The following is a 57,671-nucleotide window of genomic DNA, read 5'->3' on the forward strand; positions in this document are numbered from 1 at the left end:
TTAAGTCCGAATCGTATTTACAGATAATGTCAAAGTTCTCGATATCTATTTGTGATAATCCATAATTAAAGGCATTGATCACCTTAGAACCAGGAATATTCTGGGCACTAGAAGAGGTCTTTACCACTTTAATAGGTAAGAGTGTAGAGTAGGAGCAAGCTATGTCATAAGTAGCGTCTGTAGAATTATCATCTACAACTACTATTTGTGCTGCCTTAAAAGTCTGTTGCGCTAGACTATCTAAGGTTAGTTTAATGAATTGTTCTTCATTATGAGCAGGTATGATAATGGCTATTTTCAACGGCTATGAAGGATTCACTTTTTCACAATAGACCAAATAATAGCGATCTGTAAATCTTCTAAGCAAGGGACGTATTCCTATTTTTTTGATAGGATTTGTAAACTTCATGCGATCTACCACTTTCCAGCCTGCTTTTTCTAGAACGTAATCGAGTTGCCAGGGTTCAAATTCATGATAGTGTTGGTCTCTTATATCGTTTTTATTACGGTAAGCACTAGAGAACCATAGTTTTAAAGGGACGCTTATCACGGCTTTATTACTTTTAATAGCTTTTAAAGAAGTGTAAGGACTTACTAGATGTTCAAAAATTTCAAAAGCCGTAACGACATTGCCATTAAAATTCTCAATTTCACTGACGTCGTCATCTAGATCCAGTCCAGTAGTGTTTTGTACTTTATAACCGGCATCTTTCATAATAACAGAAAACGGATTTTCAACACCTAAATCTAGAATGGTATCTGTTTTAGGGATGTGTTTTTCTAGAAACTCTAGGGTTAATCCAAATCTTTTATGAGGGAAACTGTTCTCGTACAATGGTGCTTAATTTAAGTTACGAAAATAGAGATTTATACTCGTAGAGTAAGATCAGTTTCTTAAAACTTTATGCGGTAGCCATAGTCTTTCCGTTAATAAAAGTTAAGCATGGATCACAAGTGATTAATTGCGGTACATGTTTTGTATTTTTCGCCCTTATGAAATGGATCACACTAGTTGCTCTTTTGGGAGCTTTTTTTTCTCAATCACAAAACACGCCTAGCCAGTTAACAACGGTAGATTTTAAACAGGCAAATGTATCTATTAATCTAGATGCAAATTCTAATGAGATAACAGGTACGGTAGACTATCATCTTGAAATCTTAAATGATGTACCATCCATTTTTCTAGATGCAAAAAATCTAGTCTCTTACAGCGCTTTATTAGATGATAAGAAAGTGAAAATGATGTATGATGGGAAGAAACTTGTAGTACAGTCACCGTTTAAAGCAGGTGAGGAGCACGACCTTAAAATCTCTTTTACCAGTTACCCATCAAAGGCTATGTACCATATAGACATAGACGATGATCGCTTGTGGGATCAAGTATGGACACAAGGACAAGGTAAATATACCAGTAACTGGCTGCCTAGCATAGATGATATGAATGATAAGATCATCTGGAATACGTCTATTACCGCACCTGCTTCTAAACTTGCAGTTTCTAACGGTGTGCTATCACAAGTGACTGATGGTACAGATGTAAAAACGTGGAAATACACCATGCAAAAACCTATGTCTAGTTATTTACTGGCTGTGGTTGTTGGAGATTATGAGGTGAAAAAAGAGAATAGCTCTTCTGGGGTATCTCTAGAATATTACTATTATAAAAATCAAGAAGATAAAGTAGCATCTACCTATCAACATTCTAAAGAGATTTTTGATTTCTTAGAAGGAGAGATAGGGGTAGCTTTTCCCTGGCAAGGATATAAGCAAATTCCTGTTAAGGACTTTTTATATTCTGGGATGGAAAATACAGGTTTAACCGTTTTTAGCGATGTGTTTTTTACAGATGAGTTAGGAGCAAATGACCGCAGTTATGTTAACGTAAATGCACACGAACTAGCGCATCAATGGTTTGGCGATTTAGTTACAGAGACAGATGCAAAACACCACTGGTTGCACGAAGGGTTTGCGAGTTATTACGCTTTACTAGCAGAAAAAGATTTGTATGGTAATTCCTATTTTCAACATCAATTATACGAGTATGCCGAGGCCTTAAACGAGCAAAGTGCTAGAGGTAAAAGTACGGCATTGTTAGATCCTGAAGCAAATTCACTTACCTTCTATCAGCATGGAGCATGGGCTTTACATGCGTTAAAGGATCAAGTTGGAGAGATCAGCTTTCGCGAAAGCGTAACACGTTACCTTATAAAGAATAAATACAGCAATGTAACTACAAATGATTTTCTAGATATAGTAGAAGAAGTAAGCAATCAAAATCTAGATGAGTTTAAATCTACATGGTTAACATCTACTACATTTCCGACTGCCGATGCTTTACAAGTCTTGAGAAAAGAACCTATTATGGAAGACTTTTTGCAACTGGCAGCTAGACGTATATCTAGCTTTGATGAGTCTTATTATTCTTATAAAGAAACACTAGAAAAACCGATAGAACTAGAACTGGTTAAAGAAATGGTAGCTCAATTAAGTATTCATAATACGAATAAGAAATATGAGTTGTTAAGAGAGGCAGCAGCACTAGATAATATAGAAGTAAATCAATTAATAGTTTTAAGTACGCCTAGTATAAATGTAGAAAATAGAGAGTTGATAAAAAGTATGCTCAACGACGATTCTTATGTAACGCGAGAGTCGACATTATTTCTTTTATGGAATGATGTGAGCGATAAAAGAACTTTCTTAGAAGAAACAAAACAGCAATGGGAACAAGTAAATTCTAGTCTGGACATGGCATGGATAGTACTTGCGCTCAATTCTAGTGGGTATAGCAATGAAGAGTTATTGCCTTTATTAACTAAGTTGCAATCTTATACAGGACCAGTGTATGGTACAGAGACTAGAACGGCTGCATTTGACTATTTAATCAACCTAGATGCGATGAGTCAGCAAAATTATATAGATCTCATGCAGGCTAGCTTGCACCATGTATGGAGGTTTTATGAAAATTCACGTGATATCTTAAAAGCGCAATATAAAAGAGAGAATGGTAAGTTTCTTATAGATCAATCTTTTGATCATTTTAATTCAGAAAATCAAAAACGTTTGAGTAAGATTTTAGATATCAAGTAATTTAGGTAGTTGTAAATAGAGGTTTATAGTTCTAAGTATAACTACAGTCATAAAAAAAATCCAGATCTATTACAGATCTGGATTTTTTAAATATGCTATGTTTTTTTATTTAAAACAAATCATTTACTTCAGTTTTTAAGAAGCTTATCGCAGTGGCGCTAGGTGCACGTTTGTCCATAAGATCATTAAGAATAGCCTGACGTAGACCGTCTGCAGTAGTGACTTTATCAGTCATTGATACTTGACGTAGTTTTTGTATAGTTGTGTTTTTTGCGGCACGTATAATGTTCCAGCACTCTTCACTCACATAGACTTGCTGTGCTATGTTGTGTTCAAACTCGTGTTCTATAGCTGCTATAAGTCCTTGTTCATAATCAGACTTAGATAAATTACCAGGTTTAGTTCTAACGACTAGGCTAGCAGGTTTAATGCGTTCAAGAAAAAGAACTAATCTCTCATAGGCAGCCATACGAGAAGGAAGTGTTTTTGCCTGCGACTCTCTTACGGTTATAAAACGTCTTCTTTTTTCTTCATTCTTCATAAATGACGAAAAGAAATAATAAGAGATTACTGCAACAATAAATGCAGGTAATAAAGTTTGGAGTAAAGGTAAAATTGCTTCTTGCATGATTAGGTTTTAAGATTTTGGAACGTTCAAAAATAATAGGATATTTTATTTAACAAGTAATTTTATATGGCTATTTCTATTCATCTAGCGATATAAGTGTTTTATAGTATGAAGAAGTGGTTTCATCTGTTGCCACTTTATTTGCATATCAGTCTGCTTTATTTTTAAAGAATAATACTTCATTAAAAAGACTTCGAGTTAGCTAATTGCAGTTCGGAGTTTTTTTAATTGTCGAGATGATAAGTTTATTTGGTTAGTTTTTTACATTAAGCTGCTCTTTTCATTGAGCAGCTTATTTTATTTACCACCTAAGTGTATGCAGTCTTTTAATTCTTGCATACCATTAAATGGTACGACTGTTTTTTGATATTTATAAGTATGCTCTAGAGTTTGTGTCATATTACTATCTCCTATACTTACATCTACATCTCTCATATCAAACTGGCATGGGTGCTCATAACCAGCTGCGTGAGTAATCTCTAGCACTTCTTTATTGAATTTCTTAAAATAGCTAGCCAGTCTACCAGCTTTTTCTGGAACGACTATACCACGTTGCAGCCATTTATTTTGAGTAGCAATTCCAGTAGGACAGGTGTTGTTATGACAGGCCTGTGCTTGTATACAACCTATGGAAATCATTGCTTCACGAGCTACGTTAATAACATCTGCTCCCATAGAAAATGCCATTGCAGCTTTGGCAGGAAAACCTAATTTACCAGATGCGATAAAAACCAAATCTTCAGTCATTTGTCTATTCTGGAATACTTGATAAAGATCTTTAAAACCATACACCCATGGAAGCGATACATGGTCTGCAAAACTAGGTGGAGCGGCACCAGTACCACCTTCACCACCATCTACAGTGATAAAATCAGGACCTTTTCCAGTAGCTTTCATAATATCTGCCAGTTCTTCCCATTGTTCTAGTTTACCTATCGCGGCTTTTATACCAGTAGGTAATCCAGTTTCAAGAGCTATTTTTTCAACAAAGTCTACAAGGCCTTGTATTCCTTCAAAAGCGCTGTGAGTAGGAGGAGAGAGAACGTCTTTTCCCATAGGGACATTACGTATTTCGCTTATTTCTTTAGTGATTTTAGAACCTGGTAGTACACCACCTTTTCCAGGTTTTGCACCTTGAGATAGTTTTACCTCGATTGCTCTTACTTGTGGATGGTCTTTAACTAGTTGTTTTAATTTTTCCATGGAAAATTTTCCATCGTCACCACGTACTCCAAAGTATCCAGTACCAAAATGGAAGACAACATCAGCACCAGTTTTATGATAAGGAGATAATCCACCTTCACCAGTATTGTGGTAAGCGTGTACTTCCTTACATCCTGTGTTTAAAGCCTCAATAGCCTTGGCACTTAAACTACCATAACTCATGGCGCTCACATTAATCACACTTCTAGGTCTAAATGGCCTTTTTCTATTTTTTGCAGCTCCCATAACCTTTGCACAAGGCAAGAATCCAGGATCTTTAGCAGTAACATGATTCTCATCAAGCTTAAAAGGCATCATGGCATTATTAATAAAAATATACTGGTGCGAGTAGATGTCACGATCTGTACCAAAACCTTCGTAATTATTTTCATTCTTTGCACTGGCATATATCCAGCCACGCTCAACTCTATTAAAAGGAAGTTCTTCTCGATTGTTTGCAACGATGTATTGACGCAATTCTGGACCTATACCTTCTAGCCAGTATCTAATATGTCCAACTACAGGAAAATTCCTGAGGATAATATGTTTCTTATTGAAAATATCAAAAAGTGCAACGATAATTATAAAAGCGATGAGGTACCAGTACCATGCTATGTTTGCAATAAAATCCCAAATTTGTTCCATGAAAAATAATTAAGAGCTAAAAATACAATAGTTGTTATAGAAGATGTGTGATAACTGTAATGAAATTATACAATTCCATCTCTTATATGTTGAAAAAACGCTAGATTTTTATTCCGCTTTCGCGAAAGCGAGAACAACACAAGCCTTATCTTTATAATCTATAAAAAGAAGACCTGTGCAAGATTATATTTCCCAGCTTAACGACGCCCAAAGAGAACCAGTTTTACAAAAAGAAGGTCCTATGATCATCATTGCTGGTGCAGGTTCTGGGAAGACTCGTGTGCTTACTATACGTATTGCATATTTGATGCAACAAGGTGTAGATCCGTTTAATATTTTATCTCTTACGTTTACAAATAAAGCGGCCAAAGAGATGAAAAAACGTATCGGTGATATCGTGGGTGCTGGACAGGCTAAAAATTTGTGGATGGGTACTTTTCACTCTGTTTTTGCAAAGTTATTGCGTATGGAAGCAGATAAACTAGGCTATCCATCTAACTTTACTATTTACGATTCTCAAGATTCACAACGTCTTACGAGTGCCATTATAAAAGAAATGGGACTGGATAAAGATGTCTATAAATACAAGCAAATACAGTCTCGCATCTCTTCTCTTAAAAACGGTCTTATTACCGTACGTGCCTATTATAATGATGCAGATTTACAAGAGGCAGACGCGATGGCACGACGTCCACGTTTTGGTGAGATTTATAAAGAATATGTAGAGCGCTGTTTTAAAGCAGGTGCGATGGACTTTGATGATTTATTATTAAAGACTAATGAGTTGATCAACCGCTTTCCAGAAGTTCTAGCAAAATATCAAAACCGTTTTCAATACATACTGGTAGATGAGTACCAGGATACCAACCACTCACAGTATTTGATAGTAAAAGCACTGTCAGATAAATTTCAGAATATATGCGTGGTAGGTGACGATGCACAGTCCATTTATGCTTTCCGTGGGGCAAATATTAATAATATTTTGAACTTTCAGAAGGATTATGATAATGTAAAAGCATACCGTCTGGAACAAAATTACCGTTCTACAAAAAACATTGTTGAAGCGGCAAACTCAATTATCGAGCACAATAAAACTAAATTAGATAAAGTAGTCTGGACAGCAAATAACGATGGACCTAAAATTATAGTCCACCGACTCATGAGCGATGCCGAAGAAGGTCGTTATGTAGCTGGTTCTATTTTTGAAAATAAAATGCAACACCAGTTAGATAATGGAAAATTTGCCATTCTCTATAGAACAAACGCACAGTCACGTGCGATGGAAGACGCATTGCGTAAACGTGATATTCCATATCGTATTTATGGAGGTCTTAGCTTTTACCAGCGTAAAGAGGTAAAAGATGTACTTGCTTATCTACGTCTCGTGGTAAACCCAAAAGATGAAGAAGCTATAAAGCGAGTTATCAATTATCCTGCTCGAGGTATAGGTGCTACGACCATGGACCGTTTAATAGCGGCTACAAAACATTATGACCGTACCATTTTTGAGGTCATGGAAAACATAGATCGAGTAGATGCTGGAATAAACAGTTCTACAAAAACAAAGTTGAAAAACTTTGTGACTATGATTAAGAGTTTTCAAGCGCTAGATCTAACTCAAAACGTTTTTGAACTGACAGAATACGTCTTAAAGAAAACCGCTTTGTTAACTGAGCTCAAGAAAGACGGTACACAAGAAGGAATCTCTCGTATAGAAAATATGGAAGAGCTTCTTAATGGTATGCGAGACTTTGTAGAAGGACAAAAAGAAGTAGCAGACGCAAGAGGTGCTCTATCAGAATTTCTAGAAGATGTCGCACTAGCAACAGATCTTGATAAAGATACAGGAGACGATGACCGCGTTTCGTTAATGACCATCCACCTTTCTAAAGGACTGGAGTTTCCTTACCTATATATAGTAGGTATGGAAGAAGACCTTTTTCCTAGTGGTATGAGTATGAATACTCGCGAGGACCTAGAAGAAGAAAGAAGGTTGTTCTATGTGGCATTAACCAGAGCAGAGCATCAAGCTTATTTAACTTATACTTTGAGCCGTTATCGCTGGGGTAAACTAGTAGATGCAGAGCCTAGTCGTTTTATTACAGAGATCAATCAAGATTATATAGAATACACCACGCCCATAGATAATTATCGATATAAACCATTGATGAATAATGACCTTTGGGATGAGCCAGATAAGTCTAAACTACGACAGTCTAAACCTAAGAATGGAACACCACCTAGTGTTAACCAGCCTAATGAAGAGCAAATTAGAAAACTAAGAAAAATGCGACCAGTAAGTCGTGCAGGTAGTAATTCTAGTGCTCCTTCTGGTTTTGAAGGAGACTTGCAACCAGGTATGATAGTAGAACACGCGCGCTTTGGTCGTGGAAAAGTTATTAATCTAGAAGGTGCTGGTGGTGAGAAAAAAGCCGAAATAAACTTTAATGTCGGTGGTCTTAAGAAATTACTTCTAAGATTTGCTAAATTAGATGTGGTAGGATAGAAATGAATCTATAGATGTTAATCTTGAGTTCCGCTTTCGCGAAAGCGGAATTATAATAGTACATTTAACCACTAATTAAACCAGAATGAATAACTTACAATACCCTATTAAATTCTCTTTTAAGATCACTACTCTAAGTAATGATTTTACAGCAAAAAATGCTTCAGGACAAACTATTGCTTATGTAAAGCAAAAAATGTTTAAGCTTAAAGAAGCGATTACAGTTTACAGTGATGAGAGTAAATCACAAGTTTTATTCACTATAGCGGCAAATAAATGGCTGGACTTTAGTGCAGCATATTCTATGACAGACGCTAGCGGTAAAGAAATAGGTAAAATTGCTCGTAAAGGATGGCGCTCTATCTGGAAGGCAGAGTATGATATCGTAGATCAAAATAACCAGCCACAATATAAGGTACAAGAAGCAAACGCGTGGGTACGTGTTGCAGACTCTATGATAGGAGAGATTCCTGTACTAGGTGCTTTTACAGGCTATTTATTTAATCCTACTTATAATGTGACTAACAAAGCAGGACAGATAGTAGTTAAATTAAAGAAAATGCCTTCTTTCTTCGGAAAAGAATTTGAACTTGAAAAAGTGGCAGATATAGACGAAGATGATAAAGAAAGAGTAATGTTAGGTCTTATGATGATGATTCTTCTAGAAAGACGTCGTGGATAATACGGACAACTAAATAGATATTTTAAAACCGAAACTTAACAATGTTGAGTTTCGGTTTTTTTTTATTCGCAAACTAAAATGAATTAAACTCATTGAAGGCTTTTTTTATGTGTCTTCAAAAAATCATAATATCAGATTATTGAGAAATTGTTAGAAGTCTATGATGCAGCTTTAAGATATAAAATACAAGCAACATTAAACCTTCAAGAATGCAGTCGGAATGTGTCAGGAAATCATATATTCACATGATGATTAATTTGACAATTTCATCAAGTCCATTTATCTTTGAATACACACTAGAAACAACTTACCATTGCCACTTAACTTTCTTTCTACACCTATAGATTACCTCGCTGGCATAGGTCCAGAAAGGGCAAAACTGTTGCGTAGTGAATTGCACATCCATACTTATGGAGATCTGGCAAATCTTTTTCCTAATCGATATATAGATAAAACTAAATATTATAAGATCAATCAGCTGGTGCCAGATAGTGCGCAAGTACAGATTCTAGGAAAAATAATCAATATAAAAACTGCAGGGTCTGGTAAGTCAGAGCGACTGGTTGCCACTTTTGCAGACGAGACAGGACGCATGGAGTTGGTTTGGTTCCGCAGTCAGAAACATTTTAGAGATAGCTTAAAAGTAAATGAGCCTTATGTAGCCTTTGGTAAAGTAGCTCGTTATGGTTCTCAATATAATATTGCACATCCAGATCTGGAATTATTAGTAGATCATAAGTCGCGTAAACAAAGTGCGATGACACCAGTCTATCCGAGTACAGAAATGCTGGCCAAACGTAAGATAACCAACACTTACATTGTTAAATGCATGCGCAAGTTATTTAGCGAGATCAATGGTGCCTTTGTAGAAACGCTGCCAGACGATATGCGTGAGCATTATAAATTGATAGGTAAAAATGATGCCATGCTAAATGTTCATTTTCCTACCACACCAGAGATGTTAAAGCATTCTATTTATAGATTAAAGTTTGAAGAACTTTTCTTTATTCAAATGGAATTATTGCTGCAAAATAGAATTAGAAAAACGAAGATAAGAGGTTATGTTTTTGATAATGTAGGAGATAAATTTACCGACTTCTATAAAAATCATTTGCCCTTTGAACTTACAGGTGCTCAAAAACGCGTAGTAAAAGAAATACGTGCCGACATGGGTACGGGCGCGCACATGAATCGATTGCTTCAAGGTGATGTAGGTTCTGGTAAGACTATAGTAGCCGTTCTCACAGCATTACTAGCATTAGATAACGATTTTCAGGCTTGTATTATGGCACCTACAGAGATTCTTGCACAACAGCATTACAGTGGCGTATCAGAATTGCTAGAAGGTACAGGGATTACGGTTTCCTTATTGACAGGATCTGTAAAGACTAAAGCACGTCGTACTATTCATGAGGCACTAGAAGATGGAACTCTAGATATTTTAATAGGTACACATGCACTTATTGAGGATAAAGTAAAGTTTAAAAATCTAGGCGTTGCTATCGTAGATGAGCAGCACCGTTTTGGAGTTGCACAAAGAGCAAAACTCTGGAAGAAAAATGAATTACCACCGCATGTGCTGGTTATGACCGCAACACCTATACCTAGAACACTTGCCATGAGTTTATATGGAGATCTAGACATCTCTGTAATAGATGAGTTGCCGCCAGGTCGTAAAGAGATTAAAACCGTACATCGTTATGATAAAAATAGACTGGCTGTTTTTGGTTTTATACGTGACGAGATAGCGCTAGGACGACAAATTTATATGGTCTATCCATTAATAGAAGAGTCTGAAAAGCTAGATTATAAAGACCTGCACGATGGATATGAAAGTATCGTTAGAGAATTTCCTTTACCTAAATACAATGTAAGTATAGTCCATGGCCGTATGAAGCCAGAAGACAAAGATTATGAAATGAATCGCTTTGTAAACGGTGAGACTCAGATTATGGTCGCAACTACAGTAATAGAAGTAGGTGTAAATGTACCCAATGCTAGTGTAATGATTATAGAAAGTGCCGAGCGTTTTGGACTATCTCAATTACACCAGTTACGTGGTAGAGTAGGTCGTGGTGGCGACCAGAGTTACTGTATTTTAATGACAGGTCATAAACTCAGTGCCAATTCTAAAACAAGATTAGACACCATGGTTGCTACTACCGATGGTTTTAAAATCGCTGAGGTAGACCTTAAACTACGCGGCCCAGGAGACCTTATGGGAACGCAGCAAAGTGGTGTCATGGATTTAAGACTTGCAGATATTGTAAAAGATAATCACATACTCGCCATAGCAAGAGAAGCAGCGCAAAAGTTACTCGCCAAAGATGTAAAAATAGAACTAGAACAACATGCAGGTGTAAAACGCGTCATGTCTTTTTTACAAAACAAAAAAGGACTTTGGAAGTATATAAGTTAAGTTTTTAAAAGATGCTTGATCTAATCGATGAGGTTATCATTTATTCTCTAGACCAGCACCCTAAAACCTTTCCGACCATAAATCGCTACCGCTTTTTATGCCCACCTTTCCTTAATTAGGGAAAGGAGTTTAAATCTTTTCTTTGTGTTATAGTGTTTGCTTTAAGTAAGAAATAAAGTTGTTTTAATTTATTGTACTTCAAACTACGTTAATCCCTGATAGATGTTTATTGTTATTTTTTTAATTCCGCTTTCGCGAAAGCGAGATCAACAACTATTTTATGTGGAATTTAAGCGGCTAGAATGTCGCGGTTATTAAACAGGAACGTTAAAAATCTCTTTAATGATTGCTAGAGTAGGGCTTGGGTTGTAATTTGTACACGATTACGAAGGAAAAACTATGGATTATAATAAAATAAGTACGTTAGGGCAGCTGAAGGAAGCCGGCTGGAAATCAAAGTCTATTAAGGAAGAATTAAGGGATAACCTGATCGATAACATTAAGAATGATGTGAATTCTTTTACGGGAATACATGGTTATGAAAACACTGTAATTCCAGAACTAGAACGTGCTATTTTATCGCGTCACAATATTAATTTATTGGGTTTAAGAGGTCAGGCAAAAACTAGACTTGCGAGACTCATGACTGGTCTGTTAGATGAATACATACCTTATGTGACCGATAGTGAAATTCATGATGATCCATTACAACCGCTATCAAGAACGGCCAAAGAATTGATTGAAAAGCATGGAGATAAAACACCTATATCCTGGTTGCATAGAGACGATCGTTTTTATGAAAAACTAGCAACACCAGACGTTACTGTTGCCGATTTAATAGGTGATATAGACCCTATAAAAGCGGCGAACTTAAAACTAAGCTATGCAGATGATCGTGTGATTCATTACGGTATGATACCGCGTGCAAACCGCTGTATTTTTGTGATTAATGAATTGCCAGATTTACAGGCACGTATACAGGTAGCACTTTTTAATATTTTACAAGAAGGAGATATACAGATACGTGGTTTTAAATTGCGACTGGCGCTAGACATGCAATTTGTATTCACAGCAAATCCTGAAGATTATACCAATCGTGGTAGCATCGTTACACCTCTTAAAGATAGAATTGGGTCTCAAATTTTGACTCATTATCCTGAGAATATGGCTATTGCGAAAACAATTACTCAACAAGAGGCAAAGAACGATTCACGAACTGCCGATGCTGTCTATGTACCAGAACTAGCTAAAGATTTGTTAGAACAAATAAGCTTCAGTGCTAGAAATAGTGAGTATGTGGATGAGAAAAGTGGGGTAAGTGCTCGTATGAGTATTACTGCTTTTGAAAATCTTTTAAGCACTGCAGAGCGTCGTTCTTTAATGAATGGTGACGATAAGACTACGATACGTTTTTCTGACTTTACAGGTATTATACCTGCGATTACAGGTAAGGTAGAACTGGTTTATGAGGGAGAACAGGAAGGTGCAGCTTTTGTAGCAAATGAATTGATAGGTGCGGCGACTAAAACATTGTTTCCTCAGTATTTTCCAGAAATTAAGAAACTAGTTAAAAGTGATGAGGTTACACCATACGATAAATTGATCGAATGGTTCTTTAATAATGAAGGGCTAGAATTACTGGACGAATTAAATGATAGCGATTACCAAGTATTGATCGATCAGGTAACACCGCTAGAAGATCTTGTGCAAAAATACCAGCCACAAACCACTAAGGAAGATCGTAATTTTATGAAAGAATTTATTCTTTGGTCACTAGTGGAGTTTGATAAACTGAGTAAAAAGAGATTTACAGAAGGATATCAATTCAATGATTTATACAGTGACTTTGTAAGAGGAATCTAGAGAAAAAAAAATATCAATATTTAAAAATAGTAGGTTGTTTATGTGAACAATCTACTATTTTTATTTTAACGAGATGAAAAGAATTAAACAATTATAATCCCCTATTAAACATGCAAAAGACCCTTAAATTCTTACCGTTCTTATTTTTAACACTACTTATTAGTAGTTGTAATGAGACAACTTCTAATGATCGCAAAGAAGCTGTAGAAAAACCTAAAAATGAAGTTCTAGTTTTGGGAACTATTCATGGTGGTCACTTAACAGATAGTGTTTATAACACAGCTTATCTTGATAAGCTTATTAGAGAAATTAATCCTGATTTTATTCTTACAGAAATCCCGCCTAGTAGTTTTAAAGAAGCGATGGATGGGTTTAAGAAAAATGATTCCATATCTGAATCTAGGGTATCGCGTTTTCCAGAATATACAGATGTTGTTTTTCCTTTGTCTAAGGAAATGAATTTTGAAATAATACCTACGGCTGGCTGGTCTTTATCCATGGCGCAGGAACGTAGTAAAAAGTTAAGAGCCATAAGTCAGGATACTTCTAGAACAGAAGATTGGGCTGCCTATCGCAATGCAAATAGATTATCAGATTCTATTTATAAAGCTACAGGAAAGGTAAATGATCCATACTTTATTCATACAAATGCCTATGATAGCATACAAGATATAGGATTACAGACGTATAACAAGTTATTTAATGAAGAGCTAGGTCTCGGTGGTTGGGAAAATATAAATATTGCACACTATTGGAATATTGAAAAAGCGCTAGAAAAACACCGTTATGAAGGAAAGCGAATTTTAATTACCTATGGTGCTGGTCATAAAGGATGGTTTTTAAGAGAGTTACGTAAAAGAGATGATATTGATTTATTAGAATTAGAGCCATTTCTTAAGGCAATAGAAGAGAAGTAAAATAATTGCTTGTAACGAGTTTTATTTTAAAATAAAAAACAGTCCATTATCGCGAGATAATGGACTGTTTGATTAAGGACTGATTTTATCTTTTCTTATTGTTCTAAGTACGATTATGCTTTACCGCCTAACATTAAGACCTGGTCGCAAACTACCTCTGTAGTATAGCGTTTTTCTCCAGACTTATCTTCCCACTGTCTAGTGACTAGTTTTCCTTCTACGCCTATTTTATTTCCTTTTTTTACGTATTGAGATATAATGTTTGCCGTACCATTAAAGGCAACAATACGGTGCCATTGGGTGTCAGTTACTTGCTCACCTAATTTGTTAGTATAACGGTCTGTAGTGGCAAGAGAAAACTTAACTAGCGTTTTACCGTCATTAAGATTTACTGTTTCTGGGTCTTGTCCTAGGTTACCGATCAATTGTACTTTGTTGCTTAGATTACTCATAATAAATTTGTTTGTATGGATTATATATTAGTTAACGCCATCGTTTGTAATTGATGACGGTGCAAAGATGTGACAGTATCAAAGTTTCAATTGTATTTTAAACGTTTGTTTACGTTTATTTACGTTTGTAAATGGTTATATCTTATTAACCGACTGTTATTATTGAAAAAACAAGTTTTAAAATTAATGTTAGAAATTGGGTTGATTTATGTTTAAATTTATGGGATGAGAGATAGTTCTCAGATATACTAGTTGTGTGTAATTTGAGAAACCCAATTCAACCGAAAAACTAACATATGAATTATCGGATTTTAATACTTGTCTTTATCCTTTTCGGATGTAAAAATAATCGAGAAAAACCACCAACTTTAGAATTGAATGAACCAATCTTTATTGAATGTGATTCGATAAGTAAAAAAGCTGAAACTGACTTCAAAAATGGAATTCGAGAATATGATATACTCGGAACAGTTGAAATGACTGAATTTGAGCAATTTTACTGGAAATTTATGGAAGAAAAATATAAGATTATAATTAAAGCAAATGACCAACCTTCAATTTTAGAAGAATGTTATGCAGAATCAATGAACTATGAAATTGAAAAAGAATATGGCGAAGACTTTATTGAAAGAACAATGAATGAGGCGCGAATTGAATATAATAAACTGAATTAAAAACTACACACAACAAAGAACTGTGGTAAAAAACAAGCGAATTTCACTTAATTTCTAACCAGTACACTTCTATATCCATTATTATATATTAATCCTGATTTTGCTTTTTTTGAACACCTTTGAGGCAAATGAATTTTAAATTTGTTTTGTACTTTCACATCTACAACCTTAACCAAAACAATAAATTACCAATGTAATGCCGCACTCGCATTATACTTTTGGCTATTGACCACAATATGACAAAAACACCGAAACATAATATTTCTCAAGAAAAAGCTACCGCTTTATTAAATAACGGAATAACACTAAAAGATTATTATGTGGAAGGCGAACTGAAAATTGAAACGGTTGACGGTTGGAATAAAGAAATTGTTATTGAAAATTGTATAATCGAATATTTTTCTGGTAGCGTAACCCAATTTGAGAAAGCTGTTAGTATAACTAATAGTCGATTTAAAAAATGTCAATTCGTGTTCACATATTTTTTGGGTGGTTTAGAAATTGACAATTGCATTTTTGATAGCTATTTAGATTTTCAAGCTGGCGGACATAATCAATTTGGAAACTCTGTTTTAATATCAAATAATGAATTTTATGGCTTTGTAAATTTCTTTGATTGTTGGTATGAGAATGAATTCACAGCTAAAAAAAATAATTTTTTAAACGGAACTAATTTATTGGGAAAGCCACATAACATTCCAGTAACTTTTGACATTGACCCCAATATTATAGACAATATTGGACAACTAAATTTTGACCACGAAGGAATTGAATAATATAAATTTGAATATATTTTAGAACGCAATCACAGCTTTGCGAAGTCGCCAAATTTTTAAATTTGGCTTATTGAGAAAAAATAATAAGTAAATTTTAAAAATTCGGCTTGTGCTTCATCCGAAAATAATTGTTTAATTTACACGCTACGAGCCATACACAAAACCGTTGCCAGTAATAAGATGAAACCTTTGTCTAATATCATACTTTTAGTCTTTTTAGCATCGTCTCTGATTGCTAAGGCTGACCCATTTGCGTATAACGGAAAGGTTTTAATAACAACAGAATCTAAAAATTTTATCGCTAATCATTATCATAATTGGACTTCTGATACGAAAGTCGAATTATATGAAATGATATCGACTGACCAAAATCCGTTTGATGAAAACAACAACTACGGATATATAGAATTAATTGAAAAAAAAACAGGTAAAGTAATTTTCAAAAAGCCAAGTACAGCTTTGACGAAAATAACGATTTCAGAAAACGAAAAACACATTGTCGGAATCTCAAATATTATTGTTTGGAATCCATACCAATTAGTTGTCTATGACATAAATGGAATATTGGTTAAAAAAAGAAACTTCAGCAGTGAAGAATCTAAATTGACTTTAACCCAATACGACGAATTTTCAATTGAATTTCCAAAAGAATGTGAGGACTTAACCGATTTCACTTATTTCAAGGATGGTTTTGTCTATATCGATTTTCTGAGAAAAAATATGCCGAAAAAACTTGGTAAAGCTTGGGGCTATCTATATGACTACATCGCACCAAATCATTTGACACCGAATATCTGGGAAACGACTACAAATTATGTTTACTGGTTTTCCGAAGAGAACCCTGAAATTAATTTGAATTATAACAATGAAAACTTAATTTCAATTGAGATAAATGACCCAGAAAATAAGCAGATTAAAATAGACATTCGCGAATAATTACTATGGGTAGCAAAGAACTGCGATAAAAAACTAGCAAATTTCACTTAATTTCTAACAAGTACACTTCTATAGCAGTCCTGACTTTCCATTAAAAATTAAGTGCTCTTCTATTATAACTCATTCCTATAGAACACCTGTAAGGCGCATAAATTCTTAATTTGTTTTGTACTTTCACATCTACAACCTTAACCAAAATAAAAGCTTACCAATGTAATGCCGCACTCGTATGATAGCTTTGGCTGTTGTGTATAATTATAACAAACCAAAATAAATGGGGATATTTGATAAATTATTTAACAAAAAAAAGGAAGTAATTGATTTTCCTCCTATACCTAAATGGAAACCGAATTTACCTATCGATTTGAATCTTATTTTAGAAAAATCTAAGTATTATACTGATAAAAAAATACAGATTGCGGTTTTTGAAAATGGAACTGTAATAATGTTTCCTGAAAGAGTTTCTGACATTAACTCCTCTGCTTTAGAAACACTTGATAAAATTTACAATACTCATCCTGATTTTAACCCAACGGAAATGGATGATGGAAATTATACTATTCAATATAATGAGCCTGCCTTCAATATTGTTTTTAAAGAGGAAATTGAAAATCACTGGAAATATATTGACAAAAATCATATTGACGGAATTTGTACTGACGAAGTTCTGATTAACGCAAACGGAGAACATAACGTATTTAATGAAATCGGAAAAATCTGTCTTTTCGGACGTACTAAAATGTTTATGGATGCTCAAAATCCAAAAGTAGTTCTGACCTTCGATAATATGGATAAATAACTGTACACAATACTATATTTAGCAAATAGGGCGATTAGTTTTTAATCGAAAGGCTATGGTTTTATTTGCTGAAACCAACAAATTTTAATTTGGCTTTTAAGAATGAAAAGATAAATAACAAAATGTACAAAATTGGCTCTATCCTTAATTTGAAATGTAGAATCTTTTTTTACTCTACATTTCATATACTGAGCCGTTAACAATAATAATGAAAGAAACTCTCGAACAAGAATTAAACTATTTAGGTTCATCAATCAAACTGACTGATTTTAATTCAATTGAACGTGAACTTAAATATCATTTGAGATTTGAATTGGGAGACCCACTCGAAAATGGAACTATTGAACGAGTAAACCAAGCAACTAAAAGAGCAACAGAACTATTTGAAAATTATATCAATGAAAAGTCTGATTTGTATGTTATTATTTATGACTTAAATGACGAAATATTTGCTCGAACGCAAAATCATATTCACGAACTTTTAAGCAAGGATGAAATCCGACACGAAACTTATAATGAAAAATTAGCTTTGCGATATTTTGCGCATGAAACAGATATTGAATGGACAAAAGGAAAATTGACAATTTATTTGGCGGATAGAAACAAAATTGAGTACTCTAAAATTTTTAATGGGATTGCAAATACCGAAATGGGATTTTCACCAAAAATTCATCAATTAGTATACTTTTTTCAACCACAAACGAAAAAATGGTTTTGGATGTATGATGACAGAGGTTGTTTAATGTTTAGCGAAGAAAAATCAGATTTAAAAGCCAATTTAATTAAGTTTGACAATTGGATTGTTGAGGCGCAGAGAAGTGAAATGGAGAAGCAATTCGAATAAATTACTATTGCTAACAAACAACCGCGCTAAAAAACAAGCGAACTCCACTTAAATTTCTTACAAGCACTTCTATATCCATCATCATACACAAAACCTTTACTGGCTCTTAAAATCTATACAATCATGTACGATTTAGTTTCTATTCTTGTAGATTTTGCTTTGTTACGCAAAGATTATAAGCATAGAAAAAATATAGAAAAGTTAGAAAAAGAAGATGGTATTAAACGACCATTTCAAAAATATATGATGCGGCCCAGTGTTGTTATATACTTGATCGTTCTATTTCTTGCTCTAGTATTAATGATACTTTTTATAACTTATCAAAGAACAATTACCTATCCTAAAAATACCCAACAAGAAATAATGGTCATTGCAGGTAGGGTAGAGAATTGGTATGAGATAAATGGTAGTTATCCTAGTGTTTTAGAAGAGTTGATAGGTAGTAATCCTATTCGTAAAGAATGGAAAACAGACGCTTGGAAAAGAGAGTATCAATTTACTTTGTCTGATGATGGGAAAAGTTTCTTTATCTCATCTGCTGGAGCAGATGGTAAACATGGAACTAATGACGATATAAATTCTTATTAGATGGAGTTGTATTTTTATAGTAAATTGAACCAATCAAAACCAACCGTCACATGAAAAACTTCATCGTATTACTTATTGCTTTATTCACCATTTCAACCTATGCACAAGAAAAAGAGTTGTGGGCAAAATCCATTCTTAATGAAAAAGCGCCTGAACTAGTAGTAGAGAAATGGCTGTCAGATATTCCAGATACCGAAGGGAAATTTGTTCTTATAGATTTTTGGGCTACCTGGTGTGGACCATGTATTAAAGCAATTCCAGAATTGAATTCATATCAAAAAGAATTTAAAGATAAACTCGTTGTAATAGGACTAAGTGATGAACCAGAGGCAAAGGTTAAAAAGCATAAAAGACCAAAAATAGAATATTACAGCGCTATAGATACTCAAAGTAGATTAAACAATGAGCTAGAAGTAAGAGGTATACCTCACTGCATTTTAATAGATCCTGATGGTATAGTGAGATGGGAAGGCTACCCTTTATTAACCGGTTATGAGCTCACATCAGATGTGATTGCAAAGGTTATTGAAGACTATAAAAAGTAGAGGTTTTAAGTCTAATTCTTAGAATATAAAAGCTTTTAAAGTGTTGTTTGACTTTTGATTGTTCAAAAGGAAATATGATTTGAATAGAGGAATTATGATTGAAAATCAACTAAAAATATCTCCTATAATAATCTCAATTAACATTTGTACATTTGACTCATAAGCCCATCCATGAAAAATTATTACTTCCTTACCGTTTTTTTAATTTCATTAATTAGTTTTAAGAATAGTAATGCTCAGACAGACGTAGAGAACGTCCTAACAGATATACTCTTTATTCTAGACGGTTATAACGATCCTGCTGCAGAGGCTAGTGTCATGCAAACAGGCGCAGGATGGTTCCATACCGCAAAATCTCTGGACAAATTTAAAATTAACGTCTCTGCTGGTATAAGCGGTCTTCCTTTTCCTTCTAATAAAAAGAGTTTCAATGTACAAGAATCTGACTTTAATAATCTAGATATAAGAGGTGAAGACCAGGCATCTATACCTACAGCATTAGGTGGACAGAAACGCGTGTTTTTTGATTTTATGATAGATGGTGAGACCTATGAATTTCAGGCGTTTTCTGGTTTAAATACCGATTTCTTTGCCTTTCCTTATATACAAGGACAGGTAGGATTATGGAAAGAGACAGAGCTAACTTTAAGATATGCGCCTCAAATCACTATCGAGCGTTCTAGTTATGCTGTTTATGGAGTAGGCCTTAAACACAATCTATCTCAATACTTTTTTAAAGAAAATCGCAGTTTTGATTTGGCTTTTTATACCAACTACAGTCTTACCGATCTTAACCTAGGTTATGATGAGCCACTGGATTTAGAGCCACAAGATGGTGGTGCGCCATTAGCAATTATAGATGGATCGCTTATTGATTTCCACTCCATAAACGCTGGACTTGTGGCTAGTAAAGATGTCAATAAATGGACATTTTCTACAGCGGTTAATTATAATACCAGTTGGGTGGATTACAGTTTAACAGGAGAAGACGGTATATTTTTCAACCTTTTCAATAACGTGCTTACCACTCTTAGCGAGACTAAGCATTCATTTAAGGTAGATGCTGGCGCTGCCTATCAAATCGCCCCTAGGTGGAATTTAAACACACAATTAAGCGTTGGTCAGTTTACTAACCTTAACATAAGTGGTGTTTATAATATCAATTAATTTATTTTTATAAAGGCTATTTATAATTCCGCTTTCGCGAAAGCGGAACAACCATCCATCTACTTATATCTTAACTAATTTAAGAAATATGATAAGTTGTAAAACGCGCTTAATTTGGCATATTTATAAGTAATTTGACCATTTTAACTACTATTTTCCTTAATTCTGTTAAAAAATGATGCTTTTTTAGAAAACCATTGTGAACTTCTATGCGGACCTAACTTCTTATAGCCTGTAACTTTGTACTGTAATAAATAACTAATTTAAAAATACAGACAAATGAAAAAGACAATCATAACAACACTAGCAATCGCAGGATTATTGACTATTTCAAATGTAAATGCACAAGAAACCTACAAGCCTGCCGAAGGTGTAAACACAGGAGTCACTAAGGATATTAACGGTACTGCCGACGATTTAAAAGATGAAGGTATAGTAGGAGTGAGTGGATGGAGTAGTTTTAATACCCTGTCAAATCACGTATACATGCTAGAAGGTAAAGACTTTGATACGACACGAGAGATTATACCATTAATGAGTTCTAATATCATGATGCTAGACGACACCATGCCCGAGTGGTTAATGACCGAGGAGATTATGGAAGATGTCATGGATGTGCAAAAAGATTATGTAGAGTTAATGAATGGTACAAAAATGACCAGTCATGAATTTGAAGAAAATCTAGAAGAAGTTATCGAGCAGTATGAGGATTTAAGAGAAGAAGTAGGAGAGACTGTACAAGAATATAATAATGTACAAGCAGACGCGATGGAAGAATATATGGAAGAAATCGAGAACGATAGATCGTATCGTAAAAACATGCAAGATGCCTCAGAAGAATATGAAGAAGAGATTAAAGGCTTAAATAAAATTACTGATTTAGAAATGAAGAAATAGTAATCACTCCATAATTGATAATTGAAAAACCGATGTTATAGCATCGGTTTTTTTATGTCAGAGTTTTTCTGTTTTCATTTAACTGAGTTGTATAAAACTAGCTTATCGAAACACCTTGTTCTCTAGTTTAAGTAAATAAAGTGTAGAGTAAGAACTCTTAAGCAATGAACATATAGTGTCAGTTAACTATAATGTGTTGTCTAAAAATACGAGCTACCGATAAGGCAAGATTTAATTGAGTAGTGCTAGATATAATTCATTTAAATTAAGGCATAAAAAAATCCCCATCATTGCTGATGAGGATTTTTATTACGAGAGATGGTTGTTAAACCTAATTATTTTACTTTGTTTACTACTGCTTCAAAAGCTTCAGGGTGATTCATAGCAAGATCTGCAAGAACTTTACGATTTAACTCGATGTTGTTCTTTTTAACAGCTCCCATGAATGCTGAGTAGCTCATTCCGTGCATACGAGCACCAGCGTTGATACGCGTGATCCATAGTCTACGGAAAGTTCTTTTCTTGTTTCTTCTATCGCGGTAAGAATAAGCCATAGCTTTATCTACTGCATTCTTTGCTACTGTCCATACGTTTTTACGACGTCCGAAGTAACCTTTTGCCTGTTTTAGGACTTTTTTTCTACGAGCTCTACGAGCTACTGCGTTTACTGATCTTGGCATAATTTAATTTTTTAACAGCAGGCGATCCATTTCTAGATTCTTTTATTGTGCTCTACTATTGGGTTATTGTGTGAATTAATAAACCATCAAGGTTTACAAAAATGTCTTACTTAAGACGTAACTGTAACTTGATATTTGGTTCGTCTGCTTTGTGCACAAGTGTAGAGTGCGTTAAAGCTAACTTACGTTTCTTACTCTTTTTAGTCAGGATGTGACTTTTAAAAGCGTGTTTTCTTTTGATTTTTCCAGAACCAGTAAGCTTAAAACGCTTCTTAGTACTAGATTTTGTTTTCATCTTAGGCATAATTTCCTTTTTTAAATTCTCGTATTCCTTTCTCTTAAACTGCTTTTTGTTTCTTAAACCCTATTAAATCAGTGAGTTATTAGAGATGATTAAGATACAAATACACGGTCCTCAATTAAGGATTGCAAAAATAGGTTTTTATTTAGAAATGGCATTACAAAACATCAATTTATTCCTACTCGATCATTGAATTTTCATAGCTTGTTTTCCTTCTTGTTACTTATCCTCATTATTAAGTTATGGTCATGTAGCTTTAAGGTAAATAGAGTTTCAATCTTCCTTCATGCTTTCTGGATAACTAGCACGTAGTTTAGGTGGCATGCGTGTAGCAGACTTCTCTTTTTGGATGTAAAAGATCTAATTCAAGTAATCTCTAATTACTTGAATTATTGAAACAAGAAAAGACTGTCTCGTTTTCAGAGACAGTCTTTTAAATTTTAAATATCTACTTTCTACGTTACTATCATTTTTCAATAACAGTAACTAGTAAGATTATTTCTTCTTAGGAGCGATAAACATATTCATACGTTTACCTTCCATTTTAGGCATTTGTTCTACTTTACCTAGTTCTTCAAGATCTTGAGCAAGTCTTAAAAGTAAGATTTCTCCTTGATCTTTATAGATAATAGAACGCCCTTTAAAGAATACATAAGCTTTTAATTTAGCACCTTCTTTAAGGAACTTCTCACCATGTTTTCTTTTAAACTCGTAATCATGATCATCAGTGTTAGGTCCAAAACGGATCTCCTTAATCACCACTTTACTAGCGTTTTGCTTTATTACTTTCTCACGCTTTTTCTGTTCATAGACGAATTTCTTATAGTCCATGATCTTTGCAACTGGTGGGTCGGCATTAGGAGAGATCTCAACTAAGTCAAGTTCTTTTTCCTGCGCCTCCTTAAGTGCATCACGTGTATCCATAACACGAGGTTCTCCATCGCCTACTAGGCGTACTTTTCTCGCACGTATCTTTTCATTGATTGCGTGCTTGTCTTCTTTGATAATTCGAGCCGGACCACGGCTTCTGCGTCTACGTATTGCTATGACTATATAATTTTAATTAAACTTCAAATGTTTTTATCGTTTCAGAGATTTTCTTTTGAACTAGTGCTGTAAAATCTGCAACACTCATTGCTCCTAAGTCTTCTCCACCATGTTTTCTAACAGAAACTGTACCATCTTTTTCTTCCTGCTCACCTACGATAAGCATATATGGCAATTTATTCATTTCTGCCTCACGGATTTTTTTACCCATGGTTTCTGCACGGTTATCAACTGCTGTGCGAATTTCGTTAATTTCTAGGGAATTTGCCACTTGTTTAGCATAATTTTCATATTTCTCACTGAGTGACAGAATAGTACACTGCTCTGGCATCAGCCATAGTGGGAAATTACCGCCAGTATGCTCTAATAAAATAGCTATAAAACGTTCCATACTACCAAAAGGTGCTCTGTGTATCATAACTGGTCTATGTGACTCGTTATCAGCGCCTTTATATGATAGATCAAAGCGTTCTGGTAAATTGTAATCTACTTGTATAGTACCTAACTGCCAGCTTCTTCCTAGGGCATCTTTCACCATAAAGTCTAATTTAGGACCATAAAAGGCAGCTTCACCTTCTTCTATCACATAGTCTAGACCTTTATCTTTTGCCGCACTGATAATTGCATTTTCTGCAATTTCCCAGTTTTTAGTATCACCTATATATTTTTCTGGCTTTTTAGGATCGCGTATACTTACTTGTGCCGTAAAGTTTTCAAATCCTAAAGAACCGAATACATAAAGTACGAGATCTATTACCGCTTTAAATTCTTTATCCAGTTGCTCTGGCATACAGAATATGTGTGCATCATCTTGAGTAAAACCACGTACACGAGTTAAACCATGTAATTCACCACTTTGCTCATATCTATATACCGTACCGAATTCTGCAAAACGTTTTGGTAAATCTCTATAAGACCATTGTGTACTTTTATAAATCTCACAGTGGTGAGGGCAGTTCATTGGTTTTAATAAAAACTCTTCACCTTCATTAGGGGTTGTAATAGGTTGGAAAGAATCTGCTCCATATTTTTCATAGTGACCAGATGTTTCATAAAGTTCTTTAGAACCTATGTGAGGTGTTACCACCATTTCATAACCAGCTTTTTTCTGAGCCTTTTTTAAGAAATCTTCCAGTCTCTCACGTAGTGCAGCACCTTTAGGTAACCATAAAGGTAACCCTTGACCTACACGTTGAGAAAAAGTAAATAATTGTAATTCTTTACCTAATTTTCTATGGTCGCGTTTTTTTGCTTCTTCTATAAGGGCAAGGTATTCTTTTAAGTCTTTCTGTTTTGGGAAAGAAGTTCCGTATAAACGTGTCAGTTGCTGGTTGTTCTCATCACCACGCCAGTATGCACCAGCTATACTCATGATTTTTACCGCTTTGATTATTCCTGTGTTAGGAACGTGTCCACCGCGACATAAATCTGTAAAAGTATCGTGATCACAAAAAGTAATATCTCCATCAGTAAGGTTTTCAATTAACTCTACCTTAAAGGTATTATCTTGATCCTTATAGAATTGAATAGCATCTGCTTTAGAAACACTACGCATAGTAAACTCATGTTTACCACGAGCTATTTCTAGCATGCGAGCTTCTATTTTAGGTATATCAGATTCAGAGATCGAGTGCTCTTTAAAATCGATATCATAATAAAAACCGTTATCTATTGCAGGTCCTATTGTAAGACTTACTCCTGGGAATAATTCTTCAACAGCTTGTGCCATAATGTGAGAAGTAGAGTGCCAGAAAGCCTCTTTTCCTTCAGGATTACTAAAGGTGAATAGAACCAGGTTACCATCTTCTGTAAGAGGTGTTTTGGTCTCTACCTTAGTACCATTAAAGCTTGCGCTTATTACGTTACGAGCAAGTCCTTGTGATATGCTCATTGCGACGTCCATAGGAGTGGAGCCGCTTTCCATTTCTTTAATACTGCCGTCTGGCAATGTAATGTTAATCATAACTACAAAATATGTGCTGTAAAGGTAAACTCTTTAGAGAAATTTGCAATTATTTAATTCAACAGTTTTTTAAGTTCTTTAATCGTTTTTAGTACCTAGGGAATAGGCTGTTATAAAGATATTTACGTACTTTTATTTCTCAATTCTATATTACATGACTTCATTATTAGGGAAATGGAAGTTGTGCTTATTGCTATTTGTTTTGGGTAATTCCGCTTTCGCGAAAGCGGAAACGCATCCAACAACAGTTCTATGCAACAACTTTTCTATCGCAAACACACAAACGTATACGCTAGATCTAACGGTAGATCGCGACCAAATATTCTCATTATTTAAAGATTTAAAATCGCAGTATGGAATATCTTGTTCTATAAACGCATATAAACGTAAATCTGGAGTTACAAGTAAAATAGGTATAGAGCTAATAAGTAGTACTGGTGTTGTGTATCATGTTTTTGAAGAGAATAGTGATGGTATAAAAGACATATGCCTAGAGATAGATAAGTTAACTAAAAGCGTCATTTATTTTGATCATTGTGATGTAGAAAACGATTCTAGCATTGCAACTCATACTACCATTATCAACAGACAACAAATAGATGATAAAAAGCCTAAAAGTACCAATACAAATTTAGAGTCAGTACAAGAACAACTGGCACAGATAAATGGACAAGAAATGGTGCTTCTAAAGGATGAGATAAATAAAGCAAAAAAAGAAAAGCAAGCTCTAAGATCTCAAATAACCAAAGCTAGAGCTGAAAAACTAAAAGAAGAAAAACGACTCGCACTTTTACAAAAAAAAGAGCGCCTCGCCACTACAGTTACTAAGGCAAGAGAACGCAAGGCTCAGGCAGCCGCAGCCGCACTAGAATTACGTAAAAGAAAACAAGAAGAGTTACAGGCAAAGCAAATGCTACAAAAACGTGAGAAAGAGGCTGCTAGAATAGAAAAATTAGAAGAAGAACGCTTGCGTATAATTGAGGAAACAGAAGCGTTAAGACGCACAAATTTAATCGAACAAGAAAGACTTTTAAAAATAAAAGAAGATAGAGAGGCTGCACAAAGAGTTGCAAATCTCAAGGATCAAAATATGAAAGAATCTAAAGAAAGTCTTGCTCAAATAAAAGAGGCGAGAAAATTAGATTATCGAGAGGAGCGAGCGACATCAAAGGCTCTTGAAAAACAACGCCTCACTGCCGAAGAGCTTAAAAAGCAAGAGATAAGACTCGCAAATGAGGAGCTAGACGCAGTAAGAAGAAACCAAGAAGTAGAGTTAGAAAAGTTAGAATATGAAAAAGCCAAAGCTTTAGAAATTTCTAAAAAACTCAAAGAACAAGAGATGGTAAAAGAACTGGATCGCATACAGAGAGAACGAGATCTAGCCGAAAAAACTCTTAATGTGATCAACGAGAACTATCAAGAACGCCTAGCCGGACTCGATAAATTAGAATCTTTGATGAAAGAGAGCACGGATCTTATTACCGAAGAAAATATCGTAGAAAAACCTATAGCCGAGGGAACTCTTATTTTTAAAGCAGAGCAGTGTTTCTATACCGTATATAAAGATAGAACGATAATTTTTAATACCATGGGAAGAGAGCTTTTAACTCTAGACTTGCCTTATGAAGAGGAATTGATTACTGGTAAGGTTTTCTATAAAAAGAAAAGTCGCAATTATAAATTTAATGGTAATGTATTGATTATTGAAAATACTCAAAACGTAGCAGAACAACTATCCTTTAGAACTAATAAGACCTATACCATTACCGCTCAATACACGGCAAAACAGTTTGAAGATTTAGTGAAAAACCTAGTAGAGTCTGGACATGATTTTTCAAATTTAGAATACAAAACTTTAGTAGGTAATAACAGTATTTACAAGCTGTCTTTTAAAATTGATGATCAAAATTATTCTTTTGAAGAATCGCAAGGAATTACAGATATTGAGCTTATTGATAATGTGAAAGAAGGAAAGGTTTTCATAAGAAAAGCCTCCTAAATAATAAAATGACCTGAGGTTTGATGTGCTTTTATCAAACCCAACCCATGAAAAAGCTATTAATTCTCATTGCTCTCACCTCGTTAATAACTAGTTGTGATCCATTCTTCGACTGTATTATCGATAATCGACCACAACTTAATGATAAGGTATTGTCTAATGGTTTTAGAGATTTTTATTATGAAGATAGTCTCAATGCAGAGATTAATAATGACCCTACAGATAACTCTTATTATTACTATTTTTCTGTAGATGGATTACCTGCCGGTATGGATTATGAGTCTTATGGTCGTGAGTTGGTTATCTTCGGTACGCCTAGAGTTTCAGGGCATTTTACTCTAGATGTTTACTTAAACGTAGAGGCACCAGAAAGTTATTATGATGACGATGACGGTCTCTTTGAAGATGGAGATGATTTGTGTAAAGATAGTACCAGTAGGCAATATAATTTAAGAATTCAATAGGCTTATTTTATATAGATAGTTAGATGTAATTCCGCTTTCGCGAAAGCGGAATAAACACCTTTATCATACCTCATAAATAAAGTATCGTTAAGAAAACAACTCTTTGATACGGTAATAGTTGCAATAGCTTACCTTTGCAGTTCAATATTATACATGACATTTAAAGAATTAGGGTTAGTAGAACCCATCTTGCGAGCTTTGCAAGACCAAGGATATGAACGTCCTACACCTATACAAGCACAAGCCATTCCAGTTTTATTAGAAGGAAAAGATTTACTAGGCTGTGCACAGACTGGAACCGGTAAAACTGCTGCGTTTTCCATTCCCATCGTTCAAGATTTATATAATCGTGCGCCACCTAAAGGTAAAAGGCGTATTAAAACACTAGTAGTAACGCCTACAAGAGAGCTTGCTATACAGATAGGTGAGAACTTTACAGCTTACACAAAGTATACTGATATTAAAAATACAGTCATCTTTGGTGGTGTAAAACAAACCTCACAAGTATACAAATTACATCAAGGAGTCGATGTGCTAGTTGCTACTCCAGGTAGATTACTAGATTTAATAAACCAGCGTTATATCTCGTTAGATCACATAGAGCATTTTGTGCTGGATGAGGCAGACCAGATGCTAGACATGGGGTTCATACACGACATTAAAAAGTTGTTGAAAATTCTACCTACAAAAAGACAGTCTTTATTTTTTAGTGCTACTATGCCTAGCAGTATAGTAAAATTATCTAATGAAATATTAGGTAACCCTGCTAGAGTAACCATCGCACCAGAAAAGACTACTGCAGAGAAAGTAGAGCAAAGAATCTATCACGTTAATAAAAAGAACAAGACAAAACTCTTAGTTAGTTTATTAAGTGATGAGTTAAATGGGCCGACGCTAGTTTTTTCTAGAACAAAGCATGGAGCAAATAAGATCGTAAAAGACCTTGATAAAGCTGGTATTAAAAGTGCCGCTATACATGGTAATAAATCTCAGGCAGCGAGACAAAGAGCTTTAAAGCAATTTAAAGATGGAGAGCTTACGGCGCTTATAGCAACAGATATAGCCGCTCGTGGAATTGATATCGATGAGTTGAGTTATGTAGTAAATTATGACCTACCTAACGTACCAGAATCTTATGTACATAGAATAGGTAGAACTGGTAGAGCAGGAGCAAGCGGTCTAGCCGTTTCTTTCTGTATGCTAGAAGAGCGTCCTTTCTTAAAAGACATTGAGAAATTGATAAAAACGAGTATTCCTGTAGTGGAAGATCACGATTTTGAATTTAAAATGGAAGATGCTGCAGAGCCTAGTCTTAAAAAACAAGGAGGTGGACGTGGTCGTTCTCAAGGAAGAAATAACAATAGATCTAAGAGTGGCGGTAGTAAAGGTTCTTCTAAAAGTGGAGGTTCTGGTCGCAATAGCAGTCGCAATCGTAGATAATAGTTGTTCTAGTATTTAAATAGAATAAGGAATAATCAGTATTTTATAAAAGTCTTTTGTCATTAGATAAAAGGCTTTTTTTGTGCGAATAATTTAGGTTTTTGTGATAAAGAGTTTATAAAGATGTGTTTTGGTATTGAAATGTGATTCTTTAATCAAAATAGATATATGTTAATTGTTTTTGTAATCGAGGAATAATAGAACATAAATGAGGAATCATGTGCGATAAAGTAAGCTTTAAAATGTCGCAACTTTGTACCATCACTTAAAAACAATTATTATGAAAACTCAAATAAAATCTATATTCAACCTTATTGAAATATTTAGAACAGGAAAAAGAAAAGTAAAACAAGCTATAAAACCAGAATTATACTGTAAAACTAATAGTGTCCAAGATTACTACTGTGATCAAGAACATATAGGTATTTAATAAAGTAAATACACATCTCCATATTTTCTATATATTTGCACCATCATGAAAAACAATACAATACATAACAACTTACGTCAAGAAGTACCTTCTTGGACAGATCTAGGAGGAGATTTTCCTTTGAGATCGAGTGGTTATCTATTTGTTTTTGACCCTATGTAAGATTTAATTACACAGGTAAAACATAAAGAAAAGCGCTTGATCGATAGATCAAGCGTTTTTTTTTTGTGGGTCTTTCAAAATTTTTTCAAAGAAAATGAATGCGAAAAAATAAATGAGTCCATATCCTAAAACCATAACTATCAACGCGATAGTAAAATGGCAATTATCTGCACCTTGCGGACAGGTTTTCTAGTGCCTATTTTAAAATTTATACATTTGATTATCAATAAATTAAATCTAATTTTTATTTGGTTATTAGAAAATAACGACATTATATTTGCACCGCATTTAAGAAAAATGCAAAACAATTAATTAAAACAAGAAGTTGATGTTATACACACAAACACATATAGGTTTCCCGTCTTTAGAAGACGAGCTGCCTAGAGCCAAAGGGCTTACACGACTTCGGTATTCTTTTTATTGACTAACTAGATATCAATAATGGAAAAATCCGAAGCCAATGAAAAATTTAAAAAATCATGTTTCGGATTTTTTTATGCGATAAACTCAAATAAAAATACCACATAAAGAAATCCTTAACGCACACTAGAGGTCATTTTTACCTCTTAATAAAACAGTTATGGACACTATTACACATAATACTTACTTAATTAAAGCCTTAAATAATTTTGAGTGGGATCTAGAAGAAACCGTAGAGTCATTGAACTATGCACTCTCTTATGATCCTGAAAATGCTTACACTTTATTTACCATGGCGCGATTACAAGCAGAGCGTTTTTCTAATTATCCTGCGGCAAAGGACTATTATGCACAAGCATTGTCTAAAAACCTAGATCTAGTAAACGCCTATCCTAAATACGTAAGTGTATTGATCTTAAATGAAGAGTATCATGAAGCGATGCGATTAATAGATTTTGCTTTAAAAATTCAAGGAACTAATAAAGCCTATTTATATATGCAGTTAGGTCTTGTTCTAGAACGTTTGGGAAAATATAGACTTGCAGTTAAGATAATGAAACAGGCTTATTTAATAGCAAATGATGAACTTAATGAACATATAGATCATCAATTAAAACGTATTAAAGAAAAGATTAAAAGAACTAGAGAAACTTCTAAGAAAACTAAAGGCAAGAAAAAAGCCAAAAAGAAAAAGAAGTAGCACTAGATAAAAGATACTTTTCTTTTAAAAACATCATTCAAATTTAGAACCTGTGTTTCTGTATAGCACGGTAGTATCATGTCCTGCGCAGTTGCGTATAGGAATTTTGATATCCTATTTGAATCGATAGGTTGATAGTAACCTTAATACTATCTCACACTGAAGATCGCTGGTTCAAATCCAGCACCTGCGAGAGCAGGTTAGCTAAGTCCGGTTATAGCAGCAGTACAATTGTGGGTTCGAATCCTACCAAATCCTCATCGATTTGTGGCCAAACTGGTAAAGGCACTACAATAGGGTTGTAGCTTGTATGAAGTTAAGTCACTTCTCAAAATGACTTAAATCAATCTTTAAAATTGATGTAGCCATGGCCACGGCTTTAAAAGGTCCCCAAAACAGTAGAACATCTGTTTTTGTGTTAAGTATCTACCACCTTATTAAGTTAAGTAGGTAAAGAAAAACACCTTTGTTTATAAGTGAGACGCGATCTCGTTTTGATAAAATGATATAGCAGTTACCTCTTTGTTGATCAAAGAATAAAACGCTATGGACTTAAATCATCATGCGGTCACAGCTTCCTTAAAGATCTAGAAACCATGTTTTACTGTTTTATCTAATAATAAATAACCAGCTTTTAAAAGCACAAATAGAGTAAAATGAAAAGAGTAAGAATAAGAGAAGGTACTAGAGGTATCGTCTTAAAAAACGGCAATTTTAATAGAGTATTGATAGCAGGTACCTATTGGTTAGGTTTTAATGAAAGACTTGTGGTATGCGATATGTCTGTAAAGCAAGTGGGACCAGTATCCATGGACTTAATGTTGTCTAACAAAGAGTTTGCAAGTATGGTAAACGTGATCGATGTAGGTAGTACAGAGATAGTCATGGTAACTATAAATGGTGTCCTGTCAGAAGTACTTACCACTGGTAGATATGTGTTCTGGAAAGGGTTGATAGACTTCGCTTTCGCGAAAGCGGATACCGCATCCATCTATATGGATAACAATGTGCCAGTAGCCTTTTATGAACAATTGAGAAACTTATACCTACTGCGCAATGTAGAAATAGCCAGTGGCAATAAAGGTCTTTTAATGGTAGAAGGTAAGTGCGTAGAATTGCTAGAAGCAGGTAATTATTATTTCTGGAAAAATGCTACAAAAATAGAAACCATCGCTACCGACATGAGATGGAAACAAATGGAATTGAGCGGTCAGGAATTGTTATCTAAAGATAAGGCAACCATAAGAATGACGTTAAACACCAGCTTTAAAGTAATCGATGTACGCAAGGCGTTGATAGAAAATAAAGACTTTGAGAAGCAGTTATATGCTGCTTTACAAATGGCATTGCGTTCTTATGTGGGTAATTACACTCTAGACGAATTGTTAGAAAATAAACAAGAAATCTCAACAGCTGTTGAGACAGAGGTCGCAGTAATAGCTGGTAGATTAGGAGTAGAAGTGAGCAATTGCGGTATAAAGGATATTATTCTAACCGGAGAGATGAGAGCGATTATGAACAAAGTTATTGTAGCAGAAAAAGAAGCGCAAGCAAATATCATTCTAAGGCGTGAGCAAACTGCCGAAACAAGAACTATGTTAAACGCAGCAAAATTGATGGAAGAAAATGAAACCTTGTTTAAGCTTAAAGAAATGGAATATGTAGAGAGAATAGCCGACAAAGTAGGTGAAATCAGTATTACTGGTAACGGTGGTATGGTAAAGCAATTAAAGGAGATTTTTGCTTTGGGTAAATAAAAAGATTCTTTCCTGTAAAAGGGAAAGAATCTTTTTTGTTTGCATGATGTTTATTTGAAAAGGGTGAAATATTTTTGATTTTAATCGAGTTAATTACTTAATCTAATGCAAAGGTCTCTTCTTAATCATACCACCTTTTATGTCCTTAATGCTATTCATTATTACAAATGCATTGGGTTCTATTTTTTCGATCTCAGTATTTAATTTATTCAATTCTAGTCTCGTTATTACGGTATAAATGATATCCATATCCTTTGATACACCATCTTTTGCATAACCTCCTTCACCTTTATATATAGTCACACCACGGCCTAATTTATTAATAAGCATCTCTCTTATACGTTTGCTTTGAGAAGATATGATAGTGATACCTATATATTCTTCTATACCTTCTATAATAAAATCTAGAGTCTTAGAGGCTGCGATATAGGTAATCATTGAGTATAACGCTATTTCTATAGATAGCAAATAAGCTGCAAATGAAAATATTATCACGTTAATTAGTATAATCACATCACCTATGGTAGTAGAGAATTTACGACTTAAGAAAATAGCAAGTATCTCTGTACCATCTATTACTGCGCCACCTCTTATGGCGAGACCTATTCCTGCACCTAGAAAGAAACCTCCAAAAAGCGCAACTAGTAAGTCGTCATCAGTAACGTTAGGGAAAGGAACTACTGCAACACATAAGGCCAGTCCGATAATGGCAAGCGTTGTTTTTAAAGCAAAATGCTTACCCATGATTTTATATCCCATAATTACAAAGGGTAGATTTACTCCTATAATTAAAACATAAAGAGGTACATCTGTAATAGCAGCTAGCAGCAAAGAAATACCAGTCGCACCACCATCTATAAAATCATTAGTTAATAAGAAGCCTTTAAAACCAAAAGAAGCAGAAAAAATACCAATAACTATGAGAATAAAGTTCTTGATGTTACGCTTTATAGAAACTACCATTTCCTTATATTTTTTGGCAAGCCTATATTCTGAAGGTTGGCCCTTTGGAAATTTCTTCTTATCCTTAAACTTAAGAGTAGTTTGAATTATAATATTAGTTAAAAATTGATTCATTTATAAGGTTTGATTTTAGAATAGTTTCCGGTGAATTATTAAGACATTTATTTTTGAAAAAAGTTTCAATGCTCAACTTTCAAAATACGGTTTTTTAATATTGTTAACTAGTTAATGGTTACTTAATTTCTTAAAATTTTAAGTGAGTTAATACGTGCTGAAATCTATTGAAAAACATGTGATTAGGTGGTTTCTTACCGGCAATAAGTTTTAATTAAAAGGTATTTGTACAGAAATGCCTGTTTCTACATCTGGAGCATTATTAACCGTAAGATCTTCTTTTAAATAAATGGTGTAAGAAATTTTAGGTCTAGCATGCGTATATAAAAATGACCAGCTGCTCAGGTTTTCTATAAGTGTTGTGTAGCCGTAATGCCAGCCCTGATTAATAGCAGAAAAATCGCCTTTGAGATGAAAATAGTCGGCCTCTTCTTTTTTAAAATACGATGTCTGATTTTGATAATTAAGCCCTAGAATATTTCGATTACCGTGTACGGTTTTATGTGACCACTGTGCCATAATCTCTCCTGAACCTAAAAAACGATTGTTTCCTAAGTCTAGATTATCGGTGCCGTTTATAGTATTTTTATATAAAACGCTGTAACCTATACTTAACCATAAATTGCTTTTAGGATTAAGAGCGTACTTTTTAATGGCATTTAATCCTATTCCTAGATCTAGAGAATTATTATAAGCACTCGTATTCCATCCTATTTGTGACTGTAGATTAAAGAATAAATTACGATCGTTCCATTTATCGAACTTAGGATAATAGGTGTGCGATAGTTCTAAACCGCCAAGTATAAAATCACCAGCTTGCATGTTTAAATTCTTGCCGTTGCGATCTGTATAATCGACAGTGACCTTATTCACACCATAAAACTTTCTGCCAAAAGGATCTTCTCCACCAGCAATATTACTATGGAACCACTCTATAGAATCGTCATTTGTAAAAGGCGAATTGAAGAAATTGCCCTTAACTGTTTGAAAAGCGCGCAAGCTTATCTTAATTTCATTAGTTTTATTTATAGGTATCGTTAGCGCTGGTCTATAAACCTTATATACTGCATCTATTTCCATAGTTAATATTTGCGCAGGTGTTGCTTCTTGGTCTACATAATCAAATACTCTAAAATACCATGTTTGATTCCTAAACTGATCTCTTACATCCATATCGTCTGGTAAAAAAGCCTGTACAGGTGCATGAAAATTATTTCCAGACTGCATTTCTAGATGCAATTGAAATTTCTCACTGGCTCGCACTTTAAAATTTTGCGTCATTCGAGAAGAGAACAATCCTAAATGATGCGTAGATGCCAGATGCGGTTTTACGAGGCCATTAATTTTTACGCTTACACTATCTGCTTGTCCTACCACTATGTTGCTCGCAATGAAAATACAAAGCACCACAAAAAGTCTAGATAAAATATTACAGTTAATGTTTTGATAGAGCATTATTTGGTGAATATATTCCTTTTGCAAGATAGAATAAGTAAGTAATAATTTTAGGTTCTATGAACAGGATTTCTATTCCGCTTTCGCGAAAGCGGAACACGTATCATTCTCATAAAAAGATGTACTTTTGCACGCTTAAAAATCAAGCATTATGCGCAAGATATTCAATAATTTTACCAGTAATCCTAAGGATGATATTCTCTCTGGAATAACCGTTTCTTTGGCAATGATACCAGAAGTGGTAGCATTTGCTTTTGTGATAGGTATCGATCCATTAGTGGCTCTTTCTGGTGCTTTTATGATCGGTTTAATTACGGCATTATTTGGTGGTCGTCCTGGATTAATATCTGGAGCAGCTGGAGCAGTTGCAGTCATTTTTGCAGATTTAATTATAGAAGGTCACGACAAAGGGCTTGCCATGGATGTGCCGGTAGATAATATGCAATACATCTATCTATTTGCAGCGGTAATTTTAATGGGAATTATTCAAGTGCTAGCCGGTGTCTTTAAAGTAGGGAAATTTGTCAGATTGATACCACATCCTGTAATGATGGGGTTTGTGAACGGTCTTGCCATTGTGATTTTCTGGGCACAAGTAAAAATGTTTAGAAATAGAAGTGCGGTAGTAGATGAAAATGGTGTTACAGAATATGTAGCTACTTATATGCAAGGGTCGCAATTATATATTATGATCGCACTGGTAGCTCTAACTATGGCTATCGTATTTTTCTTACCTAAATTAACTAAGAAAATACCAGCAGCGCTTACGGCTATTATTGTGGTAACAGCTATCGTTATAATAGGAGATATGGAAGGTGTGAGTACCGTAGGTTCTTACATAAGAGATGGTGGTGGTACTGGTCTTAAAGGAGAACTTCCTACTTTTAATACAGAGTTATGGGAGAAGTTACCTATTAATCTAGAGACTTTTAAATTTATACTTCCTTATGCATTTCTAGCTGCCGCGGTAGGTTTAATAGAGTCATTAATGACTATGAATCTTGTGGATGAACTTACAGAGACTCGTGGTAGTGGTAATAGAGAGTCTGTAGCACAAGGAGCTGGTAATATAATCAGCGGTCTATTCGGTGGTACTGGTGGTTGTGGTATGATAGGACAGACGGTAATTAATATCAATGCTGGTGGACGTGGTCGTCTGTCTGGTGTAATGATGTCTTTAACCTTATTAGTTTTCTTACTTTTTACAGATGAATATATAGAACAAGTACCTATTGCAGCATTAGTCGGTGTGATGTTTATGATGGTTATTGAGACATTTGCATGGTCTAGTTTTAGAATACTTCGTAAAATCCCTAAGTCAGACGCGTTGGTATTAATTACCGTATCTGTTGTAACGGTTGTTTTTGACCTTGCCATCGCGGTATTTGTAGGTGTAATTATCTCTGCATTAGTATTTGCATGGGAAAGTGCAAAACGCATTAGAGCTCGTAAAAGCCTTAAAGAAGATGGGACCAAAGTTTATGAGATCTGGGGGCCATTATTCTTTGGTTCTGTAACCGATTTTAATATGAAATTTGATCCTAAAAATGACCCTGATAAAGTAGAGATAGACTTTATAGAAGCTCGTGTACAAGATCATTCTGGTATCGAGGCATTAAGAGGTATTGCAAATAAATATCTAGATCTAGGTAAAGAAATAAAATTAACGCATCTTAGCCCTGAGTGTAAGGAGTTATTAATGCGCAATAATCCAGAATTTGATACGATTATAGAAAGTAGTATTGAGGACCCACGTTACCATATAGCAACAGACTTAATGGATGCTGAGGTGTAGTAAATAACTTCTTTAAAAAACAAAACCTCTATAAAGCGATTACTTACTTTATAGAGGTTTTATTTTTATAATTAAGATGATGTAATATCATGCTTTATGTGTTTTAAAAGGCGTTTTTTTAGGCGCTTCTTTTTCTTCTACATTCTTATTGCTTTCAGGAAAAACTAAAGGCGTACTGCTGTACGTAGTGCCAAAATTTATATGAGCTAGATAGACTTGTTTCACAGCATCTGCCACTTGTTTTTCTGTCAGTTCTTTTAATGGATGTATAAAAACAGACCATAACAGATTTTCTGAAATAGCATACTTAACGTCCAGTGCGGTATGAAAATTGGCTACTAGAGCATTGGTTTTCATTTCTTCATCTAGCTTAGAATATTCTACTATGGGAGAAATAATGCGCATTCTATTATGGTTGACATCAGTAACACAAATAATAGGTATATCATTGATTATAAACTGCCACCTACCATTCTCACCTTGAATGGTATCACTAACGGTTTTAAAAATAGTATCCAGTTTATCATTACTCATATGCTGTGAGATAGATAAGTTTGTAATAAATAGCCCTGCTAATAAGAAAGTATATTTCATAATAAAGAATTTAGATGTATGAGTCTTACTCCATAACTCATAGCAGCAAGTATATATAAATGGTCTCACAAAATTATTTCAAAGTCTTTAAGGTAGATTTTATTAGATAATTATTAGGAGTCAGGTAGTTAATATCCTTTCATTAATTCAACGATTCTATATATTCTCATCCTTCTGTCTTTACAGGTTTGTTTTATAACTTAACTCTTTATAAATAGATTAGATGTTGTTATGGGTATCGCTTTTGCGAAAGCGGAATATTTACCATCGTTATAGTAACAAAATCCTTATTTTTGAACAAAGACTTATTTACATGGATTTAGACTTCAATAAAAACGAAGATCATAATAAAATGCTACTTTCTGACTTGAGAAGAAAGTTTGCTCAAGTAGCCCTAGGTGGTGGTAAAAAGCGCATTGAAAAACTTCATGCCAAAGGTAAGATGACTGCTCGTGAGCGTATCGATTACTTACTTGACAATGCAGAAGATGCTATAGAGATAGGTGCATTTGCTGGTGACGGTATGTATGAGGAACATGGCGGTTGCCCTAGTGGTGGTGTGGTTGTGAAAATAGGATACGTTCAAGGTAGACAAGTTATTGTTGTAGCAAATGATGCAACGGTAAAGGCTGGTGCATGGTTTCCTATAACAGGAAAGAAGAATCTACGTGCTCAAGAAATTTCTATAGAGAACAGGTTACCAATAATTTATCTAGTGGATAGTGCAGGTGTTTATTTACCTATGCAGGATGAGATTTTTCCTGATAAGGAACATTTCGGACGCATATTTAGAAATAATGCGGTGATGAGTAGTATGGGAATCACGCAAATTGCTGCCGTAATGGGTAGTTGTGTTGCAGGTGGTGCTTATCTGCCTATTATGAGTGACGAGGCGCTTATAGTAGATAAAACAGGTAGTATTTTTCTAGCAGGTTCTTATTTAGTAAAAGCTGCGATAGGTGAAACTATCGATAATGAAACACTAGGTGGAGCAACGACACATTGCGAGATTAGTGGTGTTACAGATTATAAAGCAAAAGACGATAAAGACGCTCTAGATAAAATCAAAAAAATATTTGATAAAATAGGAGATAGCGATAAAGCTGGATTTAATAGAGTAGAATCAAAGAAACCAGAATTAGATCCAGAAGGTCTTTTCGGTGCGTTACCTAGAGAACGTAATGCTCAATACGATATGATGGAACTCATTAACCGTATGGTAGATGCAGGTTCTTTTGAGGCGTACAAGGATGGTTATGGACAGACATTAATTACAGGTTATGCCCGCATGGACGGTTGGGCTGTAGGTATAGTTGCTAACCAGCGCAAGATTGTAAAAACTAAGAAAGGCGAGATGCAATTCGGTGGTGTGATTTACAGCGATAGTGCTGACAAGGCTACTCGTTTTATAGCAAACTGTAATCAAAAGAAAATACCTCTAGTATTCCTTCAAGATGTTACTGGTTTTATGGTAGGATCAAAATCTGAGCATGGTGGTATTATAAAAGATGGAGCAAAAATGGTAAACGCTGTTTCTAACAGTGTGGTACCTAAATTTACGGTGGTTATAGGGAATAGTTATGGAGCAGGAAATTATGCTATGTGTGGTAAAGCTTATGATCCTAGATTAATTTTTGCATGGCCTACTGCAGAGCTTGCTGTAATGTCAGGAAATAGTGCAGCAAAAGTATTGATGCAAATAGAAAAAGCATCTCTAGAAAAATCTGGTAAAAAACTATCTGAAGAAGAAGAAAAGGCATTGTTTGCAAAAACAAAAGACCGTTATGATAAGCAAGTATCTCCATACTACGCAGCGTCTAGAATATGGACCGATGCGATTATAGATCCACGAGATACAAGAAAATGGATTTCTATGGGGATAGAGGCAGCAAATCATGCACCTATTACCAAAGACTTTAATCTAGGTGTGATACAGACGTAGTATTTACCTTTTTAATAAGTAAAAGATGTCAGTCTGAACTTATGGACATGATCTGGTGAATTGCTTATTCAGGTCCGTTGCTATAAGTTCAGTATGACATTTTTTTATTGACTTTTTTCAAGACACTTTTCTAATATTATTGCATGAAACAATTTTTCAATAGATTCTTACTCATAGTAAATTTACAAACGGTAATTATCTCTTTACTGGCCGTAACCTCTACAGCGATATGTATACATTATAAATACGAGGCAGAGTTTCCATTAACTCTAGTCGCGACATCAATCATTTTTCCGATAGTGTTTTCTATAGGTGGTGCTTATAAACGTAGAGAGGCTGCTTTAAAAGAATATGCTGCGATAAAAGGATATTTAAGGGCGATATTCTTTGTGTCGAGAGACTGGTTAGACCACCCAAAGCCGGAAAACGTGAATAAGATGAATGATATCATTTATGATTTTTTCAACAATTTTAGAACCATGTTTACGAGCCCAAAAGATCAACTCATAGAAAATGAAAAACGCGTTTATGACAACTTTTCAGATTTTTCATTATACATTAAACACGAATTAAGAAATGAAGGTTTGTCTTCTGGTGAATGTTCTCGTACCAATCAATATTTACAAAAAATGATGATTTCGTTTGAATCCATCAAACATATTTATCAGTATCGAACACCTAGGACGTTGAGGGCTTTTAGTTCTTTATTCATTAAGGTAATGCCTATTGTTTATGGACCTTACTTTGCGTTTAAAGCAGAAGAGATGTCTTGGGGACTAGAATTTGTCATTCCTATATTACTAACGATGATTCTTGTAAGTTTAGAAAATATTCAAGAACACTTAGAAAATCCTTTTGATCAAATAGGAGAAGACGACATTAATTTTAACGTAGAGAAATTTGTGGAGCGATTAAATCATAAATCTGCTGATTAATAATATCATATGTTTTTAAAGAAATTATTTAAAGGACTTGTTATCGTTGCTATTGCAGGCTATGTTTTAGTTTGTAGTTTGCTTTATTTCTATCAAGAAAGTATACTCTTTTTTCCAGAGCAATTAACGCAGGAGCATGAGTTTCAATTTCAGAATGATTTTATAGAAAGAGATATTATCACGAGTTCTGGACACCGTATCAATACTTTGTTGTTTAAAAATGAAGATTCAAAAGGTGTTATTCTTTATCTGCATGGTAATGCTGGTAGTTTAAAATCTGTAGGTAATGAATCAGAGAATTTTTTACCATTAGGTTATGACGTATTAATGATGGATTATTCTGGATATGGAAAGAGCTCTGATAAAATTACAAATCAAGAAGAGCTTTTTGAAGATGCACAAGATGTTTACGATGACCTTAAAACTACCTATACAGAAGATAAGATTCATATTTTAGGATATTCTATAGGTACAGGTATTGCAGCACATCTTGCGTCTAATAATAATCCTGCAAAACTAATATTACAATCGCCATACTATAGCATGACCGATATGATGAAACGCAAGTATTCCTTAATACCGACTTTTATTTTGAGATATGATCTCGCTACTAACGAGTATTTAAAAGAATGCGATATGCCTGTATATTTATTTCACGGTGTAGAAGATAAAGTAATACCCATAGAATCTTCTGTAATGCTGAGCAAAGAATTTGATATTCCATTATACAAATTAGAAAACCAAGGCCATAACGGCATGGGCGGTAATAAAGAGGTATTACAAAAACTTAATGAAATTTTAAATCATTAAAAAATCATTAGTTGAATAGGAGAAACAGATGTTTCTTAATATAAAAGTAAAAACCTCCATTAATTATAAATGGAGGTTTTAGAATTAATAACGTTCCCTAATTGTTATTAATCGTAGGTTTATTAGAATACGGTGTATTTCTAATTTTTGATTAAATTTTCTACCACTTTTCCAGCATCCGTGTCCACTACTAACAGGTATTGACCTGTTGCTAAGCTTGCGGTATTCAATCTATATGAAGTATCAATCTCTTTAGGAAAAGTTTGAATAACCATTCTACCTGAAATATCATAAAGACTAACAGTTTCAATTTTATGATCTAAAACCGAAATGTTAACGTAGTTAATAGTTGGATTGGGGAAAAGGCTTAATTCTAACTGAACCTCGTCTATACTGGCTGTTGCGCAATTCATATTAAATGAAGCTGTTGCATCTATATTAGTTGCAAAGGTGCTATTCATGTAAGGGATATCAGATATCTCTATACAAATAAGATTTGGGTTTCCAGTAGCATCAAATGTCGTAATTAAACTATTTGCACCGTTGTTAACTTTTAAGCTCATTAAGTCATTATTTGTAAGCTCTACTGACGTTAATGCTGGACTCGCATTTAAATCTACAGAAGTTATTTGATTTCCTGTTGCTGCTACATCAGTTAGTGCATTATTATTAATAAGATTTAGCATGCTTAAATTGTTATTATTTAGGCTCAAAAAAGACAAGTTGTTATTATTGGTCAAATTAACCGTAGTCAACAAATTATCATCTAAACTTAAAAACTCCATTGTAGAATAAGGATCAACATTTATACCTGTAATCTGATTATTATTAGCATTTATTCCAATAAAACTATTTGCTACAGACGGCAGTGTCACTGAGTTTAATTGATTATTTAATACGAAAACTCGTTGTATATTAGATAAATTGGAAAGATTCAGAGTTCCACTCAAAAGATTATCACTTACTTCAACAGTTAGAAGGGTCCTGTTATTTGTGAAATCAAATGAGGTGACCTCAGAATCTACCCACGTCAATTCTTCTATACTACTAAGATTTGAAAAATTAGGATTACTTATTCTACTTCCTAAATTTATTAATTCAATTAGATTAACATTGTTAGTAAAATCAATCGATGTTATGGGATATTCAGTACTGGTGCGATCAAAATTAATTGTACCAAATCTTAAATATTCTAATTGTGGATTTTGAGTAATATCAATACCAGTTAGTAAAGGACAAAGTAATAATTCTAGTCGTTCTAGTAGCGGATTTTGAGTTATATCAATGGATGTTAGTTGATTTGATGCTTGTAACCGCAATGTTTTTAGGTTTGGATTGTTAGAAGTGTCTATAGTCGTGTAAAGACCTACGGATCCATCAAAAAATTCTAGGTTAACAGCTCCAGAAATATCGATATTTTGTAATGAAGAGTTAAAGAAAAAACTAGCGAAAGTTATTGAGTTACTATTACTCATATCTACGTCAACAATAGGATTAGAAGCAAAATCAACAAAACGCGCGTTGTTGACTAGTAGAGAGTTAAATGTAACTATGGAATTATCATTTGCTCTCAACGTGTCTAGGGCAACAAACGCCTCTAAACCGGTTAAGTCACTAATACCTTTATTAGATATATCTAAAGTGTTTACTGCACTTACATTTGCACTATCTAGTAAATTATCTAGTACCGTATCATAACCTAAAGCGATTAGTTCTTGTTCAAAATTGTCATCAGGTATTACCGTTTGCCCTGCTGGGATATTTATTTTGGATAGATTAAACGTGGCTTGAGCGGTTGGAATCCCACAGGCAGCCATGGTATTTTCTGTATAATTTATAGTAAAATTATTATCACCACTAGTGATACTCCATAAGGAGTTGTTACCGGCACTAGCCTCATCATAGATGATATTAGGAGCTGTGGTACATTGTAGGGTTGTGTCTAATAAAGGAACAGCTATTTCATTATTTGACAAATCTAAAACTACCAAAACTGTTGCGCCATTAAACTCAGGGAGTAATTGAATTGTAAATACTCTCTCATTAGGTGTGTTTCCGACTGAAATAAAAATATCTGTTTCATTAAAATTAGAAGCGGTAAAAGCAGAACCTACTCCGGTCGTCCCGTTAGTAAGTTGATATAAACCTGTCATAAAATCATATGGTTGACCTTTTGATACTGTTAGACTTAAAATACAGCCTATTATGATTAGTAATTTTGTTTTCATAAGTATTGGTTTTTAATTTTCGGTAAGATTAATTAATTAAGAGTCGTGAAGAAATACCCTGTTTAGGGTATATTTTTAATTTGGCGTTTTTTGAGTTTCTGGAGATTTTTTGTCATCTTTATTAAATATGCCATAACCAATTCCAATTCCCATCCACGGTTTATTTTGATAAACCCAATTGTCACTCAATTCACCAGATAAGAAATCAATACCGGTGAAAATTCCAAATTGGAAATTTTGAGATTCAAAAACGATACTCAAACTGGGTGTTAAAGCAGATGCCTTCGTATTGGTAGAAACGAAACCGTTAGTGGTTTGTTCATCAATTTCAACACTTGTAACACTTATGCCAGCAAGAAAATTCAGTGCAAATTTATCATTACGATAAGGGCGTAATTTATATCCTGCAGATAAACCAATATTTATATCACCAGTAAAATCAAAAAATCTTTCACGATTTCCTTGGTCATCTTTAGAACCAAATCTAAATTTTATAGGAACTGTAACAGCTCCAAAAGTGAATGAGTTTTTGGGTAATTTAACTACAACTTTACTATTCTTATCAAAGTCAGCTTTTGGTAATAAAAAATATCGTTTAACATTCGATTCTGTATCTATAAAAACTAGGCGAGCATTATCACCTTCTGAGCTATCTATGTTGGAAAACTCGATGATATGAATTACATAATCTCCATTGCTCAAGATTCTTTCAATAGTGAAATCAGTTTTTTTATCAATGTCTTCTATATTAGTAAGTGAAGCTCCACTTTTTTGACACTCTCTAAGTTCGATACCAAAAATAAACTCGTAGGTTAGGTCTTCTTGTCCATTTACGTAAATGAATAAAAATAGGAATAGTGAAGTAAGTAAATTAGTTTTCATAATGATGATTTTTAAAATTCAACACCACAAACCTAATTACTCTATACGCCTATTATTAAAGGACTTTCCCTAATTGATTTAGGACTATTCTTTTAATAAATAGGGTTTTACCTATTTATGTTAAAATGTTAATGTGTAGATTTATGGTCTAACTAAAAACCATTTAAATATGAGTTATGTATATCATACTAATGAATTGAGCTTCCCTGACGTCATAACAGAAACAGTTGCCATTGTTAATAGTGATGAAACAGCTTTCAAATCTTATTTTCATCTCCTAACTATTCCTAACCAAATAAAATTTTTGAAACGATGTAAACTTCATAACGGACTTCATCTATATGATTTGCGTAAGTCACATAGTTTAAAGGGTAGAGAAAGCGACTTTGAAAATACCAATAATCTACAATTAATAAAAGTTACAGACCTTACATTAAATTATGATTTTGAATACGGAGTTTGGGTAAAATTTACTGAGACGGAAAGCGGTTTTAATTTTGAACATGTTTGGTTAGAGGATGAAGATTTAGAATTCGACGAGGAGCATAATCTCATAGATAGTCAAGCTTATTATTTTTCTATTCCATTTTTACATGCTATTCAAAATTTTTATGGATCAGATTGTGAATTGGGAATAAGAATGGTGGGAAACAAGCTTGCGTTTAAAGTATTAAATAGCTCTCGAGTATCAGAATTAGGAGAGATTTATGACTTTTCCTACGAGCCTCCGCACGGAGGTTCTATAAGAAAGAAATAAATGCAAGAGTATCTTGATAAAATAACGTTAACAACAATTTTAGTAGTAGCAACTTTTTTAGTTGCTACTATTTTTTATCGTAGAGGTAAGTTATATAACCTGCTATATGGAATTATATGTTTAAACCTCTTCTCTGAGGTTATGGCATTGATAGCAATTACTACAAAAAGATTTGGATTTATTCATTTTTATAATCTCAATTTTTTTATTCAACCGATTTTATGGTTTTTATTAATCAAATTGATTTTGAAAAACCAATTATCTAGTTTTCTGATGATTACGTTATTTGTTTCCTTTGCCATATTTAACTTGTTATTTTTTGAGAAATTTGGTTTGAATGAATACACATTTATTTGTGCTTCATTTATGTATATAGGATATTATATCTGGGCTCATTTTAGATTGCTAAGAAAAGAGAAATTAGAACATTTTTCATCAAAAGAGTTTCTATTACTTTCATCTCCATTAGTTTTCTTTTTTGGAATAAGTATCCTGCTTTGTTTTGGAGATAGCGGTTTAAAATCAACTCCATTATTAGGTAGATCCCTTTATAATATTATCCAAAACTTTACTAATTTAATATATTACTCACTCCTAATAACCTACATCATTAAATCAAGAAACGAAGGAAAACAAAAACTAGAGCTACATGACTGATATCGCCATAGGAATCATCATTACTTTTCTCTTCGTCTGTATGGCGCTATTATTCTGCGCCATACTGATAAAAGTATATGTAGCTAAAGTGAAAAAATACAATCAAATCCTTTTTGATAAACAACTGGAACAACAAAAAGCGGTGAGTAAGGCTGTGCTAGAAACTCAAGAAGAAACGCTAAATAATATCGCGCTAGATTTACATGACGATACTGGACAGCGTCTTACGTATTTGAACTTACAGCTAGAGCAAATCAAATTACAACAACCAGAATTAACTGCAACCCTACAACCTGTTAGTACAACGGTTAATGACCTCGCAATTAATTTACGTGAATTAAGTCATTCCATGACTTCAAATTCTTTAATTAAAACACCACTGTTCCAAGTTATAGAAAAAGAAATAGCACGAGTGAATAGGTTAGGTGTCGTGGTTTGTAGTATGAAGATATCGAATAGAGAAGACTTCTATTTTTCTCTAGATGAGAAGATCATCTTGTATCGTATTTTTCAAGAAGTGCTCAATAACATGCTCAAGCATTCTAGAGCTAGTAAGTTTGTCATAAACATATCAAATCCAGAGCAACCTTATTTGTCTTTTAGAGATAATGGGAAAGGATTTAAAATAAATAATGAATTACTTACTAATGGTTTTACGAATATGAAATTGCGTAGCGAATTGATAGGCTATAAACTCCAAGTAAACTCGCAAGAGCAAAAAGGAACACATATCCAGCTAGTTAAAGAAATAGCTTAAATTTTGGAACATGCCAAAGAAGATTAAAATAGGGATTATTGATGATCATGACATCGTACGTAAAGGATTAAGTCAGTTATTGCAAAACATGGGAGATTATGAGGTCACAGAAGAACATTCTAGTGGTGTTTCATTTATCAATAATTTGTCGGATAATAAAGAATTGCCCGATGTCTATCTTTTAGATTATTCCATGCCAATGATGAATGGTCTTGAAGTCCTTCAAGAAGCTAAAGAAATTAATCCCAATGCAAAATTTCTGATGCTTACTCAAAATCTTGAAGATAAGATCAAAGTAGAAGCTTATGATAAAGGTGCAAGAGGTTTTCTTTCTAAAACCTGCCAGGCTCCAGAATTAGGTCAGTCTATTATCAATGTAGTTACTACTGGCTATGATAATTTTGAAGAAATTTTACGATTGTTGCGTAATAAAAACACGATAGAACAACTTACTAATGAAGAAAAGGCAAATTTAAACCCTCGAGAATTACAGCTGCTAGAACTCGTTTGTAATGAGAAAGAATACACTTATCAAGAAATAGCAGACCAGATGAATCTTTCAATAAAATCAGTAGATGCTTGTAGATCACAACTTTTTCAAAAATTAGATGTGAAATCTAAAGTCGGTCTAGTACTGTATTCTTTTGCGCATAAATTGACTAAGCCTTTTGTTTAAATTAAATCAATTCAAGAGCTAGAGAAACCTTTACTAATTCTGAAACCTTAGTTACATCTAGTTTTTTGAATATATTTTTTTTGTGGGTGTGTACAGAGTGAACTGATAAAATTAATATCTCACTAACCTCTTTATTTGATCTTCCTTCGGCAAAAAGTTTGAGGATTTCTTTTTCGCGTTTGGTCAGCGTTTGAAATTTATTCCATCGATTAAAACTTTCCTTACCCCAAGGAATTATTTCTTTAAAAATTTTTTCTACAGCCTCGTATTCATTGTGAAATAAAGATGTGTTCAAGGTAAGTTTTTCATCAATTAATATCTTATTCGTAAAATATGGCGTCATGTTATGATTCATAGATATGATTTGCATATAACTACAAACAGACTCATAATCGTTATCTTTATGAAGAGCATCTGCCTTATAAATTGCCTTTTTCATTAGACTTATGTTAGAGATTTCTGGCAAATATGATTTTCCTAATTCGTATAACTTTTCTATTTCTCTCCCATAGCTGAAAAAAGATTTACTGAAAAACTCGTACTGATGACTATCCCTGTAATTGATATAGGTAGGGCTAGGTAAAAAATCTTGAAGCTGATAAAAGGCTTTTTGATCATTTAAATAAAGCTTTCTAAGCCTAAAAGCAAAATGCTGGCTTTGTTGATGGTATTCTTTCTCAGTAAATAGATTCATTTCTCTATTTTAATGGCTTAAAAATATCTGCTGCTATTTGATTTATAATTTCAGACATTTCTTCTGGTTTTTCTAGGGTAGGGTAGTGACCACAATTTTCTATAGTAATAAGCTGTGCATCTCCTTTACTTTGTTCTACCACTTCTTTTAAATAACTAGGGTTTACCGATGGGTCTTGTACACCACTCACTATAAATTTTGGACATTTTAATTCTGTAAAAATTTTATATTGATCTAACCAGTTTCCATTAGTAATATCTTCTACGGTGGTGACTCTTACTTTAGGATTTGAATTGTTAAAATCTGCTGCAACCATGGCGCTGTATTTATCATCATAAACGGTAATAGATGCTGCTTCTTCTATCTCTTCTTGAGTAGGGTGTTCGGTTAAAAAAGTTTGTAATGCAGCGACAGGTAAAAACGCCTCTTCAAAGTTGACAGGTTTTTTAACCGGTGGCGTTCCAAAAATCATTAAACCTTTTAAGTTTTTAATATCGTTTGAAATCTCAATAGCAAGATGCCCACCTATACTATTACCTATTAAAAATACAGGTTTTGAATAGCTATTAATTAATTTGATCAGTTCTCTTTTATAAAATTTAAAACTAAAATCATCATTGTCATCTGTATTCTCGTTAATTTCGTGACCAGATAAGGTAGGAGCTAGTACTGAATTTGTTAACTGTAAATTTTTAAAAACTTTACTAGAAGAAGAACTTCCATGAAGTAAAACTATTAAACCTTCTTTATTTGAGCTGATAAACGTACTTTTCATAAATTACAATGTTTAACCAAAGTAAATAAAACACTAGTTTTTAACAAGTGATTTATTGTAAAATAATAAAAATCAATATTTTGACTCGTAAAAAAATCATTTGGTTATTGGTTATAGCTGTTCTCGGATATTTAGGGTATCAGGCGCTTTCCATTTTTGCACTAGAAGAAGATAAAATTAATGCAGTATATCTAGTACCTGAGGATGCAGTGTTTTTTATGGAGATGGATGAGCCGTTGCGCAATATGAATACTCTGGCCGAAAGTGAAATATGGGATCACCTTCAAACTAATGATGACATTCATAAAATGAGTGCCAAATTGAATGCCGTGGATTCTCTTTTTCAATCAGAGAGCGATCTTTTTGAGATGATAGGAGATCGTGATATTATTTTAAGCGCTCACATGATTAAGCGAGACGATTATGCTTTTCTATATATCGTAGATATGCAAAAATTATCGCAGCTCAATTTACTTAAAAACAATATCAACCAGTTGCTTACCGGTGATTTTACGGTTACAAAACGCCTCTATAAAGACATAGAAATTACAGAGGTAACTGATAAAACTACTTATGAAATTCTGTCTATTGCGTTTGTGAAAAATCAAATGGTAGCTAGTTATACGCATTCACTAGTAGAAAAAAGTATAGACGAATTTGCATCACCAAAAATAGGTCGTGACCTTCAATTTCTAGAAATTCAAAGAGAAGTAAGACAAAACGATTTATTCCGCTTTTATTTAAACCACAAATACCTTACAGATTATTATAAAGCATTTTCCAATGAAGAAAGTCCAGTTATAAAGTTGTTAGAAGACCATTTTAGTTTTTCTGGTTTTCAAATAGATGTAGATGACGACCGGTTATTATTAGCACAAGGATATACTAACGGAGACCAGACGGCACAGAGCCTCATTACAGCATTACATGAATCTGGAACTGGTTCTATAGATGCCACTACCGTTTTACCTCAAGAAACAGCTCTGTATTTAAGTTTTGGTTTTGATGATTTTTCGACTTTACATCATAATTTTTATGGCTTGTTAGGTGAGCAGCAGCCAGAAATGGTGACAGAATATGAAGCTGGCAGAAAGAAAATAGAAGGATTGCTGGATATAGATTTACAGCGTGATTTTTACGATTGGATGGATGATGAGCTCGCTTTCGCGAAAGCGGATGCACCAAACATATCAGAAAAAGAAGGTCTAGCACTTGCCATAAAAGCAAAAGATACCGACGATGCCCTAGAACGATTAAAATTTATTGAAGAACAAATAAGAAAGAAAACACCTGTAAAATTTAAGGAAGTAGATTACAGAGGTTATAAAATCAACTATTTAGAAATTAAAGGCTTTTTTAAATTGATCATAGGCTCACTGTTCGAGAATATTGAAAAACCATATTATACCATCATAGATGAATATGTGGTTTTTAGTAACTCGCCCAAGACTTTAAAATTATTTATAGATAGTTTTGAAGAAGAAACTACCTTAATCTCTGATGAATATTACCGTGATTTTATCGATGAATTCAGTTCTGAGAGTAATGTGTTTTTATATGTAGATACTAATAAGTTAAGCAACGCATCTGGTAAATACCTCAATCGAGAATCTCGTAAGGAATTGAAACAAAACGAGGCATTTTTCTCTCAGTTCACACAATTAGGACTCGAGTTAAAAGCACAAGAAAACTTCTTTGAATCAAAGGCAGTTATACATTATGACAGCGATTATGACTATGAGGCCATACAACTAGAAGAGCGCAATAAAGATGTGCCACTAAATCTAGTGACTATTAAAAAAGAAGAAATAAGTAAGGAAACCATATTTGATATTGCACCTATTTTTCCTGATGATTTCACGGCAAATTTTCACGAACAAAAATTTAATAACGGTCATCTTAAAATGAAGGTTTATCTTAAGGATGGATTGCCAGACGGTCGTTATAAAGAGTATTATTTTGATGGACAGTTAAAGATTTCTGGACGTTATGATGACGGTAAACAAGATGGTACCTGGAGAGCCTATTTAAGAAATGGAAAGTTATTCCATAAAAAACGATTCTAATTTGATGAAATTTGGCTCGAAATATGATAACATAAGACCAAGGCCAGTTTCTTATTTATAGGAAACCTGCTGGTGATGTCTCGATACTTATTAAATCCATTTTATTACATTTATTCTATGAAAAAACTTCTTATTCTCTTTACTTTATTTCTAAGTTTTACAGCCGTTGCTCAAGAAGAAATCTATTATCTCTTGCCTAATGGTGAGATCATGAACGAGGCTAGTTTTGATAAACTCAAAGCAAGTTTAAAAGATATGGGAGACGTAAAAGCAGATTTTATCTCTACCATACGACGCAATGACTCGGTAATAAAACGTACTAAGTTAATTATTACAGAGCAGTCAGATAGAAAACCCTTTGATCCGTTTGCTATTCATAGAGAAAAAATAGGAGAGAAGTTTGTGCTAGAAGATTTTAAAAAAGCAGATGGCACAGTGCTTACCTTAGAAGATCTAGATGGTAAATCTACGGTACTTAATTTTTGGTTTACGAGTTGTGCACCTTGTATAAGCGAGATGCCCAAATTAAATAGCCTCAAAAAACAAATGAGAGGCGATGTTAATTTTATGGCAATTACCTTCAATGAGAAATCTAGAGTAGATGAGTTTTTAAAAACAACTAAATTCGACTTTGATCATATTACAGATGCTCGCAAACAAATCGATTTTTTAAAAATACAAGCATTTCCTATGACCATTTTACTTGATAAAAATGGCTTTATAAAAAATGTTTACGGAGATCTAACTTATCAAATGAATGATTTAAAGTCAGATTTAAGAAAGGTGATGTAATAGAGTAGATTAAATCTTACTCTCGATCTTTTCTTTTTTCATTTAAACGTTGCTTAAAATTGCGACGTTTGCGGTCTTTTATACTGCCTTGTTTGCTTTTATTCCAAAACATAAATATGACAAATGCCAGTAAAACGGCACCTATATAAATCCAGTCTTTATTCTCGCTTAAGATTTCCATGGTCTATTTCTTGTATCACTTTCTATAACACCATCACGTAGTCTTATAACGCGATGTGCATGCTCTGCTATATCTTCTTCGTGAGTTACTAATATAACTGTATTCCCGTCTGCATGAATTTTATCAAAAAGAGCCATGATTTCTACTCCAGTTTTAGAATCTAGGTTTCCGGTAGGTTCATCAGCTAGAATGATAGATGGATTGTTAACTAGAGCTCTTCCTACGGCTACACGCTGTCGCTGTCCACCAGATAATTGATTAGGCTGGTGATCCATACGGTCATCTAGTCCTACACTAGTAAGTACCTCAGTAGCTCTAGCGACACGGTCTTTCTTAGATTTACCGGCATAAATCATAGGTAATGCCACGTTATCTAGTGCAGTAGTTCTAGGCAGTAGATTAAATGTTTGGAAAACAAAACCTATCTCGGTGTTTCTTATGTCTGCCAGCTGGTCGTCTGTAAGCATAGATACATCTGTACCGTTAAGCTTATAACTACCTGCAGTAGGTGTGTCCAGACAACCTAATAGATTCATTAAAGTAGATTTACCAGATCCGGATGGTCCCATAAAAGCGATGTAATCTCCTTTTTTGATCTCTAGATCGATTCCTTTAAGTACATGAACTACTTCCTGACCTAATTTAAAATCACGTATAATATTCTTTATTTCGATTACATTTTCACTCATGGAACTAAGTTATGAATTATAGGTTGTACGAGTATGACGCAGCAATTGTTTTTTAGTTACAATTTTACATGAAAACGTTCGGGCAATTGTTCTTTTCTAAAAAACACCATACCTACATCAAAGCAATCTACGCTAGCCGTGACTTTAGAATGTGAACATATTTTATTCCAAGCAGCGGTCATGTCTGTAGACCAGTAAATATCATCAAATATGACCACACTGTCATTGTGTACTTTATCTAGTATAGCTTCAAAATAGTGTAAAGTAGCAGCACCATCATGATGACCATCTATATAAATAAGATCATAAGTAATGTTATTAAAATCATACTTTTCAAAGAATTCTTTAAAAGTAGAGCTGATGCAGTTTACATTTTTAATACCGTTACTAAGTAATGTACTCGCTGCATATTCATAAACCTCTGGACTGCCTTCTACGGTAGTGATTATAGCGTCTGGTCTAGCTATAGCCATCGCATGAGTTGCTATACCTAGTGATGTGCCTAATTCTAGAACCGTATTTACTTTAAGATAATTGCAAATGCGATAGAACATTTGGGCATCTTTTTGAGTACTGCAATTGTGTCTTAAAATGTCTTTTACCTTGCGGTCGTTAGTTTTAAAAACCTTGCTGCCCGCACCGTGATCTTCTATATGAAGTGTCTCGTTAGATGCATTAACATTATGGCGATATTGGGACAGTTTTAAATAATCGGTATAAGTTGTAGCGTCTTTGAGGCATTTTTTCTCTAGTTGAAACACAAATGGCGAGTGTATACCATGTAAATGAAACGACTTTAGAAGGTGTGCGAAGTATGAAAATATAAAATGAAACAATGCTTAGTTTTTAAAGGAACAAAGATGCTTTAAAAATACTATTCGGCTTCTATTTTTTCAATTAACTGCTCAACAATAGCAGCAGACTCATTATTTCTATTGGCTAGTTTTTTTGCTCTTTTTGCAGTTTTTAAGGCCTTTTTATCATCTCCTATCTTGTGTAATAAATGCGCTTTGGTCTCTAGATTAGAAACATTTTCTTCTAGTTCTATAGATCGGTTTATTAAAACTATAGCACAGTTTAAATCTTGCTGGTCAGTAAGGTTTTGATATATTTTCCAGCTCAGTTCATTTAATTGGTGAGTACTGTACCATAATTGCTCTAGATTTTTCTTAGTCAGTTTTTCGTGAGCACCTTCTACTATATCATATTTAGATGGTTTTCCTTTATAAGGTAATAAATCACCTTTTACAGTCATGCGGTCGTGTCTTTCTATCATTTTTACCATCTCATCGCGACGCATGATACTACCGCTTTGTCCTAGTTTGCGGCCATTTTTAATGAAGAAATAAGTAGGTATGCTGTGAACACCCAGAATATCATCGGCTATGTTATCATCGGTATTCATTTTATAAATAGTCACGTTAACAGACTCATCATCTGCTATGGATTTAATAACCGGTTTCATATACTGACACGGTCCACACCAGGGCGCAGTAAAATAGAGCACTTTAATCTGGTCGTCGTTTGCCATTACCGTTTCTTCCATACCTTCATCGGTTACATATTGTTGTGCTATAGATAGGTTAGAAAGTAAAAGTGAAAAAGTAATTATAAATAGAATTCTCATCGTGTCGATTTTATGGTATAAGTAACTAATTTTATGCCAGTATTATTGCTGGATAAAAGTTCCGCTTTCGCGAAAGCGAGATAAAAATAATCTAACAAACTCACAAAAAGCTCTCAATCGCTCAAAATAATAGACTAAAATGAACAACAGAAAGGATCAACTCAAAGCCATAGATAGATTATTAACCATTATGGATGAGTTGCGAGAGCAATGTCCATGGGATAAAAAGCAAACGCTAGAATCCTTGAGACACCTGACTATAGAGGAGACTTATGAACTGGGCGATGCGATTCTAAATAAGGATATGGAAGAGATTCCTAAGGAGTTAGGCGATTTATTACTGCATATTGTGTTCTATGCAAAAATAGGGTCGGAGACTAACGATTTTGATATCGCTAGTGTGGCAAACGGTATTTGTGATAAATTGATTTCTAGACATCCACATATTTATGGAGATGTAAAAGTAAAGGACGAAGAAGAGGTAAAAGCAAACTGGGAAGCGCTGAAGTTAAAAGAAGGGAAATCTAGTGTGCTAGAAGGTGTACCTAAATCATTGCCAGCACTGGTAAAAAGCCAACGCATACAGGATAAAGTAGCTGGAGTAGGTTTTGACTGGGAACGACCAGAACAAGTAAAAGAAAAACTAGAAGAAGAACTGGCAGAGCTGCAGGTAGAAATAGATGCAGGAGATAAGGATAAGATCGAGGCCGAATTTGGCGATGTACTTTTCTCACTAGTTAATTACGGTAAGCATTTAGGGGTAAATCCAGAAGATGCACTTGAACGCACGAATAAGAAGTTTATAAAACGTTTTCAATACCTAGAGTCCAAAGCTAAAGAATTGGGCAAGGAGATGAGAGACATGACTCTAGCAGAAATGGATGTTTTCTGGGAAGAGGCTAAGAAATTGTAGGGTTAAAACGATTAGATATGACGGACTGTGGTAATTAAGTTTATTCATTAAATGACTCAAAATAAAGAAATAGGGTTTAGAGAGAAAGTGCTGGCATTTTTCAGGAAGAAAGAAGGTTTTATAAAAAGTGTAAGGCCAGAAAGTTATCTGGATTATGTGCCTAATTTACTGTTTGTTATAGCATTTATTATACCTGTATTATTTCGAGGTTTTGATTTTTTTCCGGATAACTATTTGGACTTAGTTGCTATTACTTACTTAATAATCATTACGTTGTGGTTTTTAATTAGAAAATTTCTTTTGTTTGAAGATCAAGAAGAGTTAACGTTGATGAATAGCGGTGATTATTTGGATCTTTCTATAGTTGAGAAGAGTTTGCTATACTCTAGAATACTTAGTTTTTTAGGTTTAATAGCTTTGATAGGAGCAGCGGTATTTTTAATTACAGATGATAATTATATATTTGAATGGTTGCATATCATAATTGCTTTGATTGTGTTGAAATACAGTTTGTTTCTAGGTATAACGGCTTATTCAAAAGAACACACAGAAACTAAAATATTTAAAATAGATAAAAATCGACTTAGAATATCCTTTGGTTTAAGTGAAAAATATATTTTATTAGATGATATCAAAAAAATAAAAATAGCATTCACTCACTTATCTTTTGTACCTAAATATGGAAAGCTAGAAATGCTTAATGATCTTGAATTAAATGAAGAGGAAAAAGAAGAACTAAAGAGTTTTTTAGAAAAGCACCTTACAGATATTGAAATTTCTCTTTACAAAAATAAAGAAGAACTATTTGAAGACGCAGCAATGAAATATTATGTGGAACGATGATAAATTTTTAAAGAGAAAGCGACCGTCCTGGAAAAGCGTATTGTTTCATATTTTTATATGGGGCATATATGCTCTAATTATTTTCAAAGATCTAACGGAGTATTTTACAGAATGGACTTTTTATTATGGTATACTATTGTTTCTGAGTCTTGTTCTATTATCTAACTATATAGAAATAGGTAAACCCATAGGTAAGGTGATAAAAATTAATGCGCATGATAAGTGGTATGATATGAGTAATGTGTTAAACAGCATTTTACCATTCATTGGTATTTATTATTTTGGTACTCATTCCACAGAAGACTCCTGGATCATTCTACAGCACTGGCCTTATTTAATGTTAGGATTTGTTTTATTGCTAGTATTTAAACTCTATACTAATGAAGAAGTAGTAGAGAGAATTATTAAAGTAGAAAAAGGTAATTTGTATTTTGAGGAAGCAAAATCAACCTACTACGCACCGATAACAGATTTTGATAAAATGAGAATCAGTTATAATAAAATAAGTGCAATAGCAATAGACGGTAGAAAAGATAGACTAGGTGGATACATTATGACAGATGGTGATATTCTAAATCTAGTGGCATTCCTGAAAGAAAACGAGCCTAATGTTGAGCTAGATGTTTTATTTGAAGATACTAAGGATTAATAAAGGAGAATATCAATCCTTTTTTAACACAAAAAAAACCAATGCCTTACAGCATCGGTTTTCATCTTTTTCAAAGCAATTTTAATTCTAAATTTTTATTTTGATGTCACGTAAAATGCGTGAATCATTCCTGGTATTCCACCTAATAAGGTTAGAATAACATTAATTATAAAGTCTTTACCTAATCCTTTGTTCATCGCTACACTTAAAGGCGGTAAGAAAATGTTTAATATAATAGTAAGAATACTCATAGTTAGTTTTTTTGATATGAACAAATTTACTGATTGATATTCGGTTACTTTCTTAAAATATTACGAATTGTTATTCTATTAACTTAAAATAGCTACTTTTTAAATATTATATAAAAAGCATGAATAATACCTGGTAGGTAACCTAAAAAGGTGAGGATTATGTTAATGGTAAGATCTTTACCAGCACCTTTTTTGAGCGCAACACTTATTGGTGGTAAGAAAATGTTTAATAGAATGGTAAGAGTGCTCAAAGTTGATAAGTTTGGTTTAATAGTAAGTTAGGGTAAACATGAATGTATAGATTAAAACTAAGGCAAAAGATACCTATAACTAGTCATAAAAAAGCCTTGACTTTTAGGTCAAGGCTTTGGTATAAAAATGTAAAGGATACGAATTAAATACCTGTAAAAGTACTAGGTGTAATCACTCTCATTTCTGCTTTGATATCTTCACTCACATTTAAGGTTTCTATGAAGTTGGCAATACTCTTACCAGTGATTTTTTCATTAGTACGAGTTAATTCTTTTAAAGCTTCATAAGGATTAGGATAAGCCTCACGACGTAAAATAGTCTGTATAGCCTCTGCTACAACAGCCCAGTTGTTTTCTAGATCTTGAGCAATCTTTGCCTCG

57 protein-coding genes (2 of these 57 cut by a window edge) are annotated in these 57,671 nt (G+C 33.9%); 34 read left to right on the forward strand and 23 right to left on the reverse strand.

All coding sequences use genetic code 11. The features are described 5' to 3' along the window. On the reverse strand, positions 1 to 301 hold the beginning of the coding sequence (locus tag ABJF08_RS11730) for a glycosyltransferase family A protein (RefSeq protein ID WP_348116415.1). The gene continues 551 nt to the left of window position 1, outside the view; only the first 301 of its 852 coding nucleotides appear in the window; the start codon lies at positions 299 to 301; its stop codon lies beyond the left edge, outside the window. Positions 302 to 304: 3 nt separating this feature from the next. After that, a complete protein-coding gene (locus ABJF08_RS11735; RefSeq protein WP_348116416.1) occupies positions 305 to 835 on the reverse strand; it encodes a methyltransferase in 531 nt (176 codons plus the stop codon). A gap of 158 nt (positions 836 to 993) precedes the next feature. Here ABJF08_RS11735 and ABJF08_RS11740 point away from each other — a divergent pair, with 158 nt between their 5' ends. Beyond that, on the forward strand, positions 994 to 3,090 hold the full coding sequence (locus ABJF08_RS11740; RefSeq protein WP_348116417.1) for a M1 family metallopeptidase: 2,097 nt from the start codon (positions 994 to 996) through the stop codon (positions 3,088 to 3,090). Positions 3,091 to 3,199: 109 nt separating this feature from the next. On the opposite strand, the gene ABJF08_RS11745 is transcribed toward ABJF08_RS11740, so the two are convergent. Both ABJF08_RS11745 and ABJF08_RS11750 read right to left on the reverse strand, forming a co-directional pair. Continuing rightward, on the reverse strand, positions 3,200 to 3,718 hold the full coding sequence (locus ABJF08_RS11745; RefSeq protein WP_348116418.1) for a hypothetical protein: 519 nt from the start codon (positions 3,716 to 3,718) through the stop codon (positions 3,200 to 3,202). A gap of 297 nt (positions 3,719 to 4,015) precedes the next feature. Continuing rightward, positions 4,016 to 5,566: an FMN-binding glutamate synthase family protein gene (locus ABJF08_RS11750; RefSeq protein ID WP_348116419.1), complete on the reverse strand. Its 1,551-nt coding sequence runs from the start codon at positions 5,564 to 5,566 to the stop codon at positions 4,016 to 4,018. A 175-nt stretch (positions 5,567 to 5,741) separates the two neighbouring features. On the opposite strand from ABJF08_RS11750, the gene ABJF08_RS11755 reads away from it, so the two are divergent. The 5 genes from ABJF08_RS11755 (at position 5,742) to ABJF08_RS11775 (ending at position 13,953) form a co-directional block, all read left to right on the forward strand. Continuing rightward, positions 5,742 to 8,072, forward strand: a complete 2,331-nt coding sequence (locus ABJF08_RS11755) for a UvrD-helicase domain-containing protein (RefSeq protein WP_348116420.1) — start codon at positions 5,742 to 5,744, stop codon at positions 8,070 to 8,072. An 85-nt stretch (positions 8,073 to 8,157) separates the two neighbouring features. Then, positions 8,158 to 8,754 carry a hypothetical protein gene (locus ABJF08_RS11760; RefSeq protein WP_348116421.1) on the forward strand — a complete coding sequence of 199 codons (597 nt, stop codon included), beginning with the start codon at positions 8,158 to 8,160 and terminating at the stop codon, positions 8,752 to 8,754. A gap of 313 nt (positions 8,755 to 9,067) precedes the next feature. Beyond that, positions 9,068 to 11,173, forward strand: coding sequence for an ATP-dependent DNA helicase RecG (gene recG, locus ABJF08_RS11765; RefSeq protein WP_348116422.1), 2,106 nt, complete (start codon positions 9,068 to 9,070; stop codon positions 11,171 to 11,173). A 399-nt stretch (positions 11,174 to 11,572) separates the two neighbouring features. Continuing rightward, positions 11,573 to 13,036, forward strand: coding sequence for a magnesium chelatase (locus tag ABJF08_RS11770; RefSeq protein WP_348116423.1), 1,464 nt, complete (start codon positions 11,573 to 11,575; stop codon positions 13,034 to 13,036). A gap of 110 nt (positions 13,037 to 13,146) precedes the next feature. Continuing rightward, on the forward strand, positions 13,147 to 13,953 hold the full coding sequence (locus tag ABJF08_RS11775; protein ID WP_348116424.1) for a hypothetical protein: 807 nt from the start codon (positions 13,147 to 13,149) through the stop codon (positions 13,951 to 13,953). Positions 13,954 to 14,066: 113 nt separating this feature from the next. Here ABJF08_RS11775 and ssb read toward each other — a convergent pair whose 3' ends face one another. Next, entirely contained in the window at positions 14,067 to 14,405 is a 339-nt protein-coding gene (gene ssb, locus ABJF08_RS11780) for a single-stranded DNA-binding protein (protein ID WP_104515378.1), read from the reverse strand. A 296-nt stretch (positions 14,406 to 14,701) separates the two neighbouring features. Between ssb and ABJF08_RS11785 the strand changes: the two genes are divergently transcribed. The 9 genes from ABJF08_RS11785 (at position 14,702) to ABJF08_RS11825 (ending at position 21,631) form a co-directional block, all read left to right on the forward strand. Continuing rightward, positions 14,702 to 15,079 carry a hypothetical protein gene (locus ABJF08_RS11785; RefSeq protein WP_348116425.1) on the forward strand — a complete coding sequence of 126 codons (378 nt, stop codon included), beginning with the start codon at positions 14,702 to 14,704 and terminating at the stop codon, positions 15,077 to 15,079. A 236-nt stretch (positions 15,080 to 15,315) separates the two neighbouring features. Continuing rightward, positions 15,316 to 15,855, forward strand: coding sequence for a hypothetical protein (locus tag ABJF08_RS11790; RefSeq protein ID WP_348116426.1), 540 nt, complete (start codon positions 15,316 to 15,318; stop codon positions 15,853 to 15,855). A 189-nt stretch (positions 15,856 to 16,044) separates the two neighbouring features. Continuing rightward, positions 16,045 to 16,791, forward strand: a complete 747-nt coding sequence (locus ABJF08_RS11795; RefSeq protein ID WP_348116427.1) for a hypothetical protein — start codon at positions 16,045 to 16,047, stop codon at positions 16,789 to 16,791. Positions 16,792 to 17,065: 274 nt separating this feature from the next. Further along, positions 17,066 to 17,590 (forward strand): hypothetical protein, encoded by a 525-nt coding sequence (locus ABJF08_RS11800; RefSeq protein WP_348116428.1) that lies wholly within the window; start codon positions 17,066 to 17,068, stop codon positions 17,588 to 17,590. 208 nt (positions 17,591 to 17,798) lie between these two features. Then, complete coding sequence (locus ABJF08_RS11805) at positions 17,799 to 18,434, forward strand: DUF3885 domain-containing protein (protein WP_348116429.1); 636 nt, start codon at positions 17,799 to 17,801, stop codon at positions 18,432 to 18,434. Between the two features lie 123 nt (positions 18,435 to 18,557). Further along, positions 18,558 to 19,022 carry a type II secretion system protein GspG gene (locus ABJF08_RS11810; protein ID WP_348116430.1) on the forward strand — a complete coding sequence of 155 codons (465 nt, stop codon included), beginning with the start codon at positions 18,558 to 18,560 and terminating at the stop codon, positions 19,020 to 19,022. Positions 19,023 to 19,072: 50 nt separating this feature from the next. Next, on the forward strand, positions 19,073 to 19,567 hold the full coding sequence (locus tag ABJF08_RS11815; RefSeq protein WP_348116431.1) for a redoxin domain-containing protein: 495 nt from the start codon (positions 19,073 to 19,075) through the stop codon (positions 19,565 to 19,567). Positions 19,568 to 19,738: 171 nt separating this feature from the next. After that, positions 19,739 to 20,734 carry a DUF6588 family protein gene (locus ABJF08_RS11820; protein ID WP_348116432.1) on the forward strand — a complete coding sequence of 332 codons (996 nt, stop codon included), beginning with the start codon at positions 19,739 to 19,741 and terminating at the stop codon, positions 20,732 to 20,734. Between the two features lie 279 nt (positions 20,735 to 21,013). After that, positions 21,014 to 21,631 (forward strand): hypothetical protein, encoded by a 618-nt coding sequence (locus ABJF08_RS11825; protein ID WP_348116433.1) that lies wholly within the window; start codon positions 21,014 to 21,016, stop codon positions 21,629 to 21,631. A gap of 335 nt (positions 21,632 to 21,966) precedes the next feature. Here the strand turns inward: ABJF08_RS11825 and rplT are convergent, their stop codons facing one another. The 4 genes from rplT to thrS form a co-directional block, all read right to left on the reverse strand. Further along, complete coding sequence (gene rplT, locus ABJF08_RS11830) at positions 21,967 to 22,311, reverse strand: 50S ribosomal protein L20 (RefSeq protein ID WP_104515361.1); 345 nt, start codon at positions 22,309 to 22,311, stop codon at positions 21,967 to 21,969. 106 nt (positions 22,312 to 22,417) lie between these two features. Next, a complete protein-coding gene (rpmI, locus tag ABJF08_RS11835) occupies positions 22,418 to 22,615 on the reverse strand; it encodes a 50S ribosomal protein L35 (RefSeq protein WP_104515360.1) in 198 nt (65 codons plus the stop codon). Between the two features lie 492 nt (positions 22,616 to 23,107). Beyond that, the gene (gene infC / locus ABJF08_RS11840) at positions 23,108 to 23,620 is read right to left on the reverse strand and encodes a translation initiation factor IF-3 (RefSeq protein WP_262497515.1); all 513 of its coding nucleotides are present in this window, start codon (positions 23,618 to 23,620) and stop codon (positions 23,108 to 23,110) included. Positions 23,621 to 23,675: 55 nt separating this feature from the next. Continuing rightward, positions 23,676 to 25,622, reverse strand: coding sequence for a threonine--tRNA ligase (gene thrS / locus ABJF08_RS11845; RefSeq protein WP_348116434.1), 1,947 nt, complete (start codon positions 25,620 to 25,622; stop codon positions 23,676 to 23,678). 154 nt (positions 25,623 to 25,776) lie between these two features. Here thrS and ABJF08_RS11850 point away from each other — a divergent pair, with 154 nt between their 5' ends. From ABJF08_RS11850 to ABJF08_RS11875, 6 genes are all read left to right on the forward strand, one after another. Continuing rightward, positions 25,777 to 27,621 (forward strand): hypothetical protein, encoded by a 1,845-nt coding sequence (locus tag ABJF08_RS11850; protein ID WP_348116435.1) that lies wholly within the window; start codon positions 25,777 to 25,779, stop codon positions 27,619 to 27,621. A 47-nt stretch (positions 27,622 to 27,668) separates the two neighbouring features. Further along, positions 27,669 to 28,085: a hypothetical protein gene (locus ABJF08_RS11855; protein ID WP_348116436.1), complete on the forward strand. Its 417-nt coding sequence runs from the start codon at positions 27,669 to 27,671 to the stop codon at positions 28,083 to 28,085. 153 nt (positions 28,086 to 28,238) lie between these two features. Beyond that, positions 28,239 to 29,525: a DEAD/DEAH box helicase gene (locus tag ABJF08_RS11860; RefSeq protein WP_348116437.1), complete on the forward strand. Its 1,287-nt coding sequence runs from the start codon at positions 28,239 to 28,241 to the stop codon at positions 29,523 to 29,525. A 280-nt stretch (positions 29,526 to 29,805) separates the two neighbouring features. Next, positions 29,806 to 29,955, forward strand: coding sequence for a hypothetical protein (locus ABJF08_RS11865; RefSeq protein WP_348116438.1), 150 nt, complete (start codon positions 29,806 to 29,808; stop codon positions 29,953 to 29,955). Positions 29,956 to 30,697: 742 nt separating this feature from the next. Then, positions 30,698 to 31,237: a hypothetical protein gene (locus ABJF08_RS11870; RefSeq protein ID WP_348116439.1), complete on the forward strand. Its 540-nt coding sequence runs from the start codon at positions 30,698 to 30,700 to the stop codon at positions 31,235 to 31,237. A 656-nt stretch (positions 31,238 to 31,893) separates the two neighbouring features. Continuing rightward, entirely contained in the window at positions 31,894 to 32,994 is a 1,101-nt protein-coding gene (locus ABJF08_RS11875; RefSeq protein WP_348116440.1) for a slipin family protein, read from the forward strand. 102 nt (positions 32,995 to 33,096) lie between these two features. On the opposite strand, the gene ABJF08_RS11880 is transcribed toward ABJF08_RS11875, so the two are convergent. Next, positions 33,097 to 34,071: a YitT family protein gene (locus ABJF08_RS11880; protein WP_348116441.1), complete on the reverse strand. Its 975-nt coding sequence runs from the start codon at positions 34,069 to 34,071 to the stop codon at positions 33,097 to 33,099. A 210-nt stretch (positions 34,072 to 34,281) separates the two neighbouring features. Beyond that, the gene (locus ABJF08_RS11885) at positions 34,282 to 35,526 is read right to left on the reverse strand and encodes a hypothetical protein (RefSeq protein WP_348116442.1); all 1,245 of its coding nucleotides are present in this window, start codon (positions 35,524 to 35,526) and stop codon (positions 34,282 to 34,284) included. Between the two features lie 151 nt (positions 35,527 to 35,677). Between ABJF08_RS11885 and ABJF08_RS11890 the strand changes: the two genes are divergently transcribed. Continuing rightward, entirely contained in the window at positions 35,678 to 37,321 is a 1,644-nt protein-coding gene (locus ABJF08_RS11890; protein ID WP_348116443.1) for a SulP family inorganic anion transporter, read from the forward strand. Between the two features lie 87 nt (positions 37,322 to 37,408). Here the strand turns inward: ABJF08_RS11890 and ABJF08_RS11895 are convergent, their stop codons facing one another. After that, positions 37,409 to 37,915: a hypothetical protein gene (locus ABJF08_RS11895; protein WP_348116444.1), complete on the reverse strand. Its 507-nt coding sequence runs from the start codon at positions 37,913 to 37,915 to the stop codon at positions 37,409 to 37,411. A gap of 313 nt (positions 37,916 to 38,228) precedes the next feature. On the opposite strand from ABJF08_RS11895, the gene ABJF08_RS11900 reads away from it, so the two are divergent. The 3 genes from ABJF08_RS11900 to ABJF08_RS11910 all read left to right on the forward strand — a co-directional run bounded on the left by ABJF08_RS11900 (position 38,229) and on the right by ABJF08_RS11910 (position 41,602). After that, the gene (locus ABJF08_RS11900; RefSeq protein ID WP_348116445.1) at positions 38,229 to 39,857 is read left to right on the forward strand and encodes a carboxyl transferase domain-containing protein; all 1,629 of its coding nucleotides are present in this window, start codon (positions 38,229 to 38,231) and stop codon (positions 39,855 to 39,857) included. Positions 39,858 to 40,000: 143 nt separating this feature from the next. Next, the gene (locus tag ABJF08_RS11905) at positions 40,001 to 40,792 is read left to right on the forward strand and encodes a hypothetical protein (RefSeq protein ID WP_348116446.1); all 792 of its coding nucleotides are present in this window, start codon (positions 40,001 to 40,003) and stop codon (positions 40,790 to 40,792) included. A 9-nt stretch (positions 40,793 to 40,801) separates the two neighbouring features. Then, positions 40,802 to 41,602, forward strand: coding sequence for an alpha/beta hydrolase (locus ABJF08_RS11910; RefSeq protein ID WP_348116447.1), 801 nt, complete (start codon positions 40,802 to 40,804; stop codon positions 41,600 to 41,602). 140 nt (positions 41,603 to 41,742) lie between these two features. On the opposite strand, the gene ABJF08_RS11915 is transcribed toward ABJF08_RS11910, so the two are convergent. Beyond that, positions 41,743 to 43,830: a T9SS type A sorting domain-containing protein gene (locus ABJF08_RS11915; RefSeq protein ID WP_348116449.1), complete on the reverse strand. Its 2,088-nt coding sequence runs from the start codon at positions 43,828 to 43,830 to the stop codon at positions 41,743 to 41,745. Between the two features lie 75 nt (positions 43,831 to 43,905). Beyond that, positions 43,906 to 44,712, reverse strand: coding sequence for a hypothetical protein (locus tag ABJF08_RS11920; protein WP_348116450.1), 807 nt, complete (start codon positions 44,710 to 44,712; stop codon positions 43,906 to 43,908). Between the two features lie 304 nt (positions 44,713 to 45,016). Here ABJF08_RS11920 and ABJF08_RS11925 point away from each other — a divergent pair, with 304 nt between their 5' ends. Genes ABJF08_RS11925 through ABJF08_RS11940 form a run of 4 tightly spaced genes read left to right on the forward strand, consistent with a single transcriptional unit; the run spans position 45,017 to position 47,559 of the window. Beyond that, the gene (locus tag ABJF08_RS11925; RefSeq protein WP_348116451.1) at positions 45,017 to 45,469 is read left to right on the forward strand and encodes a hypothetical protein; all 453 of its coding nucleotides are present in this window, start codon (positions 45,017 to 45,019) and stop codon (positions 45,467 to 45,469) included. Next, positions 45,470 to 46,126: a hypothetical protein gene (locus ABJF08_RS11930; RefSeq protein ID WP_348116452.1), complete on the forward strand. Its 657-nt coding sequence runs from the start codon at positions 45,470 to 45,472 to the stop codon at positions 46,124 to 46,126. Further along, complete coding sequence (locus ABJF08_RS11935) at positions 46,119 to 46,883, forward strand: histidine kinase (protein ID WP_348116453.1); 765 nt, start codon at positions 46,119 to 46,121, stop codon at positions 46,881 to 46,883. The genes ABJF08_RS11930 and ABJF08_RS11935 overlap by 8 nt, the downstream gene beginning before the upstream one ends. 10 nt (positions 46,884 to 46,893) lie before the next feature. Then, complete coding sequence (locus tag ABJF08_RS11940; RefSeq protein ID WP_348116454.1) at positions 46,894 to 47,559, forward strand: response regulator transcription factor; 666 nt, start codon at positions 46,894 to 46,896, stop codon at positions 47,557 to 47,559. Between the two features lies 1 nt (position 47,560). Here the strand turns inward: ABJF08_RS11940 and ABJF08_RS11945 are convergent, their stop codons facing one another. Beyond that, positions 47,561 to 48,253, reverse strand: a complete 693-nt coding sequence (locus ABJF08_RS11945; protein ID WP_348116455.1) for a helix-turn-helix transcriptional regulator — start codon at positions 48,251 to 48,253, stop codon at positions 47,561 to 47,563. 4 nt (positions 48,254 to 48,257) lie between these two features. After that, positions 48,258 to 49,028, reverse strand: a complete 771-nt coding sequence (locus ABJF08_RS11950) for an alpha/beta hydrolase (RefSeq protein WP_348116456.1) — start codon at positions 49,026 to 49,028, stop codon at positions 48,258 to 48,260. Between the two features lie 80 nt (positions 49,029 to 49,108). On the opposite strand from ABJF08_RS11950, the gene ABJF08_RS11955 reads away from it, so the two are divergent. Then, the gene (locus ABJF08_RS11955) at positions 49,109 to 51,094 is read left to right on the forward strand and encodes a DUF3352 domain-containing protein (protein WP_348116457.1); all 1,986 of its coding nucleotides are present in this window, start codon (positions 49,109 to 49,111) and stop codon (positions 51,092 to 51,094) included. 117 nt (positions 51,095 to 51,211) lie between these two features. Then, the gene (locus tag ABJF08_RS11960; RefSeq protein WP_348116458.1) at positions 51,212 to 51,886 is read left to right on the forward strand and encodes a TlpA disulfide reductase family protein; all 675 of its coding nucleotides are present in this window, start codon (positions 51,212 to 51,214) and stop codon (positions 51,884 to 51,886) included. Between the two features lie 16 nt (positions 51,887 to 51,902). Here the strand turns inward: ABJF08_RS11960 and ABJF08_RS11965 are convergent, their stop codons facing one another. From ABJF08_RS11965 to ABJF08_RS11980, 4 genes are all read right to left on the reverse strand, one after another. Further along, a complete protein-coding gene (locus tag ABJF08_RS11965; protein WP_170034568.1) occupies positions 51,903 to 52,067 on the reverse strand; it encodes a hypothetical protein in 165 nt (54 codons plus the stop codon). Beyond that, entirely contained in the window at positions 52,055 to 52,756 is a 702-nt protein-coding gene (locus ABJF08_RS11970; protein WP_348116459.1) for an ABC transporter ATP-binding protein, read from the reverse strand. Before ABJF08_RS11970 ends, ABJF08_RS11965 begins: the two co-directional genes overlap by 13 nt. Positions 52,757 to 52,812: 56 nt before the next feature. Next, positions 52,813 to 53,517, reverse strand: coding sequence for a class I SAM-dependent methyltransferase (locus tag ABJF08_RS11975; protein WP_348116460.1), 705 nt, complete (start codon positions 53,515 to 53,517; stop codon positions 52,813 to 52,815). A 113-nt stretch (positions 53,518 to 53,630) separates the two neighbouring features. Then, positions 53,631 to 54,383, reverse strand: coding sequence for a thioredoxin family protein (locus ABJF08_RS11980; RefSeq protein ID WP_348116461.1), 753 nt, complete (start codon positions 54,381 to 54,383; stop codon positions 53,631 to 53,633). Between the two features lie 139 nt (positions 54,384 to 54,522). Here ABJF08_RS11980 and mazG point away from each other — a divergent pair, with 139 nt between their 5' ends. Genes mazG through ABJF08_RS11995 form a run of 3 tightly spaced genes read left to right on the forward strand, consistent with a single transcriptional unit; the run spans position 54,523 to position 56,788 of the window. Further along, positions 54,523 to 55,296 (forward strand): nucleoside triphosphate pyrophosphohydrolase, encoded by a 774-nt coding sequence (gene mazG, locus ABJF08_RS11985; RefSeq protein WP_348116462.1) that lies wholly within the window; start codon positions 54,523 to 54,525, stop codon positions 55,294 to 55,296. 51 nt (positions 55,297 to 55,347) lie between these two features. Further along, entirely contained in the window at positions 55,348 to 56,139 is a 792-nt protein-coding gene (locus ABJF08_RS11990) for a hypothetical protein (protein WP_348116463.1), read from the forward strand. After that, the gene (locus tag ABJF08_RS11995; RefSeq protein WP_348116464.1) at positions 56,126 to 56,788 is read left to right on the forward strand and encodes a hypothetical protein; all 663 of its coding nucleotides are present in this window, start codon (positions 56,126 to 56,128) and stop codon (positions 56,786 to 56,788) included. The genes ABJF08_RS11990 and ABJF08_RS11995 overlap by 14 nt, the downstream gene beginning before the upstream one ends. 95 nt (positions 56,789 to 56,883) lie before the next feature. Here the strand turns inward: ABJF08_RS11995 and ABJF08_RS12000 are convergent, their stop codons facing one another. The 3 genes from ABJF08_RS12000 to purB all read right to left on the reverse strand — a co-directional run. Then, complete coding sequence (locus ABJF08_RS12000; RefSeq protein ID WP_104515330.1) at positions 56,884 to 57,039, reverse strand: YqaE/Pmp3 family membrane protein; 156 nt, start codon at positions 57,037 to 57,039, stop codon at positions 56,884 to 56,886. 92 nt (positions 57,040 to 57,131) lie between these two features. Then, positions 57,132 to 57,290, reverse strand: coding sequence for a YqaE/Pmp3 family membrane protein (locus ABJF08_RS12005; RefSeq protein WP_348116465.1), 159 nt, complete (start codon positions 57,288 to 57,290; stop codon positions 57,132 to 57,134). 143 nt (positions 57,291 to 57,433) lie between these two features. Then, positions 57,434 to 57,671, reverse strand: partial view of an adenylosuccinate lyase gene (purB, locus tag ABJF08_RS12010; protein WP_211289288.1) — the 3' portion only. Its footprint extends 1,103 nt past the window's final position; the window shows 238 of its 1,341 coding nt (coding positions 1,104-1,341); its start codon lies beyond the right edge, outside the window — the gene reads right to left on this strand; its stop codon occupies positions 57,434 to 57,436.

The organism is Nonlabens sp., assembly GCF_039941875.1.
GTDB lineage: Bacteria > Bacteroidota > Bacteroidia > Flavobacteriales > Flavobacteriaceae > Nonlabens.

What these genes read in the sequence shown, in the direction of transcription:
- ABJF08_RS11740 (WP_348116417.1), top strand. Translation starts at nt 994, where the DNA reads ATGAAATGGATCACACTAGTTGCTCTTTTGGGAGCTTTTTTTTCTCAA.
- ABJF08_RS11745 (WP_348116418.1), bottom strand. Translation starts at nt 3,718, where the DNA reads ATGCAAGAAGCAATTTTACCTTTACTCCAAACTTTATTACCTGCATTT.
- ABJF08_RS11750 (WP_348116419.1), bottom strand. Translation starts at nt 5,566, where the DNA reads ATGGAACAAATTTGGGATTTTATTGCAAACATAGCATGGTACTGGTAC.
- ABJF08_RS11760 (WP_348116421.1), top strand. Translation starts at nt 8,158, where the DNA reads ATGAATAACTTACAATACCCTATTAAATTCTCTTTTAAGATCACTACT.
- ABJF08_RS11770 (WP_348116423.1), top strand. Translation starts at nt 11,573, where the DNA reads ATGGATTATAATAAAATAAGTACGTTAGGGCAGCTGAAGGAAGCCGGC.
- ABJF08_RS11775 (WP_348116424.1), top strand. Translation starts at nt 13,147, where the DNA reads ATGCAAAAGACCCTTAAATTCTTACCGTTCTTATTTTTAACACTACTT.
- ssb (WP_104515378.1), bottom strand. Translation starts at nt 14,405, where the DNA reads ATGAGTAATCTAAGCAACAAAGTACAATTGATCGGTAACCTAGGACAA.
- ABJF08_RS11785 (WP_348116425.1), top strand. Translation starts at nt 14,702, where the DNA reads ATGAATTATCGGATTTTAATACTTGTCTTTATCCTTTTCGGATGTAAA.
- ABJF08_RS11790 (WP_348116426.1), top strand. Translation starts at nt 15,316, where the DNA reads ATGACAAAAACACCGAAACATAATATTTCTCAAGAAAAAGCTACCGCT.
- ABJF08_RS11800 (WP_348116428.1), top strand. Translation starts at nt 17,066, where the DNA reads ATGGGGATATTTGATAAATTATTTAACAAAAAAAAGGAAGTAATTGAT.
- ABJF08_RS11805 (WP_348116429.1), top strand. Translation starts at nt 17,799, where the DNA reads ATGAAAGAAACTCTCGAACAAGAATTAAACTATTTAGGTTCATCAATC.
- ABJF08_RS11810 (WP_348116430.1), top strand. Translation starts at nt 18,558, where the DNA reads ATGTACGATTTAGTTTCTATTCTTGTAGATTTTGCTTTGTTACGCAAA.
- ABJF08_RS11815 (WP_348116431.1), top strand. Translation starts at nt 19,073, where the DNA reads ATGAAAAACTTCATCGTATTACTTATTGCTTTATTCACCATTTCAACC.
- ABJF08_RS11820 (WP_348116432.1), top strand. Translation starts at nt 19,739, where the DNA reads ATGAAAAATTATTACTTCCTTACCGTTTTTTTAATTTCATTAATTAGT.
- ABJF08_RS11825 (WP_348116433.1), top strand. Translation starts at nt 21,014, where the DNA reads ATGAAAAAGACAATCATAACAACACTAGCAATCGCAGGATTATTGACT.
- rplT (WP_104515361.1), bottom strand. Translation starts at nt 22,311, where the DNA reads ATGCCAAGATCAGTAAACGCAGTAGCTCGTAGAGCTCGTAGAAAAAAA.
- rpmI (WP_104515360.1), bottom strand. Translation starts at nt 22,615, where the DNA reads ATGCCTAAGATGAAAACAAAATCTAGTACTAAGAAGCGTTTTAAGCTT.
- thrS (WP_348116434.1), bottom strand. Translation starts at nt 25,622, where the DNA reads ATGATTAACATTACATTGCCAGACGGCAGTATTAAAGAAATGGAAAGC.
- ABJF08_RS11850 (WP_348116435.1), top strand. Translation starts at nt 25,777, where the DNA reads ATGACTTCATTATTAGGGAAATGGAAGTTGTGCTTATTGCTATTTGTT.
- ABJF08_RS11855 (WP_348116436.1), top strand. Translation starts at nt 27,669, where the DNA reads ATGAAAAAGCTATTAATTCTCATTGCTCTCACCTCGTTAATAACTAGT.
- ABJF08_RS11860 (WP_348116437.1), top strand. Translation starts at nt 28,239, where the DNA reads ATGACATTTAAAGAATTAGGGTTAGTAGAACCCATCTTGCGAGCTTTG.
- ABJF08_RS11865 (WP_348116438.1), top strand. Translation starts at nt 29,806, where the DNA reads ATGAAAACTCAAATAAAATCTATATTCAACCTTATTGAAATATTTAGA.
- ABJF08_RS11870 (WP_348116439.1), top strand. Translation starts at nt 30,698, where the DNA reads ATGGACACTATTACACATAATACTTACTTAATTAAAGCCTTAAATAAT.
- ABJF08_RS11875 (WP_348116440.1), top strand. Translation starts at nt 31,894, where the DNA reads ATGAAAAGAGTAAGAATAAGAGAAGGTACTAGAGGTATCGTCTTAAAA.
- ABJF08_RS11880 (WP_348116441.1), bottom strand. Translation starts at nt 34,071, where the DNA reads ATGAATCAATTTTTAACTAATATTATAATTCAAACTACTCTTAAGTTT.
- ABJF08_RS11885 (WP_348116442.1), bottom strand. Translation starts at nt 35,526, where the DNA reads ATGCTCTATCAAAACATTAACTGTAATATTTTATCTAGACTTTTTGTG.
- ABJF08_RS11890 (WP_348116443.1), top strand. Translation starts at nt 35,678, where the DNA reads ATGCGCAAGATATTCAATAATTTTACCAGTAATCCTAAGGATGATATT.
- ABJF08_RS11895 (WP_348116444.1), bottom strand. Translation starts at nt 37,915, where the DNA reads ATGAAATATACTTTCTTATTAGCAGGGCTATTTATTACAAACTTATCT.
- ABJF08_RS11900 (WP_348116445.1), top strand. Translation starts at nt 38,229, where the DNA reads ATGGATTTAGACTTCAATAAAAACGAAGATCATAATAAAATGCTACTT.
- ABJF08_RS11905 (WP_348116446.1), top strand. Translation starts at nt 40,001, where the DNA reads ATGAAACAATTTTTCAATAGATTCTTACTCATAGTAAATTTACAAACG.
- ABJF08_RS11910 (WP_348116447.1), top strand. Translation starts at nt 40,802, where the DNA reads ATGTTTTTAAAGAAATTATTTAAAGGACTTGTTATCGTTGCTATTGCA.
- ABJF08_RS11915 (WP_348116449.1), bottom strand. Translation starts at nt 43,830, where the DNA reads ATGAAAACAAAATTACTAATCATAATAGGCTGTATTTTAAGTCTAACA.
- ABJF08_RS11920 (WP_348116450.1), bottom strand. Translation starts at nt 44,712, where the DNA reads ATGAAAACTAATTTACTTACTTCACTATTCCTATTTTTATTCATTTAC.
- ABJF08_RS11930 (WP_348116452.1), top strand. Translation starts at nt 45,470, where the DNA reads ATGCAAGAGTATCTTGATAAAATAACGTTAACAACAATTTTAGTAGTA.
- ABJF08_RS11935 (WP_348116453.1), top strand. Translation starts at nt 46,119, where the DNA reads ATGACTGATATCGCCATAGGAATCATCATTACTTTTCTCTTCGTCTGT.
- ABJF08_RS11940 (WP_348116454.1), top strand. Translation starts at nt 46,894, where the DNA reads ATGCCAAAGAAGATTAAAATAGGGATTATTGATGATCATGACATCGTA.
- ABJF08_RS11945 (WP_348116455.1), bottom strand. Translation starts at nt 48,253, where the DNA reads ATGAATCTATTTACTGAGAAAGAATACCATCAACAAAGCCAGCATTTT.
- ABJF08_RS11950 (WP_348116456.1), bottom strand. Translation starts at nt 49,028, where the DNA reads ATGAAAAGTACGTTTATCAGCTCAAATAAAGAAGGTTTAATAGTTTTA.
- ABJF08_RS11960 (WP_348116458.1), top strand. Translation starts at nt 51,212, where the DNA reads ATGAAAAAACTTCTTATTCTCTTTACTTTATTTCTAAGTTTTACAGCC.
- ABJF08_RS11965 (WP_170034568.1), bottom strand. Translation starts at nt 52,067, where the DNA reads ATGGAAATCTTAAGCGAGAATAAAGACTGGATTTATATAGGTGCCGTT.
- ABJF08_RS11970 (WP_348116459.1), bottom strand. Translation starts at nt 52,756, where the DNA reads ATGAGTGAAAATGTAATCGAAATAAAGAATATTATACGTGATTTTAAA.
- ABJF08_RS11980 (WP_348116461.1), bottom strand. Translation starts at nt 54,383, where the DNA reads ATGAGAATTCTATTTATAATTACTTTTTCACTTTTACTTTCTAACCTA.
- mazG (WP_348116462.1), top strand. Translation starts at nt 54,523, where the DNA reads ATGAACAACAGAAAGGATCAACTCAAAGCCATAGATAGATTATTAACC.
- ABJF08_RS11990 (WP_348116463.1), top strand. Translation starts at nt 55,348, where the DNA reads ATGACTCAAAATAAAGAAATAGGGTTTAGAGAGAAAGTGCTGGCATTT.
- ABJF08_RS11995 (WP_348116464.1), top strand. Translation starts at nt 56,126, where the DNA reads ATGTGGAACGATGATAAATTTTTAAAGAGAAAGCGACCGTCCTGGAAA.
- ABJF08_RS12000 (WP_104515330.1), bottom strand. Translation starts at nt 57,039, where the DNA reads ATGAGTATTCTTACTATTATATTAAACATTTTCTTACCGCCTTTAAGT.